This window comes from Achromobacter sp. GbtcB20, assembly GCF_019091095.1.
Taxonomy (GTDB): Bacteria; Pseudomonadota; Gammaproteobacteria; order Burkholderiales; family Burkholderiaceae_B; genus Achromobacter; species Achromobacter mucicolens.
Map to the genome: position 1 here is coordinate 56,320 of NZ_JAGXJZ010000021.1, position 43,280 is coordinate 99,599.

43 protein-coding genes and 1 riboswitch (1 of these 44 running past the window's edge) are annotated in these 43,280 nt (G+C 66.4%); of the genes, 15 read left to right on the forward strand and 28 right to left on the reverse strand.

Going from position 1 to position 43,280, the window contains the following annotated elements:
• Both KVT32_RS22610 and KVT32_RS22615 read left to right on the forward strand, forming a co-directional pair.
• A protein-coding gene (locus tag KVT32_RS22610) for an FAD-binding oxidoreductase (RefSeq protein ID WP_217618874.1) crosses the window boundary here: on the forward strand, positions 1-623 show its 3' portion. 532 nt of this gene lie to the left of the window's left edge; only the last 623 of its 1,155 coding nucleotides appear in the window; the start codon falls outside the window, past its left edge; the stop codon is at positions 621-623.
• A gap of 5 nt (positions 624-628) precedes the next feature.
• Positions 629-1,015: a RidA family protein gene (locus KVT32_RS22615; protein WP_056327677.1), complete on the forward strand. Its 387-nt coding sequence runs from the start codon at positions 629-631 to the stop codon at positions 1,013-1,015.
• On the opposite strand, the gene KVT32_RS22620 is transcribed toward KVT32_RS22615, so the two are convergent.
• From KVT32_RS22620 to KVT32_RS22640, 5 genes are read right to left on the reverse strand one after another with little or no spacing between them, the layout of a single operon-like run.
• Positions 990-2,270 carry an amidohydrolase family protein gene (locus KVT32_RS22620; RefSeq protein WP_152383062.1) on the reverse strand — a complete coding sequence of 427 codons (1,281 nt, stop codon included), beginning with the start codon at positions 2,268-2,270 and terminating at the stop codon, positions 990-992. The two genes, KVT32_RS22615 and KVT32_RS22620, sit on opposite strands and share 26 nt — an antisense overlap.
• Positions 2,271-2,313: 43 nt before the next feature.
• Positions 2,314-3,264: an ABC transporter permease gene (locus KVT32_RS22625; RefSeq protein ID WP_152383063.1), complete on the reverse strand. Its 951-nt coding sequence runs from the start codon at positions 3,262-3,264 to the stop codon at positions 2,314-2,316.
• A gap of 10 nt (positions 3,265-3,274) precedes the next feature.
• Positions 3,275-4,348, reverse strand: coding sequence for an ABC transporter permease (locus tag KVT32_RS22630; protein WP_063953565.1), 1,074 nt, complete (start codon positions 4,346-4,348; stop codon positions 3,275-3,277).
• Positions 4,349-4,393: 45 nt separating this feature from the next.
• Complete coding sequence (locus tag KVT32_RS22635; RefSeq protein WP_152383064.1) at positions 4,394-5,923, reverse strand: ABC transporter ATP-binding protein; 1,530 nt, start codon at positions 5,921-5,923, stop codon at positions 4,394-4,396.
• Entirely contained in the window at positions 5,920-6,951 is a 1,032-nt protein-coding gene (locus tag KVT32_RS22640) for a BMP family protein (protein WP_217618875.1), read from the reverse strand. Before KVT32_RS22640 ends, KVT32_RS22635 begins: the two co-directional genes overlap by 4 nt.
• A 452-nt stretch (positions 6,952-7,403) precedes the next feature.
• Between KVT32_RS22640 and KVT32_RS22645 the strand changes: the two genes are divergently transcribed.
• From KVT32_RS22645 to KVT32_RS22670, 6 genes are all read left to right on the forward strand, one after another.
• Complete coding sequence (locus KVT32_RS22645; protein WP_180099877.1) at positions 7,404-8,318, forward strand: DedA family protein/thiosulfate sulfurtransferase GlpE; 915 nt, start codon at positions 7,404-7,406, stop codon at positions 8,316-8,318.
• Positions 8,319-8,431: 113 nt separating this feature from the next.
• Positions 8,432-9,358 carry a 2-dehydropantoate 2-reductase gene (gene panE, locus KVT32_RS22650; protein ID WP_217618876.1) on the forward strand — a complete coding sequence of 309 codons (927 nt, stop codon included), beginning with the start codon at positions 8,432-8,434 and terminating at the stop codon, positions 9,356-9,358.
• Positions 9,359-9,617: 259 nt separating this feature from the next.
• Positions 9,618-10,229 (forward strand): NAD(P)-dependent oxidoreductase, encoded by a 612-nt coding sequence (locus KVT32_RS22655; RefSeq protein WP_152383067.1) that lies wholly within the window; start codon positions 9,618-9,620, stop codon positions 10,227-10,229.
• A 63-nt stretch (positions 10,230-10,292) separates the two neighbouring features.
• Positions 10,293-10,751 carry a nuclear transport factor 2 family protein gene (locus KVT32_RS22660; RefSeq protein ID WP_056327686.1) on the forward strand — a complete coding sequence of 153 codons (459 nt, stop codon included), beginning with the start codon at positions 10,293-10,295 and terminating at the stop codon, positions 10,749-10,751.
• 7 nt (positions 10,752-10,758) lie between these two features.
• Positions 10,759-11,322 carry a flavin reductase family protein gene (locus tag KVT32_RS22665; protein WP_370638947.1) on the forward strand — a complete coding sequence of 188 codons (564 nt, stop codon included), beginning with the start codon at positions 10,759-10,761 and terminating at the stop codon, positions 11,320-11,322.
• 5 nt (positions 11,323-11,327) lie between these two features.
• The gene (locus KVT32_RS22670) at positions 11,328-11,834 is read left to right on the forward strand and encodes a nucleoside 2-deoxyribosyltransferase (RefSeq protein ID WP_056327688.1); all 507 of its coding nucleotides are present in this window, start codon (positions 11,328-11,330) and stop codon (positions 11,832-11,834) included.
• A gap of 23 nt (positions 11,835-11,857) precedes the next feature.
• Here the strand turns inward: KVT32_RS22670 and KVT32_RS22675 are convergent, their stop codons facing one another.
• The 3 genes from KVT32_RS22675 to KVT32_RS22685 form a co-directional block, all read right to left on the reverse strand.
• Positions 11,858-12,523: a TetR/AcrR family transcriptional regulator gene (locus KVT32_RS22675; RefSeq protein WP_152383069.1), complete on the reverse strand. Its 666-nt coding sequence runs from the start codon at positions 12,521-12,523 to the stop codon at positions 11,858-11,860.
• A gap of 84 nt (positions 12,524-12,607) precedes the next feature.
• The gene (gene ribB / locus KVT32_RS22680) at positions 12,608-13,327 is read right to left on the reverse strand and encodes a 3,4-dihydroxy-2-butanone-4-phosphate synthase (RefSeq protein WP_056327690.1); all 720 of its coding nucleotides are present in this window, start codon (positions 13,325-13,327) and stop codon (positions 12,608-12,610) included.
• Positions 13,328-13,439: 112 nt separating this feature from the next.
• A riboswitch (FMN riboswitch) is annotated at positions 13,440-13,591 on the reverse strand.
• Between the two features lie 111 nt (positions 13,592-13,702).
• Positions 13,703-14,299, reverse strand: coding sequence for an SET domain-containing protein (locus tag KVT32_RS22685; protein WP_175157322.1), 597 nt, complete (start codon positions 14,297-14,299; stop codon positions 13,703-13,705).
• Between the two features lie 106 nt (positions 14,300-14,405).
• Between KVT32_RS22685 and KVT32_RS22690 the strand changes: the two genes are divergently transcribed.
• Positions 14,406-15,326 carry a bestrophin family protein gene (locus tag KVT32_RS22690; protein WP_056327692.1) on the forward strand — a complete coding sequence of 307 codons (921 nt, stop codon included), beginning with the start codon at positions 14,406-14,408 and terminating at the stop codon, positions 15,324-15,326.
• A 22-nt stretch (positions 15,327-15,348) separates the two neighbouring features.
• Here the strand turns inward: KVT32_RS22690 and KVT32_RS22695 are convergent, their stop codons facing one another.
• Positions 15,349-15,819 carry an Lrp/AsnC family transcriptional regulator gene (locus tag KVT32_RS22695; protein WP_056327693.1) on the reverse strand — a complete coding sequence of 157 codons (471 nt, stop codon included), beginning with the start codon at positions 15,817-15,819 and terminating at the stop codon, positions 15,349-15,351.
• A gap of 93 nt (positions 15,820-15,912) precedes the next feature.
• On the opposite strand from KVT32_RS22695, the gene ilvB reads away from it, so the two are divergent.
• Positions 15,913-17,748, forward strand: a complete 1,836-nt coding sequence (ilvB, locus tag KVT32_RS22700; protein ID WP_217618877.1) for a biosynthetic-type acetolactate synthase large subunit — start codon at positions 15,913-15,915, stop codon at positions 17,746-17,748.
• Positions 17,749-17,875: 127 nt separating this feature from the next.
• Here the strand turns inward: ilvB and KVT32_RS22705 are convergent, their stop codons facing one another.
• The 5 genes from KVT32_RS22705 to KVT32_RS22725 form a co-directional block, all read right to left on the reverse strand.
• Entirely contained in the window at positions 17,876-18,655 is a 780-nt protein-coding gene (locus KVT32_RS22705; protein WP_217618890.1) for an SDR family oxidoreductase, read from the reverse strand.
• Between the two features lie 14 nt (positions 18,656-18,669).
• Positions 18,670-19,515 (reverse strand): ABC transporter permease, encoded by an 846-nt coding sequence (locus KVT32_RS22710; RefSeq protein ID WP_108006355.1) that lies wholly within the window; start codon positions 19,513-19,515, stop codon positions 18,670-18,672.
• 19 nt (positions 19,516-19,534) lie between these two features.
• Positions 19,535-20,305: an ABC transporter ATP-binding protein gene (locus KVT32_RS22715; RefSeq protein WP_193725346.1), complete on the reverse strand. Its 771-nt coding sequence runs from the start codon at positions 20,303-20,305 to the stop codon at positions 19,535-19,537.
• Complete coding sequence (locus tag KVT32_RS22720; RefSeq protein ID WP_217618878.1) at positions 20,305-21,366, reverse strand: ABC transporter substrate-binding protein; 1,062 nt, start codon at positions 21,364-21,366, stop codon at positions 20,305-20,307. Before KVT32_RS22720 ends, KVT32_RS22715 begins: the two co-directional genes overlap by 1 nt.
• 119 nt (positions 21,367-21,485) lie before the next feature.
• Entirely contained in the window at positions 21,486-24,137 is a 2,652-nt protein-coding gene (locus tag KVT32_RS22725; RefSeq protein ID WP_152383075.1) for a DNA topoisomerase III, read from the reverse strand.
• A gap of 62 nt (positions 24,138-24,199) precedes the next feature.
• On the opposite strand from KVT32_RS22725, the gene KVT32_RS22730 reads away from it, so the two are divergent.
• The gene (locus tag KVT32_RS22730) at positions 24,200-26,824 is read left to right on the forward strand and encodes a GDYXXLXY domain-containing protein (protein ID WP_217618879.1); all 2,625 of its coding nucleotides are present in this window, start codon (positions 24,200-24,202) and stop codon (positions 26,822-26,824) included.
• Positions 26,825-26,884: 60 nt separating this feature from the next.
• Here KVT32_RS22730 and gluQRS read toward each other — a convergent pair whose 3' ends face one another.
• From gluQRS to KVT32_RS22750, 4 genes are all read right to left on the reverse strand, one after another.
• Entirely contained in the window at positions 26,885-27,763 is an 879-nt protein-coding gene (gene gluQRS, locus KVT32_RS22735) for a tRNA glutamyl-Q(34) synthetase GluQRS (RefSeq protein WP_217618880.1), read from the reverse strand.
• Positions 27,764-27,849: 86 nt separating this feature from the next.
• Positions 27,850-28,308 (reverse strand): DUF494 family protein, encoded by a 459-nt coding sequence (locus KVT32_RS22740; protein ID WP_056327700.1) that lies wholly within the window; start codon positions 28,306-28,308, stop codon positions 27,850-27,852.
• A gap of 249 nt (positions 28,309-28,557) precedes the next feature.
• The gene (locus KVT32_RS22745) at positions 28,558-30,582 is read right to left on the reverse strand and encodes a TRAP transporter permease (protein ID WP_217618881.1); all 2,025 of its coding nucleotides are present in this window, start codon (positions 30,580-30,582) and stop codon (positions 28,558-28,560) included.
• A gap of 238 nt (positions 30,583-30,820) precedes the next feature.
• A complete protein-coding gene (locus KVT32_RS22750; RefSeq protein WP_217618882.1) occupies positions 30,821-31,783 on the reverse strand; it encodes a TAXI family TRAP transporter solute-binding subunit in 963 nt (320 codons plus the stop codon).
• Positions 31,784-32,047: 264 nt separating this feature from the next.
• On the opposite strand from KVT32_RS22750, the gene KVT32_RS22755 reads away from it, so the two are divergent.
• Entirely contained in the window at positions 32,048-33,187 is a 1,140-nt protein-coding gene (locus KVT32_RS22755; protein WP_217618883.1) for a DSD1 family PLP-dependent enzyme, read from the forward strand.
• Positions 33,188-33,337: 150 nt separating this feature from the next.
• Here the strand turns inward: KVT32_RS22755 and KVT32_RS22760 are convergent, their stop codons facing one another.
• From KVT32_RS22760 to KVT32_RS22805, 10 genes are all read right to left on the reverse strand, one after another.
• On the reverse strand, positions 33,338-33,466 hold the full coding sequence (locus KVT32_RS22760) for an entericidin A/B family lipoprotein (RefSeq protein WP_056327784.1): 129 nt from the start codon (positions 33,464-33,466) through the stop codon (positions 33,338-33,340).
• A gap of 58 nt (positions 33,467-33,524) precedes the next feature.
• A complete protein-coding gene (locus KVT32_RS22765) occupies positions 33,525-33,707 on the reverse strand; it encodes a CsbD family protein (RefSeq protein WP_056327704.1) in 183 nt (60 codons plus the stop codon).
• Between the two features lie 241 nt (positions 33,708-33,948).
• Positions 33,949-34,686, reverse strand: a complete 738-nt coding sequence (locus tag KVT32_RS22770) for an amino acid ABC transporter ATP-binding protein (protein ID WP_142052026.1) — start codon at positions 34,684-34,686, stop codon at positions 33,949-33,951.
• Complete coding sequence (locus tag KVT32_RS22775; RefSeq protein ID WP_063954198.1) at positions 34,667-35,323, reverse strand: amino acid ABC transporter permease; 657 nt, start codon at positions 35,321-35,323, stop codon at positions 34,667-34,669. Before KVT32_RS22775 ends, KVT32_RS22770 begins: the two co-directional genes overlap by 20 nt.
• Positions 35,320-35,988, reverse strand: a complete 669-nt coding sequence (locus KVT32_RS22780) for an amino acid ABC transporter permease (protein WP_217618884.1) — start codon at positions 35,986-35,988, stop codon at positions 35,320-35,322. The genes KVT32_RS22775 and KVT32_RS22780 overlap by 4 nt, the downstream gene beginning before the upstream one ends.
• A gap of 16 nt (positions 35,989-36,004) precedes the next feature.
• A complete protein-coding gene (locus KVT32_RS22785) occupies positions 36,005-36,787 on the reverse strand; it encodes a transporter substrate-binding domain-containing protein (RefSeq protein WP_217618885.1) in 783 nt (260 codons plus the stop codon).
• Positions 36,788-36,987: 200 nt separating this feature from the next.
• Complete coding sequence (locus tag KVT32_RS22790; protein ID WP_056327709.1) at positions 36,988-37,893, reverse strand: LysR family transcriptional regulator; 906 nt, start codon at positions 37,891-37,893, stop codon at positions 36,988-36,990.
• 117 nt (positions 37,894-38,010) lie between these two features.
• A complete protein-coding gene (locus KVT32_RS22795) occupies positions 38,011-38,274 on the reverse strand; it encodes a hypothetical protein (RefSeq protein WP_056327710.1) in 264 nt (87 codons plus the stop codon).
• Between the two features lie 22 nt (positions 38,275-38,296).
• Complete coding sequence (locus tag KVT32_RS22800) at positions 38,297-39,070, reverse strand: SDR family oxidoreductase (RefSeq protein ID WP_056327711.1); 774 nt, start codon at positions 39,068-39,070, stop codon at positions 38,297-38,299.
• Positions 39,071-39,277: 207 nt separating this feature from the next.
• On the reverse strand, positions 39,278-40,243 hold the full coding sequence (locus KVT32_RS22805; RefSeq protein WP_217618886.1) for a tripartite tricarboxylate transporter substrate binding protein: 966 nt from the start codon (positions 40,241-40,243) through the stop codon (positions 39,278-39,280).
• Between the two features lie 228 nt (positions 40,244-40,471).
• Here KVT32_RS22805 and KVT32_RS22810 point away from each other — a divergent pair, with 228 nt between their 5' ends.
• The 3 genes from KVT32_RS22810 to KVT32_RS22820 all read left to right on the forward strand — a co-directional run bounded on the left by KVT32_RS22810 (position 40,472) and on the right by KVT32_RS22820 (position 42,808).
• On the forward strand, positions 40,472-41,665 hold the full coding sequence (locus KVT32_RS22810) for an acetylornithine transaminase (RefSeq protein ID WP_217618887.1): 1,194 nt from the start codon (positions 40,472-40,474) through the stop codon (positions 41,663-41,665).
• Between the two features lie 122 nt (positions 41,666-41,787).
• Positions 41,788-42,114, forward strand: a complete 327-nt coding sequence (locus KVT32_RS22815; protein WP_217618888.1) for a hypothetical protein — start codon at positions 41,788-41,790, stop codon at positions 42,112-42,114.
• A 55-nt stretch (positions 42,115-42,169) separates the two neighbouring features.
• Positions 42,170-42,808 (forward strand): class I SAM-dependent methyltransferase, encoded by a 639-nt coding sequence (locus tag KVT32_RS22820; RefSeq protein ID WP_217618889.1) that lies wholly within the window; start codon positions 42,170-42,172, stop codon positions 42,806-42,808.
• The last annotated feature ends 472 nt before the right edge of the window (positions 42,809-43,280 follow it).

The following is a 43,280-nucleotide window of genomic DNA, read 5'->3' on the forward strand; positions in this document are numbered from 1 at the left end:
GCGTGACGCGTCAGGACGGGCAATGGCGCGTGCAGACGGATGACGGCGTGTACACCGCGCCGCAGGTGCTGAACTGCGCGGGCGCATGGGCGGATCGCATCGCCGCGCAGTGGGGCGAGCCGGTGCCGCTGCTACCCATCAGTCCGATGATGCTCGTCACGCTGCGCATGGATCACTTTCTGGATCCCGTGGTGCTGGGCACGGGCCGTGCGCTGTCGTTCAAGCAGCGCACCAATGGCACCGTGCTGATCGGCGGGGGCCGGCGTGCCTGGGTGGATCGGGATGCCGAATGGACCGAACTGGATTTCCGCTCGCTGGCCGAGGGCGCACGCACGGTGGTGGACCTTTTCCCGCACATGCGCGACGCCATCGTGAACCGCGGCTGGGCCGGCATCGAGGCGGCCATGCCCGATGAGATCCCGGTGATCGGGCGCAGCAGCCGGCATGAGACCGCCTTTCACGCCTTCGGGTTTTCGGCGCACGGCTTCGAGCTCGGGCCCATCGTGGGCCGCATCATGGCCGACCTGATCACGACCGGCGCGACGGACCTGCCGATCGCGCCATTCCGGATTGAACGTTTTTCGGATGCCGCCAAGGCATCCGCCCCATCGACCAAGGAGTAAGACGAATGAACGATATCGTGCGCAGGGAAACCAACGAGCGCCTCTCCCGCATCGTGATTCACGGCGACACCGTCTATATCGCGGGGGTGACGTCGACCGCGGAGGGCGGCATCGAGGCCCAGACGCGCGACGTGCTGGCCAAGATCGACGGCTATCTGAAGCAGGCGAACACCGACAAGTCGCGGCTGCTGTCCGTGCAGATCTGGCTCAAGGACATCGCGCGTGACTTTGCCGGCATGAACGCCGTGTGGGCCGAGTGGGCGCTGCCGCGCGCGATGCCCACCCGCGCCACCTGCGAGGCCAAGCTGGCCTCGCCCGACATGCTGGTGGAGATCATCGTGACGGCCGCGGCGCAGCCGGCTTACGTCAGCGGGCCGACGTCTGAAAGCTGACTTCGCCGGGGCGGCCCGGCAGGTGCAGCGTGGCGGTGGCCGGCGGCGTGGTCGCCACCACCTTGCCCGCGCGCAGCACCATCAGGCGCGTGGCGCGCAGGCGCAATGCCTCGACCGCGTCGCGCGCCTGCAGCAGCACCAGGTCGGCGCGCTTGCCGACCGCCAGGCCCGTCTCGTCCAGGCCCAGGATCTTGGCGGGCGTGGTCGTCACCGCTTCAAAACAGGCGCGCATCGCGTCCTGTCCCGTCATCTGGCCCACGTGCAGGCCCATGTGCGCGACTTCCAGCATGTCGCCTGAACCCAGGCTGTACCACGGGTCCATCACGCAGTCGTGGCCGAAGGCGACCGGCACGCCTGCCGCCATCAGCTCGGGCACGCGCGTCATGCCGCGTCGCTTCGGATACGTGTCGTGGCGGCCTTGCAGCGTGATGTTGATGAGCGGATTGGCAATCGCCGACACGCCCGCTTCGCGGATCAACGGAATCAGCTTGGACACGTAGTAGTTGTCCATGGAATGCATGGACGTCAGGTGCGAGCCCGTCACCCGGCCGTAGAGGCCGAGCCGCTGCGTGTGATACGCCAACGTTTCAATGTGGCGCGACAGCGGATCGTCGCTTTCGTCGCAGTGCATGTCCACGCGCAGGCCGCGTTCTGCCGCCAGCTCGCACAGGATGCGCACGGATTCGGCGCCGTCCTGCATGGTGCGTTCAAAGTGCGGAATGCCGCCCACCACGTCCACGCCCATGTCCAGCGCGCGCTTCAGGTTGTCCAGCGCCCCGGGCGCGCGCAGCACGCCGTCCTGCGGGAAGGCGACCAGTTGCAGGTCCAGGTAAGGTTTGACCTTTTCGCGCACGTGCAGCAGCGCTTCCGTTGCCAAGAGGCGCGGGTCGCAGACATCCACGTGCGAGCGAATGGCCAGCAGCCCGCGCGCCACGGCCCAGTCGCAATAGGCCAGCGCGCGTTCGACCAGCGCTTCCTGCGTGAGCAGAGGCTTGAGCTCGCCCCACAGCGCAATGCCTTCGAGCAGCGTGCCCGACTGGTTCACGCGCGGCAGGCCAAAGGACAGCGTCGAGTCCATGTGGAAATGCGCGTCGACGAAGGGGGAGGTGACCAGTTGCCCGGCGGCGTCCACCGTCTGCGCGGCCTCGGCCTTCAGGGCCGGTTCCAGCGCGGCGATGCGGCCATCGGCCACGCCGATGTCGATGTTGGTGCGGCCGTCGGGCAGCGTGCAGTGCTTAAGAATCAGGTCAAGCATGCGTGTTCCTTGCGAAGAATGTCAGTGTCGTCATGGCGTCCCGTCACCGTTCGCCTTTGCGGTAAGGCTTCATCAAGGCCTGCGGGTAGGCGGCGCGGCGCGCCATGAACACCAGGGCCAGGATGGACAGGATGTAGGGCAGCATCAGATACACCTGATACGGCAGTTCGGGCATGCCCGGCAGCGCCGCGCCGCCTTGTTGCAGGCGCAGTTGCAGCGCGTCGAAGAACGCGAAGATCAGCGCGCCCAGGAGCGCCTTGCCGGGCCGCCACGACGCAAACACCACCAGCGCCACGCAGACCCAGCCCCGGCCGTTGACCATGTTGAAGAAGAACGCGTTGAATGCGGCCAGCGTCAGGAAGCTGCCCGCCACGCCCATCAGCGCCGATCCCGCCACGATAGCGCCGATGCGCAGGCGCGTCACGGACAGGCCCTGGCCTTCGGCGGCGGCGGGGTTCTCGCCCACCATGCGCACGGCCAGCCCCACCGGCGTGCGGTTCAGCACCCAGGCCAGGATCGGCACGGAGGCCAGCGCGATCAGCGTCATGGGCGTCTGCCCGGCCAGGACGGGGCCGATCAGCGGAATTCCCGCCAGGAACTTCATCTCGGCAAATGGGGTGATCGTCGGCGGCGCGGACACGCTGGGGAACGTGACGCGGTAGGCAAAGTAACTGAGGCTGGTGGCCAGCAGCGTCACGCCCAGGCCCGAGACGTGCTGCGACAGGCCCAGCGGCACCGTCAGCACGGCGTGCAGCAGGCCGAACACGGCGCCGGCCAGCGCGGCGGCCAGCACGCCCACGTACAGCGGCGCGCCCAGGTAGACGACCAGCCAGCCGGTAAAGGCGCCGGCCACCATGATGCCCTCGATGCCCAGGTTCAAGACGCCGGCGCGCTCGCACAGCAGCACGCCCAGCGTGCCCAGAATCAGCGGCGTGGCCAGGCGCAGCACGGCCACCCAGAACGCCGAGGAACTCATCAGATCCATCCATTCCATGGCGTGCTCCTCAAGCCTTGTTGCGGCGCAGGCGGTACTGCGCGAATAACGTCGCGACCAGCATGGCGAGCAGCGAAGTGGCGACGATGACGTCGGCGATGTAGTTGGGCACGGCGATGGCGCGGCTCATGCTGTCGGCGCCGACCAGCATGCCGGCCACGAAGATGCTGGCCAGGATCACGCCCAGCGGATGCAGGCCGGCCAGCATGGCGACGACCACGCCCGTGTAGCCGTACCCCGGCGACATATCCAGCGTGACGTAGCTTGTGCGCCCCGCGACCTCGATGGCGCCGGCCAGGCCGGCCAGCGCGCCGGACAGCATGGCGGTGCCCAGCATCACGCGGTTCACCGGCAGGCCCAGAAAGCGTGACGCATGAGCGTTGGCGCCCACCGCGCGCATCTGAAAGCCGAAGACGGTGTAGCGGTTCAGCAGCCACAGGCCCAGCGCCAGGCCGGCGGCCCACAACAGGCCCGTGTGGGCGCGCGTGCGTTCGATGAGCTTGCCCAGTTCCAGGTCGCCGTTCAGCGCCACCGATTGCGGCCAGCCCATCGCCATCGGATCCTTCATCGGGCCGTCCAGCATCATCGACACGAACAGCAGCACGATGAAGTTGCCCAGCAGCGTGGTCACCACCTCGTCGACGCCCAGGCGGGTTTTCATGATGGCCGGAATCAGCAGCAGCAACGCGCCGGCCAGCGCCGCGGCCAGCATCATGCCTCCAAACAGCACCGGCACCGGCAGGTCAAAGCCCGTGCCGTCATGCAGGCCGCCCACGGCCACCGCCGCCAGCGCGCCCAGGTAGAGCTGCCCTTCCGCGCCGATGTTGTAGAAGCGGGCGCGAAAGGCCACGGCACAGGCAAGGCCCGTCAGCATCAGCGGCGTGGCGCGCGTCAGGGTTTCGGACAGCGCGAAGCGCGTGCCGAACGCGCCTTCGAACAGCAGCGCGTAGGTGCGGCCGACGGGGGCGCCCGCCCAGGCCACCAGCAGCGTGCAGACCGCCAGCGTGAAGAGGATGGCCGCGATGGGCGCCAATGCCAGCGCAAGGCGGCTGGGCTCGGGGCGGCGTTCCAGGATCAGTTTCATGGGATGCTCAAAAGTGAAGAAAGCCGGGCGGTACGGTTCGCACCGTCACGCCCGGGTTCCCGTCATGGCCAGGCCGACGGTGGCCGGCGTCCATTCGGCCACCGGCTTGACCGCGACCAGCTTGCCGCCGCACAGCACGGCGATGCGGTCGGCCAGGGCAAAGATCTCTTCCAGGTCTTCGGACACCAGCAGCACGCCGGCGCCGCGGGCGCGGGCGGCCAGAAGCTGCTCGCGCACGTAGGCGACCGCGCCGATGTCCAAGCCCCAGGTGGGCTGATCGGCCACGATGAAGCGCGGCTCGCGCGCCAGCGTGCGGCCCAGGATCAGTTTTTGCATATTGCCGCCCGACAGGCTGCGCGTGCGCACGTCCAGCGACGCGGCGCGCACGTCGAACTGCTTGGCCAGCGACGCCGCGTAGGCCTTGCCCGCGCGGGCGCGGATCAGGCCATGACGCGCGAAGCGCTTGTCCTTCAGGTCTTCGACGATGGCGTTTTCCCACAAGGGGCTGTCGCCAATCATCCCTTCGCCGTGGCGGTCTTCCGGAATGCGGCCCACGCGCGCGGCGGTCCAGCCGGCGGGCGTCGTCGGCGCCGCAGCGTGTTCCGGACCCAGCCGGATCGTGCCGTCCGAGGGCTGTCGCAGGCCGGTCAGCACCGACACCAGCGCCTGCTGGCCGTTGCCGGCCACGCCGGCGATGGCCACGATTTCATGTGTGTGGACAACGAGGTCCAGGCTGTCCAGGCGCGGCGCGCCATCGCGGCTGTCGCGCACGGTGACCTGGGACAGCGTCACCACGGGCGCGGCCTGCTCGGCGGCCGAAGCGGCTTCGGCGCGCGGCATGACCACCTTGCGGCCCACCATCAGTTCGGCCAGTTCCGCCGGATTGGTGCCCGCGGTGTCGCGCTCGGCGACGAGCTTGCCTTGCCGCAGCACGGCCACGCGGCGCGATACGGCCATCACTTCGTCCAGCTTGTGCGAAATGAAGATGACCGCCAGTCCTTCGTCGACGAAGCCGCGCAACGTGGCGAACAGATCCTGCACTTCCTGCGGCGTGAGGACGGCGGTGGGCTCGTCCAGGATCAGCACGCGGGCGCCGCGGTACAGCGCCTTCAGGATCTCGACGCGCTGTTTTTCACCGACCGACAGCGTGCCCACGCGCGCGTCCGGGTCCACGCCCAGGCCGAAGCGCTGGCCCAGTTCGACGAGGCGCTTGCGGGCCTGGCCGCGGCCCGAGGCCAGCTTCCAGAGCGATTCGGTGCCCACCATGATGTTGTCCAGCACGGTGAGGTTGTCGGCCAGCGTGAAATGCTGGTGCACCATGCCGACGCCCGCCGCCAGCGCGGCGTCGGGCCGGCCGGCGGGCAGGGGCTTGCCGAAGACTTCGATTCTGCCGGCGTCGGCCACGTAATGGCCGAACAGGATCGACACCAGGGTCGATTTGCCGGCGCCGTTCTCGCCCAGCAAGGCCAACACTTCGCCCTGGCGCAGCGTGAGCGAAACGTCGTCGTTGGCCGTCAGGCTGCCGAAGCGTTTGGTGATCCCCGTCAGTTGCAGGGCGAGAGGCGCTTGATTCATCGTGCCGAGGACTTGGGTTCTTTGTCGTTGACCTTGACGGTGAAGCTGCCGTCCAGGATCGCCTTTTCCTTGGCCTGGACCTTGGCGATCAGGTCGGCCGGGATCTTCTGTTCAAAGGTGCCCAGCGGCGCGAGCGACGAGCCCTTGTGCTTCATCAGCGAGTACTGGCCGAAGTCTTCGGCCTTGAACGTGCCGGCCTTGACCTGCTTGAGCGCTTCGTCGATGGTCGGCTCCATGCTCCACAGCGCCGAGGCGACGACCGTCTCGGGGTACTGCGGCTGGGTGTCGATCACGTTGCCGATGGCCAGCTTGCCGCGTTCCTTGGCGGCGTCCGACACGCCGAAGCGTTCGGCGTACAGCACGTCCGCGCCCTTGTCGATCATCGCGAAGGCGGCTTCCTTGGCCTTGGGGGGATCGAACCACGAGCCGATGAAGGTCACGGTGAACTCGGCCTTCGGATTGATTTCCTTGGCGCCCTCGATGAAGGCCTGCATCAGCCGGTTCACTTCGGGGATGGGATAGCCGCCCACCAGGCCGATCTTGCCGGTCTTGCTCATGCCGCCGGCGATCATGCCGGTCAGGTAGGCCGGTTCCTGGATGTAGTTGTCGAACACCGAGAAGTTGGGCTGCTGGGGCTTGCCCGACGAACCCATCAGGAAGGCGGTCTGCGGATAGTCCTTGGCGACCTTGCGGGCGGCGGCTTCCACGGCGAAGGCCTCGCCCACGATCAGCTTGTTGCCTTGTTCAGCGTACTGGCGCAGCACGCGCTCGTAGTCGGCGTTGGTGACGTTTTCCGAGAACGTGTACTCGATGTCGCCACGGTCCCGGGCAGCCGACAGCGCCTTGTGGATGCGCGATACCCATTGTTGTTCGACCGGTACCGTGTACACGGCGGCGACCTTGGTCTTGGCGGGCGCCTGGGCCAGGGCCGCGCCCGAGAACAGCGTTGCGCCGGCCGCAGCCAAGGCCAGCTTGAGCAGGCCGCGGCGGGCGATGCCGCTGGCGGCCGAAAGGGAAAGGGATTTCATGCAGGTGACTCCTACGCGGGGAAGGACAGGGAATGGAGATGAGGGGGGATGACGCCCGCAGCACGGAGGGCGCTGCGGCCGGCAGGCATGCCGGGCAGATCGTGCGTGAACGGGGGCGTGGGCTCGGTCATCGGATGGGAGCGCCAGGCGGCGCTCCCGCCCGAATGGTCGAGTTCTCAGCCTGTCCTGGCGAAGCAATTTGTATGCCACGGGGCAGTCCCGCGACAAGGCGGGCAAACCTGATGGCCGGGCAGAATTATAGGCACCCTGGCGGGGAAGCGTGGCACCACATTGGTGCGCCGCGTCTCTGAAGGCGGGGCATGGGCGGGGATGCCGGGCGTGAATGGAACAGACCGTTGCCGCGCGGCTGGCAGGGTCTATGGTCCCGGCGCGCAGCCGCGCGCCTAAAATCCGCGGATGAGCCGCGCCGCGCGCGGCAAGCTGGAATTCCCATGCAAGATATTCAATTGCTGCTCGAGCAGTACGGCGGGTGGCTGGTGTTCGGCAACGTCCTCATCGAGCAGGCCGGGCTGCCCGTGCCCGCCTATCCCATGATCATCGCGGCCGGCGCGCTGGCCGGCGCCGGCGGCTGGCTTGTGCCCCTGCTGGCTGCGACCGCCGCCTGCCTCATCGCCGACAGCCTGTGGTACTGGGCCGGGCGGCGCTACGGGTCGCGCCTCTTGGGCGTGGTCTGCAAGGTGTCGCTGTCGCAGGATTCGTGCATCCGCCAGACGCAGCGCCTGTACCTGCGCATCGGCGTGCGCGCGCTGCTCGTCTGCAAGTTCCTGCCCGGTGCGGGCGCGCTGTCCACCGTCATGGCCGGGCTGACCAACACGCCGTACCGCCGCTTCTTTCTCTACGACCTGGCCGGCGCGCTGATCTGGGTGGGCTCGGCCCTGCTGCTGGGCGGCCTTTTCCACAGCGTGGTCAACGACGTGCTCGACATCCTGGGCACTTACGGCCCGATGGGGCTGGCGGTGCTGGCGGGCGTGCTGGCGCTGTACATCGTGGCGCGCTTTCTGCGGCGCAAGATCCTGCTGCGCAGCCTGCGCGTCATTCCGCGGCTGTCGGTGGACGAACTGATGCAGTGGCGCCAGAGCGGACGCGATGCGCTGGTCTTCGACGTGCGGCCAGAGGCCCAGCGCGACGCGGCGCGCATTCCGGGCGCCGTGGCCGTGGACCTGAAGCAGCCGCTGCCCGCGCTCGATCCCGGCGCGATCGATTCCGACATTGTGGTCTATTGCGCATGCCCCAATGAAGTGTCGGCCGCCCTGCTGGCCTCGCGGCTGCGTGCGGCCGGCTACCGCAAGATCTGGGCGCTGCGCGGCGGCTACGACGCCTGGGCCGAACGCGAACAGCAGGCCTGAAGCGTCCGGCGCATGGCCCCTCGGGAGGGCGGGCGCTGGGCGGCGCGCCAGACCCGGGCGCATAATGCGCGCATCGGCCCGCGCCCGACGCGGGCAGCCAACAGGAGACAGGCATGCGGTTGTTGTTCTTGGGCGCCGGCGGCACCGGCGGATACTTTGGCGGACGCGCGGCGCAAGCCGGCGCGGACGTGACGTTCCTGGTGCGCGAGCCGCGCGCCGCGCGCATCTGCGAACACGGACTGCGCATCCAGAGTCCGCTGGGCGATGCCACGCTGCACCCCAAGCTGGTCACGCAGCAGACGCTGAAGGACAGCTACGACATCGTCGTCTTGTCGTGCAAGGCCTACGACCTGGACAGCGCCATCGAGGCCATCCGTCCGGCCGTGGGTCCCGACACCGCCGTTCTGCCCATCATGAACGGCGTGCTCCAGTACGATGTGCTGGACCGCGAGTTCGAGCCGCATCGCGTGCTGGGCGGTCTGTGCCAGATCAACGCCACCCTCGGTCCCGAAGGCGAAGTGGTCCACCTGGGCAAACACGCCAACCTGGTGTTCGGTGAACGCGCCGGTCCTGCCCGCAGCGAGCGCTGCGTGGCGCTGGAGCAGGCGTTGGCGGGCGGCGAATACGTCAGCCGCCTGAGCGAAAACATCTACCAGGACATCTGGGAAAAGTACGTCATGCTGACGACGCTGGCCGCCGCCACCTGCCTGATGCGCGGCTCGGTCGGCGAGATCGCATCCACCGACGACGGCGTGGACTTCCTGCTCGGCCTGCTGCAGGAATCGCAGGCGGTCGCCGCGGCCTCCGGCCATACCGTGCGGCCCGAGGCGGACGCCACCGTGCGCAAGCTGCTGTCCGACCGCACCCAGCCCATGACTGCCTCCATGTTCCGCGACCTGCGCCAGGGCCTGCCCGTGGAAGCCGACCACATCGTCGGCGACATGGTTCGCCGCGCCCGCACGCTGGGCGTGGACGCCACCTACCTGCGCGTGGCTTATTCGCACCTGCAGGTCTATCAGGCGCAACGCGCCGCCCGCTGATCGCGGGGGCGGCCCCCTGTTCAAGCGGGGCCGCCGGGCGCACACTGATTGCGCGTGCCGCGGCGTGCGGCGCGCGTCCGGTCATCTCGCGCTGCCGCCGGTTCGCACCCATTGGTGCACGGTTTGCAAAAAACTCTTCCTGGTTAGCGGGTTTTTCGTTCGGATTTGACCGAATAGTATGGCTTGGCCTGAGCCGAAGCCCGCGCTGCCGCAATCGTGCGGCGGCCGCTCCCGGCCCATCCCTCCCAGGAGCAAGACCATGAAAATCGCATTGATCGGCATTACCGGCCGCGTGGGGTCCCGCGTGGCGGACGAATTGTTGAAGCGTGGCCACCAGGTGACGGGCATCGCCCGCAACCCGGCCGAGGTCAACGAGCAGCCGGGCTTGACGGTCCGCCAGGGCGATGCCACCGATCCCGAAGGCCTGACCCCGATCCTGGCCGGCCATGACGCCGTCATCAGCGCCACGCGTTTCGTGTCCACCGATGCCAAGCCCCTTCTGGCCGCCGTGAAGAACGCCGGCGTGCCGCGTCTGTTGGTGGTGGGCGGCGCGGGCAGCCTGCTGGTCGCGCCCGGCAAGATGCTGATCGACACCGCCGAGTTCCCGGACGCGTACAAGCCCGAGGCGCGCGCAGGCGTCGTGTTCCTGGACACGCTGCGCCAGGAAAAGGTGCTGAACTGGACCTTCCTGTCGCCCTCGGCCATGTTCGAGCCCGGCGAGCGTACCGGTTCCTTCCGCGTGGGCGACGACAACCTGCTGGCCGACGACGAGGGCAAGAGCTGGATTTCCATGGAAGACTACGCAATCGCCCTGGCCGACGAAGTCGAAACGCCGCGGCATTCGCGCCGCCGCTATACCGTCGGATACTGATCTTGCGCCGCGTTTGTTTGTAAACTGGCAGGCCGCCAGCCGGCGTCATTTGAGTAGTCCTGTATGCGTATGAAGTGGAAATCCTTGGCTGCCTGCCTGCTGGTCGCCGCCAGTTGCGTGGCGGCTGCGCCGGCGCTTGCGGCCGCGCCGCAGTCGAACAAGGAAATTGCCGTCGCGTTCTTCCGCATGATGTTCCAGGACCGCGATATCGACGAGGCGGTGCGCCTGTACGTCGGCCCGAACTACACCCAGCACAATCCGTACATGCAGGACGGGGTCGGGCCGATGGTCGACTTTTTCCCGCGCTACTTCGAGCAGCATCCGCAGGCCATCGTCGAGATCAAGCGCGTGATCGCCGAAGGCGACCTCGTCATGATCCACAACCTGTGGCGCGACTCGCCCGAAGACCGCGGCCAGGCCGTGGTCGACATCTTTCGTCTCGAAGGCGGCAAGATCGTCGAACACTGGGACGTGAGCCAGGAAATCCCCGAGAACCCCGCCAACAAGAACGGCATGTTCTAGGCTGCCCATGATCGAACCCGTCGACCTGCCCCGCGCCTATCTGCTTTTGAACCACGGCCCGACCGTGCTGGTGACCAGCGCGCACGGCGGCGCCCGCAACGTGATGGCCGCGGCCTGGGCCATGCCGCTGGACTTCAGTCCGCCCAAGATGCTGGTGGTGGTGGACAAGAACACCTGGACGCGCGAGCTCATCGAAGCCTCGGGCGAATTCGCGCTGTGCATCCCGTCGCGCGCGCAGGCGCACGCCACGCTGCAGGTGGGCTCGCACTCGGGGCGCGACGAAGACAAGTTCCAGGCCAGCGGCCTGACCACGTTTGCCGCCAGCAAGATCGGCGCGCCGCTTATCGAGGGCTGCCTCGGGTGGCTGGAATGCAAGGTGATTCCTGAACCCCACAATCAGCAGGCCTACGACCTTTTCATCGGCGAGGTCGTGGCCGCGTGGGCGGCGCCGGACGTGTTCTCGGGTAACCGCTGGCACTTTCCGGCCGATGAGCGCCGTTCGGTGCATTACGTGGCCGGCGGCTCCTTCTTCGCCACCGGCGAAGCCTTCAACGTCGCCGATCCGGAGTAAGGGCCATGCGCAGCGTGTATCTGGCGGGTTTCGACGTCTTTCTTCCGGATGCCGTGGCCCACGGCGAACGGCTCAAGACGCTGTGCGCCACCTACGGTTTCGAGGGCGTGTTTCCGCTGGACAACGCGGCGCCGCCGGAGCTGTCCGGACAGGCGCTGGCGCAGTGGATCTATCGCGCCAACGTCGCGCTGATCCGCCGCGCCGACATGGTGATGGCGAACCTGAATCCGTTTCGTGGCGCGGAGCCCGATTCGGGCACGGCCTTCGAGGTGGGTTACGCCATCGCCTGCGGCAAACCCGTGTGGGGCTATACCGGCCAGTCCGGCAGCCTGATCGATCAGGTGGCGGTGGGGGCGGCGGCCGACGACGGCGTATCGCGCATGGTCGACGCGCAGGGCCATACCGTCGAGGACTTCGGGCTGAGTCTAAACCTGATGCTGGCGTGCAGCGCGCGCATCGTGAATGGCGGTCCGGCGGACTGCCTGGCCAGCATGGCGCGCGAACGCGCCTAAGGCCGTGCGCTAGGGGCGGTGCGCTAGGCGCGCGCCGGCTTGGCTTTCTTGGCCGCCCTGCGCGGCGCGGCGCCGGCTGGCGCGCCCAGATACCCCATCACTGCATCCACCACCGCAGCCTCCAGCTGCTTGGGCGTGAAGCCCGCCGGCGGCGCCAGCGCGGCTGCATGCACCAGCGATTCCATGATCCGCAGCACCACGTAGGTCGCCAGATCCCGGTCCGCCTGCGCGATCTCGGCGCGATGCAGTTCCAAGAGATGCCGCATGCGGCGGTGAATATCCTGATCCGCCCGGCTATGTTCGTGCGGCTGGTCAAACAGCGGAAATTCCCGCTCCAGCACGCGATGCAACGCCGGCTCCAGCAGATGCGCGTGCAGCATGGCTTGCACGATTGCGCCCACACGCTCGCGCAGCGTGGCCGCCGGATTGCCGTTCAACACGTCGTCGATCACATCCAGCATCTGGTTGTCGTGACGGTCATGCAGCGCGGCGATCAGCGCGTTCTTGTTGGGAAAGTACTGATACAGCGAGCCCACGCTCACGCCGGCCGTTTCCGCAATCAGATTCGTGTTGGTGCCGGCATAGCCATGCGTGGCCAAAACGTGAGCGGTGGCCTGCAGGATGGTGTCGACGGTGTGCTGGGATCTGAGTTGGCGCGGCGATTTCCGGGGCTGGGGGATGACGGTCATGGGTGGGGCAAAAGGCGAGTATTCGCGCGGATTATGCCATCCGCATCGGGGCTGCGATGGCGCGGCCCCACCCATTGCGGCCGGTCAGACGGTGGCCGCCATCTCCAGGACCTCGTCATCGATCGCTTCGGCCTGGCCGTCCTGCAGCTTTTGCAGGTGGTCGGCCAGTTCGGCGATGGTCAGCGCCACCAGGCCCTGTTCGGCGGCGTAGCGCTCCAGCGCCGCACCGCGCATCATCGTGCCGTCGGCGTTCATCAGTTCGCACAGCACGCCCGCCGGACGCAGCCCGGCCAGCACGGCCAGGTCCACCGAGCCTTCGGTGTGGCCGCGGCGCGTCAGCACGCCGCCCGGTTGCGCGCGCAGCGGAAACACGTGGCCGGGGCTGACGATATCGTCGGCCTGTGCCGACGGCGCAATGGCGGCGCGGATCGTGGTCACGCGGTCGACGGCGGACACGCCGGTGCTCACGCCTTCGCGCGCTTCGATCGACACGGTGAAGGCCGTGGCAAAACGGCTCTGGTTGCGCTGGACCATGGGCGGCAGTTCCAGGCGGTCAAGGGTTTCGCCGGGCAGGCACAGGCAGACGATGCCGCTGCCGTCGCGGATGAGTTGCGCCATGACGGGCACGGTCAGCCGGTCGGCGGCCACGATCAGGTCGGCTTCGTTCTCGCGGTCAAAGTCGTCCATCAGGATGACGGGACGGCCCAGACGCAGATGATGCAGCGCGCGCTGCAAGCGGGCGGCAAAGGGCTGGGATGCCAGGCTGGGGAGGGGGGACTGCTGGGTAAAGGCAACGTTGGACATTGAAACGCTCTCGCAAAAGGATTGGGCGAAAAACGTTTCAGGGCTAATCGACAGCCGAACGCAATACGGCCAGGCGGGCGCAAACGCGCCCGGCGCAGCCGAGTATGTGCCGGCACATCTTCTCTCATCCGGACTATGACCGTCGGCCCTGGCTTCTCACCAGGTCTGCTGACCCCGGCCAAATAGCTGGCCGGGCGCTCGCGGGCTCGCCACATTGCATGGCATACCGCCGGTGGGGAATTGCACCCCGCCCTGAAGACGTACTGCATGTCGTGTTAACGACCGAATGATTGTACGCCTGTCCGCCGGACGGGATTGAATATGCTTATTGCAGTTGTGGTCTTCGGAAAGCGCGGGACTGGCCCCGTGTTGCCGTCAGGCTTCGGCGGCGCCGGCCTTTCTGGCCGCGGGGCCCTTATTGGTCTTGGTGGTCTTTTCGGTCTTTTCGGCCTTGGCGGGCTTCTCCACCTTCTCCGCCTTGTCGGCTTTCTTCGCCTTCTTGGCGGGCAGCGCCAGCATCGTGCCGCGGCACGGCGGCGTGCCACAGAGGCACTTGTAGCCTTCCTTCAGCGCCTTGGTGATGCGCCCATCCAGCACCAGCCCGTAGTCGTACGACAGCTCGGTGCCGCGCGCGATGTCCTCTAGCGCCACGATGTAGACGCGCTTGCCGTGCTTGCCTTCCTGCGCCTCGCAGTTGGGCTGGCAGGAATGGTTGATCCAGCGCGCGTCGTTGCCCTCGTCGCCGCCGTCGATCACGCGGCCGGAGCTGAGCGCGAAGAAGAAGGTGTGGAAGGGATCGTCCGGATTGGTCGGGTGACGGCGGTCGGCTTCCTTGGCGCTGATGCGCTTGCCGCCGTACTCGATGATGCGCGTGCCCGCGGGAATCTTGCGGGCGGCGAAGACGCCATTGCCGTGCAGCTTGGAGCGGCGGACTGCGTACCAGGGCTTGATCGGGGTGTCTTCGGTGGTCATTGAAGGTCGCGTGTGGCGTGAGACGAAACAGAATTATATCGGCGGCCTCTTTGCGCGATCACAGGCGTATAGTGAGCGCCGGCTTGTCCCTTGTTTGATATTCATCATGATCGTCCGTCCGCGGCCTTCCGCGCTGGCTTTGTTCTTTGTACTGCGCGGTTCCATCATCCCGCGCATCCTCAGCAGGATCATCGTCATCACGGTGCTCTCCTGCGTGGTGGTGTGGATGTACCACCGCCAGTTCTTCTCGCCCGCGCATCTGACCGCGGTGCCGTTCTCGCTCTTCGGGCTGGCCCTGTCCGTTTTCATGGGCTTTCGCAACAACGTCTGCTATGACCGCTGGTGGGAAGCCCGCAAGCAATGGGGCGACCTCGTCGTGCAGGCGCGCAGCCTGGCGCGCGAGAGCGCCGTGCTGCTGGCGGCCAGCACCGCCAACCCCTTGCAGGAGCGCCTGGTGCGGCGCTGCATCGGATTCGGCTACGGACTGGCGGCGCGGCTTCGCGGGCAGGACATGGTCGAGGCGGTGCGGCCGTGGGTGCAGCAGGACGAGCTGGATTCGCTGGCCGGCTGCCGCAACGTGCCCGATGCCCTGCTCCTGGCCATCAACCGGGATCTCGCGGCCTGCCTGCGGCGCGGTGAGCTGACCGACATCCTGTACCAGGGCCTGACCCAGCGCGTGGCGCAGTGCGCGGCCATCCAGGCGGCCTGCGAGCGCATCAAGTTCACGCCCTGTCCGTTCGCCTATTCGCTGCTCCTGCATCGCACGGCGTGGCTGTTCTGCCTGCTGCTGCCCTTCGGGCTGGTGGGCACGCTGGAATTCCTGACGCCGCTTGCGGTGACCATCGTCGCCTACACCTTCTTCGGCCTGGACGCGCTGGGCGACGAGCTGGAAGACCCCTTCGGCGCGGACGAGAACGACCTGCCGCTGTCGGCGCTGGCCCGCGTCATCGAGATCGACCTGCTCGAAGGCCTGGGTGTGCGCCCCTTGCCCGAGCCGGCGGTGCCGGTGGACTACGTCCTGCGCTGAAACAGCTGGACGGGGCGGCGGCTTACGACGCCGGCCCGGTCAGCGGCAGCTTGGTTTCCTTCAGCCGGCGCAGCACGAAGCAGGACTTGCTGTGCCGGATGCCCGGGATGCGGTAGAGCTGTTCGCGCAAGAGGCGCTCGTAGTCGCGGGTGTCGCGCACGGCGATGCGGATGTAATAGTCGTAGTCGCCCGACACCAGGAAGGCCTCCAGCACCTCGGGGATCTGCGCCAGCGCGCGGCCGAATTCATACAGCGTCTCTTCGCTGTGGCTCTCCAGGGTCACGTGGACGATGACCGTGTCCATGAAACCCAGGCTGGCCGGATCGATGTCCACGGTGTAGCCGCGGATGACCCCGGCGCTCTCCATGCGTTTGATGCGGTTCCAGCACGGGGTGGACGACAGGCCGACCGCCGCGCCGATGTCGTTCAGGCTGGCGCGCGCGTTGTCCTGCAGCACCTTCAAAATGGCCAAGTCGAACTTGTCGAGGTTCATTTTCTTTGATTCCTCCAAATCAAAGATGAATTTACTCCGTCCGCCCGTTATCTGTGGAAAAGAAGATAAAAATTCTTCGGTTCTCCCAATAAGATGGATAGCATGAACGATCGCCTGCACCCCACCGCCGCCGCCGCACTTGCCGCCACGGAAACCGCCACCGAAACCGCCCCTGAAAACGGGGCGAAGATTCTGCTCGACACGCTGATTGCGCACGGCGTCGACACGGTTTTCGGCTATCCGGGCGGGGCCGTCCTGCCCTTGTACGACGCCCTGTACGCCGAGCCGCGCCTGCGGCACGTGCTGGTGCGCCACGAGCAGGCCGCCGTGCACGCGGCCGAGGGCTACGCCCGCACCACCGGCCGAACGGGCGTGGTGTTCGTGACCTCCGGCCCCGGCATGGCGAACACGACCTCGGGCCTGTTGGATGCCATGTGCGATTCGATCCCGGTGCTGTGCATCAGCGGCCAGGTGGCCACGGCGGCCATCGGCACCGACGCTTTCCAGGAATGCGACGCCATCGGCATTTCGCGTTCCGTCACCAAGTGGAACACCCAGATCCGCGCGGTGGACGACGTGGCCGGCGTGACGGCCCGTGCGTTTGAACTGACGCGCCAGGGCCGTCCCGGTCCGGTGCTGGTGGATTTTCCCAAGGACGTACAGCTTGCGGTGCCGCGCGACAGCGGCGATGGCCTGGATGTGCCCTCGCAGCACAAGCTGGCCGCGCTGCGCGCGCGCCGCCAGTCGGGCAAGCTGGCGGCCAAGCTGCCGCAGTCGGCCGTGCGCCGCGCCGCCGCGCTGATCGCGCAGGCCAAGCGTCCCATCTTCTACGGCGGCGGCGGACTGGTGAACGCCGGTCCTGAGGCCTGCGAAGCGTTTACCGATTTGGTGCACCACACCGGCGCGCCTTGCACGCTGACGTTGATGGGCCTGGGCGCGTTTCCCGCGTCCGACCCGCAATTCGTGGGCATGCTGGGCATGCACGGCACGGTCGAAGCCAACCTCGCCATGCACAACTCGGACCTCGTCGTCTGCATTGGCGCGCGCTTTGACGACCGCATCACCGGCAAGCTGTCCGAGTTCTGCCCGCACGCCCGCAAGATCCATATCGATATCGATCCCGCGTCGATCAACAAGGTGGTGCGCGTGGACGTGGCGCTGGTGGGCGACTGCCTGCCGCTGGTGCGGGCGCTGCGCGCCGAACTGGGCGACACCAGGCTTGAGCCCGCGCGCCTGGCGCCCTGGTTCAAGCGCATCGACGCCTGGCGCGCGCAGGACTGCCTGGGCTTCACGCCCGCGCCCGACGCCATCCTGCCGCAGCACCTGATGTCGCGCCTGAACGCCGCGCTGGTGGACCGCGATGCCATCGTCTCCACCGATGTGGGCCAGCATCAGATGTGGGCGGCGCAGTATCTGCGCTTTGACCGCCCGAACCGCTGGTTGACGTCTGGCGGCGCGGGCACGATGGGCTACGGCGTGCCGGCCGCCATCGGCGCGCAGGTCGCGCACCCGGACAAGACCGTGGTCTGCGTCAGCGGCGACGCGTCGGTGCTGATGAACATCCAGGAACTGTCCACCGCCATGCAGCACGAGACGCCCGTCAAGGTCGTGCTGTGCAACAACGGCTACATGGGCATGGTGCGCCAGTGGCAGGAGCTGATCCACGGCGGACGCTACAGCCACAGCTACAACGCGTCGCTGCCGGATTTCGTGGCGCTGGCGCGCGCCTTCGGCTGGGGCGCGGCGCGCGTGGATGACCCGGCCAAGCTGGACGCCGCGCTGGCCGAATGCCTGGCGCACGATGGCCCGTACTTCCTGGACGTGGCGGTCACCGCGCAGGAGAACTGCTTCCCGATGATGCCCGCCGGGCATGGCCATCAGAAGATGATGCTGGCCGAAGGCGTCTGGTATCAGGACGAGACGACTTGAGCGTTTCAAGGTGAACGTAGGTGTCTGACACCCGTTGAGACGCAGCGGCAGGCTGGAGATCCTCTCCCTAGGGTGTCAGACACCGGCGCCAGCGCGGCACACGACAATTTCAGACATCCCGCCATCTTCAGAACTGAATAGACAGCCCGCCGTCCACCACCAGTACGTGACCGTTCACATACGACGCCGCAGGCGAAGCCAGGAACACCGCTGCGCCCGCGATTTCTTCCGGTTCGCCCCAGCGACCCGTCGGATTGCGTGAAGCTACGCGCGGCCCGAATTGCGGGTCCGCCACCATCTCCGCATTGGTCTCCGTGGCAAACGTCCCCGGCGCGATGGCGTTGCTGGTGATGTAATGCCCGCCGAATTCCGCCGCCAGCGCCCGCACCATCCCCGTCAGTCCCTGCTTGGCCGCCGGATACACGGCGTCGCCCGCCCGCGCCAGCTCCCCCACCACCGACGTAATCGCGATCAGCCGCCCGCCGCCCTGGCGCATCATGCGCTCGGCCGCGAACTTGGCCAGCAGCATGCCGGCCACCAGATCGGTGTCGATCAGTTCGCGGATTTCAGCCGGGCTGGTGTCCTGCAGCGTCTTGCGGTTGCGCGCACCCACGTTGTTGACCAGGATGTCCAGCCGCTCGTGCTCGCGGTCGATGCGTTCGAAGGCCGCCGCCATCGCTTCGTCGTCGGCCACGTCGAACGGCAGCGGATGCGCGTCCAGGCCCGCGCCCGTCAGTTCGGCCACCGCGGCATTGACCGCTTCAGCATTGCGGCCGTTGATCAGCACGCGCGCGCCGCAACCGGCCAGCGCCCGCGCGATGCAAAAGCCCAGCCCGCGGGCCGAGCCGGTCACCAGCGCCACCTGTCCCGTCAGGTCGAAATTGCGCAGATACGGAAGGGTCTTCATCTTTCGGGCCTCGCTCATTCCCGGAACTCCGGCGCCCAGTGCAAGAGCCGCCGTTCGATCCATGTCACACAATAGACCAGCGCGATGCCGACGATGGACAGCAGCGTCACGGCCGCAAACATGTCGGTGGCGTTCAGCGTCGCCAGCGCGGTGATCATCAGATATCCCATGCCCGTGGTCGAGCCCACGAACTCGGCCAGCACCACGCCGATCAGCGCAAAACTGATGGCGTTGGGCAGCGCGGCAAAGGTCCAGGCCGCGGCCGTGGGGATGCGCACCCGCCACAGGATCTGGCGCGGCGAGCCGCCCAGCGTGCGGCAAAAATCGACAAGCTCGCGCTCCACGCTGCGCCCGCCCTTGTAGGTGTTGAAGAACACCAAAAAGAACACGACGAACCACGACGTGACCACCTTGGACGCCAGCCCCAGCCCGAAGAACATGGTGATGAGCGGCACGAACGCGATCCGCGGCATGGAATTGAACGCCACGATGAACGGATTGAACACGTCGGCCAGAAAGCGGCTGCGGCTGAGCGTCATGCCCACCACGAAGCCGCTGCCCACGCCCACCACCAGGCCGACAAGTGTGGCCTGCAGCGTCAGCCACAGGTGCGGCCAGACCGAGCGCGGCCCGGGTTGCAGCCATTCCCACAACCGCACGGCGACGCGCGAGGGCTGGCTGATGAAAAAGGGATCGAAAAGCGTGTTCTGGGTGAACCACGGAATGCGCGTGAGGATTTCCCACGAGCCCAGGATGACGGCAAGGATCAGCACCTGCCACAAGGTGATGCGCACGCGGCGCGCGGCGTTGGCGCGGCGGTCCAGCCGCAACTGGTCCTGCAGGGTGTCGGCGGTATCCATCGAATTCATGACTGTCGGTTCAGGCGGCGGCGCGGAACTGCTGGCCCAGCACGCTCCAGAGGCTTTGCACGTGGGAGACGAACTGCGGCGTTTCGCGCAGCGTGAAGACGTCGCGCGGATGCGGGATCTGGATGCGCTCGTCCAGCAGCACGCGGCTGGGCGGACCGGACAGCACCACCACGCGGTCGGACAGCAGGATGGCTTCGTCCAGGTCGTGCGTGACCATCACGATGGTCTGGCCCAGCTTGCGCCAGATCTCCATCAGCTCTCGGTGCAGGTGGGTCTTGGTGTGCGTGTCCAGCGCCCCGAAGGGCTCGTCCAGCAGTAGGATGCGCGGCTCGACCGCCAGGCTCATCAACAGCGCCACGCGCCGGCGCATGCCGCCGGAGAGCTGATGCGGAAAGGCGTCGGCGAAGGCGCTCAGGTGGCCGAGTTCAAGCAGTTCGGCGACACGCTTTGCGATCCGGTCGGCCGGCACGCCCTGGAATTTCAACCCCAGCGCCACGTTCTTCCTGACGCTGAACCACGGCAGCAGCGTGTCCTTCTGGAAGATGTAGCCCAGCGCGGGCGGCACCTGCCCGTCCACCACGCGGCCGTCCACCAGGATGGTCCCGGTGGTGGGCTGCAGAAAGCCCGCGATCATGTTCAAGAGCGTGCTCTTGCCGCAGCCCGACGGCCCGACGATCGACACGAATTCGCCTTCGTTGATCGTCAGGCTGACCTCGCCAACGGCGTGCGTCGTGCCTTGGCGCGACTGGTACGCCTTGCCTACCTTGTCCAGCGTGATCATCAAAGGCCCCGGGCTTTGCGCACGAAGCTCATGTTCACGCATTTGGCGTAAGGCACGGTCTTGATCTCTTCATTGGAGAACTGGCGCCCGTCGCCCATGATGGCCGTCATGCGGTTGTACGCGTCCTCGGTGATGATGTTGTCCTTCAGGAACACCGTCTCCTTGTAGACGCCCAGCGTCTTCTCGATGGCGGCGCGCGGGAAGGCGCTCAGGTAATCATCGTAGATGACGTCGGTGATGGCGGCCGCGCTGTTGGCGGTGATGAAGTCCTGCGCCTTGACCATGGCGGTCACGAAGGCCTGCACGACCTCCGGACGCTTCTGGATGGTGTCTTCAAGCGTCAGCGCCGCGATGCCCGGCACGTCGCCGCCCATGAATTCGTTCCACGACGCTTCGGTGGTGGCGTCAAAGATGGGGACGCCCCAGCCTTCCTGGCGGGCCTGTTCCACCATCGACATGGTGGCCATGCTGGCCGCAACCGAGCCCGTCTTGAGCGCGCCCAGCATCGTCGCCAGATCGCCCAGCGGGCGGATGTCGACCTTGTCGGCCACGCCAGCCTTCTGCATCAGGTACAGCGCCATCAGCCACGTGCTGGACTGCGGCTGGGTCGCGCCCACGCGCTTGCCCGCCAGGTCCTTCAGCGACTTGATCTTGCCGCTGTCGAAGTCCTCGCGGCGCACGATGACGTTGGCGTACGTCAGCTTGCGGTCAAAGCCGAACACCAGCGCGGCGGGCTTGCCCGCGATGGTCAGCGCGGGCGCGGCGGTGGCCGCGGTGGCGCCAAAGGCGATCTGGCCGGCCGCCAGCAGCTGGTTGGTGCGCGGGCCGCTTTGCGAATTCAGATACTCGACCTCCAGGCCGCCTTCTCCGAAGAAGCCCTTCTTCAGCGCCACGTAGCCGGCCGCGAAAAAAGGGTCGATGCTGCCCTGGCCGTAAACGACCTTGCCCAGCTTGGGCTGCGCGAAGACGACGCGCCCATTGAGCAGGCCGATGCTGGCCAAAGCGCAAGCGCTCGCCGCCAGCACGCGGCGGCGGGTGGTGAAGTCGGAGCTACGGGTCATGTCGTCCTCGGAAGTTTCTGGGTTGCAGCTGTTTGGCGTCAACAATACCCCAGCGATTGCTGCCCAACAATGGAAAACGCCCGGTCTCCCGGGCGTTTGGTCGTGCGGCGCAGGCTGGATTACGCCGTGGTCTTCTTGGGCGCCGCCTTTTTCACGGCTTTCTTGGCCGCGGTTTTGGTGGCGGTTTTTGTGGCCGTTTTGGTTGCGGTCTTGGCGGCAGCCTTCTTGGCCGGCGCCTTCTTCGCAGCCGTCTTGGCCGCCGTCTTGGTGGCGGTCTTCGTTGCCGTCTTGGCCGGCGCGCGGGCGCGGCCAGGCTTCTCGGGACGGGGCTCGAACTCGAACCCGATCTTGCCGTCAGGCTGGCGCACCAGGAACGCCTTGAACTTGCGGTTCGTGCGGCTGGAGACAAAGCCGTCGAGCAGGTCGGTGCGGCCGTTGGTCAACAGCTTTTCCATCTGCTCGCGCGAGATCTCCTGCTGCAGGATGACCTTGCCCGACCGGAAATCGCACGACTTCTCGGGGCCCACCGATTTTTCGCAGACGTAGCTCATGCCGTGCTCGAAGACGCGCGACTGGCACTTCGGGCAGGAGCCCACCGGCGTGTGGCCGGAGAAGTCCACGGCTTCGTTGTCGTCCTCGTCGTTCTGGCCGAAGTCGAATTCCAGCTTGTATTCGTCGCTGATCCGCAGGATGGCCGCAAACGGCCGTCCCATCTTGCTGATGAAGCCTTGCAGCGGACCGATCTCGCGCTTGGCCAGCAGCTCTTCGACTTCCGGCAGCTCGAACGTGCGGCCGCCCGGGTGCTTGCCGATCGAAAAATCGCACGCCGTGCAGGCGTAGCGGCGGTAGTTTTCCTTGACCACCGCGCCGCACTTGGGACACGGCGTTGTCAGCGTGGCGTAGTCGCCCGGCACCGTGTCGCGCTCGTATTCCTTGGCGCGCTTGACGATCACCTGCGTCATCTGCGCGATCTCGCGCATGAAGGCCTCGCGGCCCAGTCCGCCCTGCTCGATCTGCTTGAGCTTGTGCTCCCATTCGCCGGTGAGTTCGGGCGAGGTCAGTTCGGCCACGTCCAGGCCCGACAGCAGCGTCATGAGCTGGCGCGCCTTGGCCGTGGGCACCAGGTCGCGGCCTTCGCGGCGCAGGTAGCTTTCGTTGAGCAGGCCTTCGATGATGGCCGCGCGCGTGGCCGGCGTGCCCAGGCCGCGCTCGGACATGGCTTCGCGCAGTTCCTCGTCGTCCACCAGCTTGCCGGCGCCTTCCATGGCCGACAGCAGCGTGCCTTCGTTAAAGCGCGCGGGCGGCTTGGTCGACAGGCCGACGGCCTCGATTTCCTCGGTACGCACGGTCTCGCCGTCGCCCACGGGCACCAGGTTGGCGTCTTCGCCCTGCGCTTCCTTGCCGTACACGGCAAGCCAGCCGGGGTTGACCAGCACCTTGCCGTCCGTGCGGAAGCGATGCCCCTGCACTTCGGTCAGGCGCGTGGTGACGCGGTATTCCGCCGCCGGGAAGAACACGGCCAAAAAGCGCTTGAGCACCAGGTCGTAGAGCTTGGCCTCGGCTTCGCTCAGGTCGTGTGGGATCTGCAGCGTGGGGATGATCGCAAAGTGATCCGACACCTTCTTGTTGTCGAAGATGCGGCGGTTGGGCTTGACCCACTGCTGGCTGACGACGGTCTCGGCGTGGCGCGACAGGCCGCCCACGGCGTTCGAGCCGCCCTTGGCCAGCGCGCGCATGGTTTCCTGCACCGTGCTGATGTAGTCCTCGGGCAGGTAGCGCGAGTCGGTACGCGGATACGTCAGGGCCTTGTGGCGTTCGTACAGCGTCTGCGCCAGCGCCAGCGTGGTCTTGGCCGAAAAGCCGAACCGGCCGTTGGCCTCGCGCTGCAGCGACGTCAGGTCGTACAGGGCCGGCGACATCTGGCTGGACGGCTTGGATTCCTCGGTCACGCTTCCCGGCTGCTCGCGGCAGGCGGCGACCACGCTTTGCGCGGCGGCGGCCGACCACAGGCGCGATTCGCGCTTTTCCGGGTCGCGGTCGTCTTTCTTGAATTGCGGGTCGATCCAGCGGCCTTCGTACAGGCCGGCGGCCGCCACGAAGGTGGCGCGCACTTCCCAGTAGTCGCGCGGCACGAAGCGGCGGATGCGCTCTTCGCGTTCGGCCACGATGGCCAGCGTGGGCGTCTGCACCCGGCCGACCGGCGTCTTGAAAAAGCCCCCGTCCTTGCTGTTGAAGGCGGTCATGGCGCGCGTGCCGTTGATGCCGACCAGCCAGTCGGCTTCGGCGCGCGAACGCGCCGCGGCTTCCAGCGGCTTCATCTGCGTATCGTCGCGCAGGCTGGCAAAGGCTTCGCGGATGGCGGCCTGCGTCATCGACTGCAGCCACAGGCGCTGGATGGGCTTGTTCACGCCGGCGTACTGAATGATGTAGCGGAAGATCAGTTCGCCTTCACGTCCCGCGTCACAGGCGTTGATGATGGCGTCCACATCCTTGCGCTTGGCAAGCCGGACCAGCAGCTTGAGGCGTTCGGCGGACTTCTTGTCGGTCGGGCCCAATTCGAAGGCCGGCGGAATCACGGGCAGGTGCGTGAAGCTCCACTTCCCCTTGACCGGATCGTTGGGCGCGACCAAGCTGAGCAAATGGCCGATGCTTGAAGCGAGAACGTAACGTTCGCTTTCAAAATAGTCGCCCTCGCGCGCGAAGCCTCCCAAGGCGCGTGATATATCAAGGGCCACCGAGGGCTTCTCGGCAATAATCAGCGTTTTATTCATGTGTTTCCAGTGGCGGTAGTCCCGCCGTATCAGCGCGGATAATAAGATCGGAGATTCGCCAGATGCAAGTCGGCACTGAAAGGCAAGCGGGATCCGAACTGCACGCTTGGCGTCAATTTTTGGCGCGAAGCACCTTGTGGCTAGGCGTTTTGCTGCTGGGCAGCGCTGCCGTCTGCTGGGTTGCCGCCAACTGGCAGGACATGACAAAAATGCAGCGCTTTGCCGGGTTGCAGGGCCTGTTGGCCGTCTGCGCGCTGGCCGCCGCGTGGTCCGGATTGCGCTTGCGCGCCCGGCCCGGCGTGCGGCGCAGCATCCCTGGCGCGCTGCTGGCATTGGCCGGCATTTTGCTGGGCGCCCTGCTCGCCCTATTAGGACAAACTTACCAGACGGGCGCCGATACCTGGGAACTGTTCGCGTGGTGGGCAGTGCTTCTGTTGCCCTGGGCGCTTGCCGCGGGTAGCCAGGCCGTGTGGCTGTTGTGGGCGCTGGTGCTCAATCTGGCGGTCGCGCTGTGGCTGGGCGAACGCGTCTTCACGTGGATGATGATCTTCGGCGGTCCGGGCCTGCCCAGCCTGGTCATGGCCGCATTGAACCTCGTCTTGCTGTTCGGCTGGGAAATGGCCGCGCGACGCTGGCGCGCCAGCACGGTCTTCGGGCCGCGCATCCTGGCCGCCATCGCGATCAGCGTGCTGGTGCTGGCCCTCATGTTCGGCGATTTCATCGTCGACGGCCTGGGCACCTACAACGGCGTCGCCTGGGTCGCCGCCACGCTGGGGCTCGGTCTTTACTATCAGCGGGGCCGGCGCGATCTCGTCATCCTGGCCATGCTGGCCGCCGGCGTCATCTGCGTGTCGCTGCGCGTGGTGGGCGAATGGCTGTGGCGGCTGGAGCCCGGCGCGTGGGCGGCGCTGCCGCTGGCCGCCTTGCTGATGGCCGAGGCCGTCGTGGCGGCCCGCTGGCTGCGCGGCATGAGCAACGAAGCGCCGGTCCCCGTGCCGGCCGCGGACGCGGAGCCGGCCGGCGCCTCCGCAGGCAATGCCGTCGATCCCGCCGAATCCAGCGCGCCCGTGGCGCAGTTGGCGCCCGCTGCCGTGCCGCGCGCCGAACCGCCCTGGTACGTGCAATGCCTGCTGGGACTGTCCGCGTGGCTGGCCACCCTGCTCCTCCTGCTGTTCGTCGCATTCTCCAACCTGATCACCACCGAAAGCGGCGCGCTGGTCGCCGGCCTCGTGCTCTGCGCCGTGGGCGTGGCGGTGCTGCGCAGCGATGCCGGTCCGTTCTGGCGGCAGTGCGGCACGGCCATGGCCTTCACGGGGCAGATCCTCATCATCTTCGGACTGTCCAGTTCGACCTCGTTCGCCAGCGCAAGCTTCTTCGTGCTGCTGATGGCGGCCGCGGTCTATGCGCTGGGACCCGACGTGATCCTGCGCTTTCTGAGCGGCCTGTTGATCGCGCTGGCCAGCGCCGGCCTAATATGGCGCGGCCTGTCGCCCGACCTCATGCGGGAAGACCTGATGGACGCCTGGATCCGTTTCGACGCGACCCGGGCCACCTTCCTGTGGCTACCCATCGGCGTCATCGGCGCATGGGCCACCGCCGTCATCTTCACCGTCAGCCACCGCGTGGGCGCGCGGCGCGGCCATGCGCTGCAGCCGCTGGCGTGGGCGTTCCTGCTGTCCGTGCAGGGCATGGTCTGGCTTGCAAGCGGCATTGCCGTCACCGAACTGCCCGCGATCTGGCAGCTTGCGCCGCGCACCGCTGCCCTGGTCGTCGCGGGCGCGCTCTTGCCGGTGGCCGCCGCGCTGGCCGTGCTGTGGCCGCGACGCCGCCTCCTGACCGGCGGCGTCACCTGGGGCGTGCCGATCGGCCTGTTGCTGCTGGCGCTGTTCTGGCTGCCCAGTCCGGGCGTCGGCTTCGCGCTGGCGTGGCTGCTGCTGGGATTTGGCCTGATCCAGCCGCGCGTCATGATCTTCGGCGCCGCCAGCCTGTTGGCGTACCTGGGTGTCTATTACTACCAACTGGAGCTGCCGCTGCTGCAAAAGGCGCTGTGGCTAAGCGGCGCGGCGGTGGTGCTGTTCGTGCTGCGTGCGGCGGTATGGCTGGTGCCGCGCCTGATGCGCACGCAGGCCCCGGTTCAAGCGCGTCCCCTGCCGCCGGTATCCCCGGCGCTGCGCTGGCGCACGGCGGGCATCCTGGGCGGCCTGGCGCTGGTGCTGGTCGCGGCCAACGCCGGCATCTGGGAGCGCGAAAAACTCCTGTCGTCAGGCAAGGTCGTCATCCTGGAGCTGGTGCCGGTCGATCCGCGCTCGCTCATGCAGGGCGACTACATGGCCTTGAATTTTGCGGCCGGACGCGAGGTGACACGCCTGCGGCTGGGCGGCAACCAGAACGACGCCGAAAGCGTCATGGGCTACGAGCCAGACGGCTACGTGATGCTGACGCCAGATTCGCGCGGCGTGGCGCAGGCGGTGCGGATCCAGTCCGACGTGCACCCGCATGCCGAAACCGAAGTGCCGCTGCGCTATCGGGTCCGTGGCAATGGTGTGCGCATCGTGACCAATGCGTTCTTCTTCCCGGAAGGCGAAGCCGCGCGTTACGAGGTCGCGCGTTTCGGCGAACTGCGCGTGGCCGACGATGGCGAAGCGTTGCTGGTACGGATGCTGGGGGCGGACCTGCAGCCGCTGTGAGCGGTTGCAGGGCCTACAGGGATCAGCCGGCCGGCAACGCGCGCGGCGGTGCGGTCGGCGTCAGCCCGGAAACCGCGCTGCCCAGCGCGCCGTGGCGTCCTGCAGGAATGACGTCACGTCCGTGGCGGCCAACGGCGCAAAGCCCAACGCCGCCCACGCCGCCTGCAAGGCCGCCAGCGGCGCGCGCGTATCCACCGCGGGGGCGCCATTCTGCTTGGACAGCTTCAGCCCGCTGGCCGGGTCCAGGATCAACGGCACGTGCAGGTAGCGCAGCGGCGGCAGGCCCAACAGACGGCCCAGCACGCGCTGGCGCGCCGTGGAACTGAGCAGGTCTGCCCCGCGCACCACGTCCGTCACGCCCTGCGCGGCGTCATCCACCACCACCGCCAATTGGTACGCCCATAGCCCGTCCGCCCGCCGCAGCGCGAAATCCCCCACCGCCTGCGCTACGTCCTGCTCCTGCGGGCCAAGCCAGCGGTCCTCGAAGCGCTCCACGCCGTCGGGCACGCGCAGCCGCCAGGCGCGGGCTTCGCGCCCCGCCGGCAAGCCGTGACGGCATGTGCCGGGATACGGTCTTTCCCCGTCGGCGCCCGGCGCGGTCTGACCGCGTAACGCCGAATCCGCGATTTCACGCCGCGTGCAGCCGCAGCCGTAGATCAGACCTTGTGCCGCAAGCGCGTCAAACGCCGCCTGGTAGGCCGCGTTGCGGTGCGACTGCCAGACGATGTCGCCGTCCCAGACCAATCCCAGCGCCTGCAACTGACCCATGATGACGTCCGCCGCGCCCGCCACCGTGCGGGGCGTGTCCACGTCCTCGATGCGTAGCAGCCAGCGCCCGCCCTGCGCGCGCGCGTCCAGCCAGCTGGCCAGCGCGGTCGCCAGCGAGCCCGCATGCAGCGGGCCGCTGGGGCTGGGGGCAAAGCGGCCGACGTAGGTCACGGGGACGGAATAAATGGCTCAAGCCCGCGCGGCCAGGCGCGCGGGCTGAAGGGTTGAATCAGGGTGTGCGGGACGGGGACGCGCGCTCAATGCAGCAAGCGGCCGCCTTCTTCGTCGAGCAGCTCTTCGAGGACCAGATTGTCGATCTCGGCTTCCTGGCTCCAGAGAACCATGAGGGCGATGATCTTGATCTTGGAGAGCGGCACGGGCGTTTCCGGGGAGGCCAGGCCCCGGTCGATCACGATTTCGCGCAGGGGCGCGGGCAACACGCCGGCCGATTCCAGGAAGGCGATGAAGCCAATGGACTCGGTGCCGAGCTGTTGGTATTCGTTCTCGGTGTAGATCCGGGTGCCGGACGAGGGCGCCTGTGCCAGATCGACGCACCGTTCGGTGGTCTCGGCCAGGCCGTACAGCCACCCGAGCGCGTCGTCGATGTCCTCGTGCTCGAAACCGGCAGCGGCAAGCCGCTTGGCGAGCACATCGGCAGCAGGACAGGCCTGAGGCGTGTAGTAATTCTCGAACAGATAGACCAGGATATCGAACATATGGCGCAGTTTGTGCCTGTTTGCACAGTCGGCCCGCATATCGGCAGACCAGCAAACATGAATTTTACTTTACGCCGATTTAATTTGCCGGGCAACCGGGGAAAAGGCGGATGTTGTAGGACGTCACCATGCGCCCAAGACCGCCCATGTTGCGCCCAAATGCTGACAAAATGGCTGATTCAGCAAAAAGGGGCGGGCCCGATTAGGTCCGCCCCTTTTTTTCATGGCGCCGCCTGCGCGGCGCGTACGTCATGCCGATTTCGGCGCATTTTCCAATTTCAGTTCGGCCAGCTGCCGGATGAATACCGGAATGCAGATGGCCAGTCCAATCAGGCCGGTGACGATGCCCGGCAGAATGGTCAGCAACGCGCCGATCGTGCACAGCCAGCGTTCCCAGCTCTTCATGGCGACCAGCATGTAACGCGAGAAGGCGGCCGACAGCAGCACCAGCCCGACCATGCAGCCGAACAGGGTCACGAAGAAGTCGTACCAGGTGAACCCCTGCACCGAGATCAGCAGCGACGGCGAAAACACAAACACGAAGGGCACGATGAGCTTGGTGATGCCCAGCCTGAACGCCGTGTTGCCGGTCTTGAAGGGATCGCTGCCCGCCATGCCCGCCGCCGCATACGCGGCCAGCGCCACCGGAGGCGTGATGTCCGCCAGGATGCCGAAATAGAACACGAAGAAGTGCGCCGCGATGGGTTGCACGCCCAACTGCACCAGCGTGGGCGCGGCAACCGCGACCATGATGAGGTAGTTGGCGGTGGTGGGGATGCCGCAGCCCATCAGGATGCAGACGATGCCCGTCATGATCAGCGCCGCGACCAGCGTCAGCGTCTGCATATTGGCGATGGCTTCGGGAATCACCGTGGCCGCACCGCCCGCGATGGCTTGGGCTGCCGAGATCACGATGTAAGAGATCTTGAAGCCCACGCCCGTCAGGGTCACCACGCCGATCACGATGCCGACCGTCCCGGCCGCGGCACCCACGGCCAGCGCGTACTTGGCGCCCGTCTCGAAGGCTTCGTACAGGTCGCGCAAGCGCAGGCGCTGGAACGGATTCAACAGACCCACCACGATGCAGCCCGTGATGCCCGCGAAAGCGGCCAGGTAAGGCGTGCGTCCGCTGGCCAGCACGCCGATCAGCAGCACCAGCGGAATCAGCGTCGGCCAGCGCATCTTGAACGACTTCTTGAGCTTGGGCATTTCCTCGGCGGTCAGGCCGCGCAGCCCTTCACGCTTGGCCTCGAAGTGCACCTGCATGAACATGCCGAAGAAATACAGGAAGGCCGGGAAGATGCCCGCGATCGCGATCTGCTGGTACGGGATGCCCAGGAACTCGATCATCAGAAAGGCTGCCGCGCCCATGATCGGGGGCGTGATCTGCCCGCCCGTGCTGCTGGCCGCTTCGACGCCTGCCGCGAAGTGGCGCGGATAGCCGATGCGGATCATCGCGGGAATGGTCAGCGAACCCACCGTGACCGCGTTTGCGACCGAGGAGCCGGACAGCATGCCGAACATGGCCGAGCCAAACACCGACACCTTCGCGGGGCCGCCCGCATAGCGTCCCGCAACCGTGGACGCCACATCCAGGAACAGTTGGCCCAGGCCGATGCGGGTGGCCAGCACGCCGAACAGCACGAAATGGAACACATAGGTCGCCACCACGCCCACCGCCACCCCGTACACGCCCTGACTCGTCAGGTACATGTGGTTCACGATCTGGGACCAGGTATTGCCCGCGTGCTGCAGCAGACCGGGGAAGTACGGACCAAACATGGCATAGGCCATGAACACGATCGCGATGATCGGCAGCGGCCAGCCCATTGCCCGGCGCGTGGCCTCCAGCAGGCCGATCAGCAGGATCGAGCCCATGAAGACGTCGATCGGCAGGGGGTTGCCGACGCGGAACGCCAGATCTTCAAAGATGTACGGGATATACAGCACCGACAGCGCCAGCGCGACGGCGATGATCCAGTCGTACAAGGGGATGCCGCCCGGCGCGTACCACGTCGACTTGGGCTCGCGCTGGTAATGCGACTTGGAAAAGCCGAACACCAGGAAGATCAGGCTGAGCACGAAGGCCAGATGCACGCCGCGGTGCGTGGCTTCGCGCAGCAGCCCGAAGCCGGCGGTGTAGTAGTGAAAGATCGACAGCGTGACCAGAAGGCCCGAGACGATCCAGGTGGCGGTCTTGTCCAGCGGCCGGAAGCGGATTTCCGAGTCGTACTTCTCCGCCAGCTGCTGGGTTTTCTCGTGGTCGATTTGCATCGCGGTGATTCTCAAGATGATTCAACAAGCAGGGCCGCGCATAGGCGGCCCTGCTCAAAGGCGGCAAAGAGCCAATGCCGCCACATAAAAACCTGCAACGATCCGCCACCTCATCAAAGGCAAGCAATCGGAATAAAGAACCCCGGCCTCCCTAAAGCGGGGCCGCGCGGATCCGGCTCCGCCGGTCCGCCACCGGCGCCCCCTGGGGGGAAAGCGCCTACGGCGCTTCGGGGGGGGCTTACTTCAGCAGGCCGATTTCCTTGTAGAACTTCTCGGCGCCCGGGTGGAACGGGATGCCGGCGCCCTTGATGGCGTTGTCGCGGGTGATCAACTTGCCCTTGGCGTGGCCGTTGTCCAGCGTCTTGCGCGTGGCATCGCTATACAGGGCCTTGGTGACGTCGTAGACCACCTGTTCGGGCAGCTTGGCCGACGTGACCATCTGCGCGTTGACCGAGATGGTCTTCACTTCGCCGACGTTCTGGTAGGTGTTGGCCGCAATGGTGTCGGGCGTGAAGAACTCTTGCTTGGCGCGCAGCGCGTCGATCTCGGGGCCGACCAGCGGCACGATCTCGATCCCGGCGCCGCTGGAGGCCAGTTCCGCGATGGCGCCGGCAGGCGCGCCGCCCACGAAGAAGAACGCGTCCAGGCCGCCGTCCTTGAGCTTGTCGCCGGCCTGGTTGGGCTTGAGGTATTCGGCCTTCACGTCCTTGTCGGTCATGCCGTACGCGCCCAGGATCAGCCGCACATCGACCAGCGTGCCGGAGCCCGGCTCATCCATCGACACGCGCTTGCCTTTCAGATCGGCCACGCCCTTGATGCCGGAGCCCTTGCGCGTGACAAGGTGGATGCTTTCCGGATACAGCGTGGAAATCAGACGCAGATCCTGCGCCTTGGGCTTGCCTTCGAACGTGCCGGTGCCGCTGTAGGCCCAGAACGCCACGTCCGACTGCGTGAAACCGGCCTCGAACGAACCGCCCATGATGCCGTTGATGTTGGCGACCGACCCGTTGGAGGCAACCGCCGTGGCGATCAGCTTGCCAGGCTGCGACACGGCGTTGGCGATGATGCCGCCGATCGGGTAGTACGTGCCCGCCGTGCCGCCCGTGCCGATGCGGAAGAATTGCTGGGCCTGCGCGGTGCCGGTGGCGCCCACGGCGGCGACCGCGACGGTCAGGGCGGTGATCCAATGCTTGAGTTTCATGCGAGCTTCTCCAATACGAAATGACAGGTCTGTCGAGTGACGAGGTGCGTCTTGTCATCGCCGGCGCGGCGTGGCCGCCTGCCGGAAATGGGCCTCCCCTTGGGGGCCGTTTTCATGATGAAATTCTGTCATGCCGCCCTCTGGTAGCCAATGGTTACGGGGCTATCGTTTACCTGGGGGTGCATTGCCCCTTTGGTTATGGGTGGTCCCGCTTTGGTTATGCGTGCGCTACCCCTCAAGCAGTCAGACTACGGAGTCATCACGATGTCCCAGGAAGTCATACGCGGCATTGCGCTGCCCCCGCCCGCACAGCCAGGCGATCCGCTGGCCCGCGTCGACACGCCCAGCCTGGTGCTGGACCTGGCGCCTTTTGAAGCCAACCTGCGCGCGATGCAGGCCTGGGCCGACCGCCACGACGTCGCGCTGCGCCCGCACGCCAAAGCGCATAAATGCCCCGAAATCGCATTGCGGCAGCTGGCGCTGGGCGCGCGCGGTATTTGCTGCCAGAAGGTCAGCGAGGCCCTGCCCTTCGTGGCCGCCGGCATCCAGGACATCCACATCAGCAACGAGGTCGTCGGTCCGGCCAAGCTGGCGCTGCTGGGTCAGCTGGCGCGCGTGGCCAAGATCAGCGTGTGCGTGGACAACGCGCACAACCTGTTGCAGGTCTCTGAGGCCATGGCGCAGGCGGGTGCGCAGATTGACGTGCTGGTGGAAGTGGATGTCGGCCAGGGCCGCTGCGGGGTGTCGGACGACGCCCTCGTGCTGGCACTGGCGCAGCAGGCGCGCGACCTGCCCGGCGTGAATTTTGCCGGCCTGCAGGCCTATCACGGGTCGGTGCAGCATTACCGCACCCGCGAGGAGCGCGCCGAGGTCTGCCGCCAGGCGGCGCGCATCGCGGCGTCCTACGCGCAACTGCTGCGCGAGAGCGGCATCGCCTGCGACACCATCACCGGCGGCGGCACGGGCAGCGCCGAGTTCGATGCGGCCAGCGGCGTCTATACCGAATTGCAGGCCGGCTCCTACGCTTTCATGGACGGGGACTATGGCGCCAACGAGTGGGACGGCCCCCTGGCGTTCGAGAACAGCCTGTTCGTGCTGGCCACGGTCATGAGCAAGCCGGCGCCCGACCGGGTGATCCTGGACGCGGGGCTAAAGTCCACTACGGCGGAATGCGGCCCGCCCGCCATCTTCGGCGAACCCGGGCTGACGTACACCGCCATCAACGACGAGCACGGCGTCGTGCGCGTGGAACCGGGGGCGCAGGCGCCCGACCTGGGCGCGGTGCTGCGCCTGGTGCCCTCGCACGTGGACCCCACGTTCAACCTGCATGATGGGCTGGTGGTGGTGCGCGACGGCGTGGTCGAGGATATCTGGGAAATCTCGGCGCGCGGCTTTTCGCGCTAATAAGTCCTTCTGAGGGCAGGCCAGCTGGCGCGGTGCACGGTCACGATCGACCGTGCACCCCTCATGCCCCGCCCATCCCGCGTTTCGCAAGAACGAAAAAAGGCCGGCGCGCCGTCAACGCGCCGACCTTTGGATGCAGCCCGCAAGCGCTTACTTGGCCTGCTGCTGGATCTTTTCCCCGCCCCTTTCAATGTCTTTGCCGGCACCTTCCATCGTGTTGCAACCGGCGGTCACGGCGGTAATCGCGAGCATCAGTGCAAGCCAAATACGGTGGGTCATTTTCTTCTCCTTCGGGCATTCATTGGACAGTGCGGGTCATGCCGATCGGCAGCCGCAATTACTTGTCCAGCAAGTCCCGTGCCTGATCCTTCGCTTCGCCTACGTTGCGCTGCACTTTACCCTCGGTCTTTTCCACTTTTCCTTCGGCTTCGGTGCGGGTGTTGCCCGTCACCTTGCCAGCTGTTTCCTTGATTGCGCCCTTCACTTCCTTGGCGGCGCCCTTGATGCGGTCCTTGTCCATGTCATCGATCCTCAGGTTTCAGGTGGGGTGAAACCGCGCCGGGGAAACCCGGAGTCCGGCGGCGGACAGGTCCAATATAGGAACCGCGCCGCACCCGCGATAGAGGCATGCGCACCAGGACAAGTGGTGCATTTTTACTTTCGGGTGGGCGCAAAAGGGAGTGCGTGAACGGCGCGACACCGCCTTCAAACGGGGGCGGAACATTCCGGTCAGCCCGCCGTCCTGATTGAGACGGCCAAGCTCACGCCGCCAGATTCGTCATCCCCAGGAACTGCCGCAATTCCGGCGTGGCCGGCGCCGTGAAAAGTTGCTCCGGCGGACCGATCTCGTGCACGCGCCCCTGGTGCATGAACACCACGCGATCACAGACCTCGCGCGCAAAGCGCATTTCGTGCGTCACCATCAACAGCGTCATGCCGTCGGCAGCCAGCTCGCGCACGACCGCCAGCACCTCATTGACCAGCTCCGGGTCCAGCGCCGACGTGATCTCGTCGCACAACAGCGCCAGCGGCTGCATCGCCAGCGCGCGGGCAATCGCCACGCGCTGCTGCTGGCCGCCGGACAGTTCGTCCGGCCAGGCGTCGAACTTGTGGGCCAGGCCCACGCGGGTCAGCATGGCCCGGGCCATGTCCTCGGCCTCGCGCTCGGGCACGCGCTTGGCCACCATGGGCGACAGCATCACGTTGCGCCCCACCGTCAGGTGCGGAAACAGGTTGAACTGTTGAAAAATCATCCCGACCTTCAGCCGCAGCGCGCGCAGGCGCAGCTCGTCGTCGCCCAACTGCGCGTCGGCGACCATGATCGCGCCGCCGTCGATCTGCTCCAGCCCGTTGATGCAGCGCAGCAGCGTGCTCTTGCCCGAGCCGCTCTTGCCGATGATGGCAATGACCTCGCCGGGGTCGACGCGCAGGGTCACGCCTTTCAGGACTTCGTTGTCGCCGAACCGTTTGCGGACGTCTTCAAGGGCGATGAGGGGCATGCAACTTCCTTTCCAGCCGGAGGCTTAGGCGCGACAGGGGCCAGCACAGCGCAAAGTAGATCAGCGCGGCGCAGGCATAGACAGTGAAGGGACTGAAGGTGGCGTTGGTGATCACGGTGGCCGCCTTCGACAGTTCCGTGAAGCCGATGATGGAGGTCAGCGCCGTGCTCTTGACGATCTGCACCGCAAAGCCCACGGTCGGCGCGACCGCAATGCGCAGCGCCTGCGGCAGCACCACGTAGCGCATCTGCTGCACGTAGCCCAGCGCCAGGCTGGCCGACGCTTCCCACTGTCCTTTCGGCACGGCTTCCACGCAGCCGCGCCAGATTTCGGCCAGGAACGCGCCCGACCACAGCGTCAGCGCCGCCCCGGCGGCCAGCCACGGCGGCACCTCCACGCCGATCAGCGACAGCCCGAAAAACGCCAGGAACAGCTGCATCAGCAGCGGCGTGCCCTGAAAGAGTTCGATGTACGCCCAGCTGATGCGGCGCATCGCCGCCACGCGCGACGTGCGCATCATCAGCGCCAGCAACCCCATCAGCGCCCCGCCCGCAAAGGCCGCCAGCGACAGCACGATGGTCCAGCGCGCCGCCAGCAGCAGGTTGCGCACGATGTCCCAGGTCGAGAACTCGATCATCTTGCCGCCTTGCGAAAAAGCCGCCGTCCGGTCAGGCGCAGCACCTGGCGCAGCAGCACCGCCAGCGCCAGATAGATCCCGGTCGTCACGAAATACACCTCGAACGCGCGGAAGTTGCGCGACTGGATGAAGTTCGCGGCAAAGGTCAGGTCCTCGGCCGCGATCTGCGAACACACCGCCGACCCCAGCATCACAATCACGATCTGCGAAGACAGCGCCGGCCAGATGCGCATCAGCGCCGGCTTGAGCACCACGTGCCGGAACACCTGCAGGCGCGACAGCGCCAGGCTGGCGCCGGCCTCGTACTGCCCGCGCGGCGTGGCGTCGATCCCGGCGCGGATGATCTCGGCGCTATAGGCGCCCAGGTTCAGCGCCATCGCCAGGCACGCCGCCTGCATCTCGCCCAGCTGGATGCCCAGCGACGGCAGGCCAAAAAACACGAAAAAGAGCTGGATCAGGAACGGCGTGTTCCGGATCAGCTCGATATAGGCGGTGACCGGCGCGCGCAGCCACGCCGGGCCCTGCGTGCGCACCCAGGCGCAGATGATGCCCAGGGCCACGCCCGCCACCGCGCCGAACGCGATCAGTTCGATCGTGACGCCGATGCCCTTGATCAGCACCGGCGTGTACTCGAACACCGAGGAAAAGTCGTACTGGTAAGCCATGGCGGCCTCGCGCAGCCTACAGATCCTTGGGCAGTTCGGCGCCCAGCCACTTCTGCGAAATCGCCGACAACGACCCGTCACGCTTGGCCGCGGCCAGGATGTCGTTCACGCGGGCGCGCAGCTTCGGTTCGTCCTTGTTCAGGCCGATGTAGCACGGCGAATTCTTGATCAGGAACTTCGTTTCCGGCTTCTTGGGCGGATTGCGCGCCAGGATCGCGGCGGCCACCACGTTGCCCGTCGCGATCATCGGCACCTGCCCCGACAGAAAGGCCGTGATCGTGCCGTTGTTGTCCTCATACCGCTTGAGCGTGGCGGACGCCGGCGCGATCTTGGTCAGCTCGATGTCTTCCACCGCGCCGCGCGTCACGCCAATGGTCTTGCCCGCCAGGTCGGCGGCGGACGACACCTTCATGTCCGCCGGGCCAAACACCCCATTGAAGAACGGCGCATAGGCGTCCGAGAAGTCGATGGCCTTCTCGCGCTCGGCGTTCTTGCCCAGGCTGGAGATCACCAGGTCCACTTTCTTGGTCTGCAAGTAGGGCACGCGGTTGGCGCTGGTCACCGGCACCAGTTCCAGCTTCACACCCAGTTGCTTGGCGATCAGCTGCGCCGTCTCGATGTCATAGCCCAGCGGCTTCATGTCGGCGCCCACCGACCCAAACGGCGGAAAGTCCTGCGGCACCGCAATCTTGATGACGCCCGCCTTGACGATATCGTCCAGCGCGTCGGCGTGCGACAGGGGCGCGGCCAGGATGCTGGCGGCGGCGCAAAGGGACAGCAACAGGGTTCTGCGTTTCATAAGGAACTCTCCAGGGCCCGCACTGCCCGGTTGGGTCAATGCGTTGCACACCAAGTCGGTATACAAAGCGAGGAGATGCAAGTTCTGTGCCATGTGGGCGTCCCGGGAAGAGGGCGCGCAAGGTTCGTGCAAACGCCCCGCAATAGTGCGGCGGATGCGCCGCAGACGGGCGTATCCGCACCGCTTTGGATCGCGCGGCCTCAGGCGTCCACGTAACCTGCCATCAAACCTTCAAACCACTCCTGAAACACGGTAAGCCGCCGCGTGCGCTGGCGGCGGTGCGGATACAGCAGCGATACCGGCATCGGCGCCGCGCGCGCGGCCGGCATCACTTCCACCAGTTCGCCCGCTTCAAGCAGATGCTGCACGTCAAAACGGGGTATCTGGATCAGGCCCAGCCCCGCCAGGCAGCAGGCGATGTAGCTTTCTGCGTTGTTCACCACCACCCGGCTGCGAACCGTATCCTGGCGCACGCCGCCATCGGCGGACACGGATTCCCAGGGCAGCTCGCGGCCGGTCTTCGGTGACGCATACCCCACGGCCCAGTGGCCGCCCAGTTCCTCGGGGTGCATTGGCGCGCCGTGCTCGCGCAGGTAAGCCGGACTGGCACAGTTGATCAGCGCAATGCTGCCCAGCGGCCGCACGACCAGACTGCTGTCGTGCAGCGTACCGATGCGCACCGCACAGTCCACGCCCTCCTGCACCAGGTCAATGGCGCGGTCAGTGGAACTCAACACCACCTGCAATCGCGGATGGCGGCGCAACAGGCCGGGCAATTGCGGCGCGATCAGCCGGCGCGCCACGCGGCTGGGCACATCAATGCTTAGGCGGCCCGACACCTGCCGCTCGCTCGCCTGGAACAGTTGGTCGATGTCTTCGACTTCCGTCAGCAGCGGCAACACGCGTTCCAGCAGTTGCTCGCCGTCGGCCGTCAGCCGCACCTGCCGGGTCGTGCGATGCAGCAGCCGCACGCCAAGCTGCGCTTCCAATTGCTGAATGGCGGCCGAGACGGAGGCCCGGGGCGCGTCCAGGGCATGAGCCGCCTTGATGAAACTGCCCATCTCGGCAACGTGCGCGAACACGCGATACTGGTCGAATCGGTCCATGAGCGGCCTGTGGCGATGCGGTGGGACGGGACAACGGAATTGCGCGCGCCCTCCCGTTGCCCGGGGGCGCGCGCAAGGCACCAAAGCATAGCCGCAATCGGGGGGCGCCCAGCCGCGTCAGGCGCTGCGCCAGATCGCCAGGGCAGCCAGCGCCGCCGGCACCAGGAATACGATCGCCAGAATCGGCAGTTCCTCGCGCACGCTGTACCCGGCATGGGTGACGCCCACCCACATGTTCACCAGCGACACCACCAGCCAGACGGGAATGAAAGCCTTGGCCGCCACCGCCAGCGCTGCCGCATCGCCGCCCCACAGCTTGCCAAAGAGCAGAAACACCCCCAGCAGTACCGCGCCGCCTCCGATCACCATTGCCATATGCATGCCGCGCTCCCTGTCCTGACACCTACTTGGTCGTGTAGCCGCCGTTGATAAGGATGGTCTGCCCCGTGATCCACCAGCCGTCGCTGACCAGATGGCGGATGAAGGGCACCACGTCCTCGATATCCGTCAGCCCCGTCTTGCTGAACGGCGACAGCGCCGCCGCGGTCTTGTGATATGCCACGGCGTCGTCGCCCTCGGCCGGGTAGAAGAACGGCGTATCCATAGGCCCCGGTCCCACCGCCGTCACCGAAATCCCCCGCGCGCCAAACTCCTTGGCCGCCGCACGCGTGAAATGCTCCACCGGCGCCTTCGTGCCCGCATAGGCCGCATAGAACGGCGTGAAGGCGCCCAGCAGCGACGTCACCAGCGTGCACACCTTGCCGTTGTCGTTGACGTGTCGGCCCGCCTCGCGCAGAAAGAAAAACGCCGTCTTGGAATTTACCGCCGTCATCTCGTCGTATTCAGCTTCGCTGATCTCGGTGAAGGGCTTCTTGAGCACCTTGCCCACCGTATTGATCGCGATATCCGGCCGGCCCACCGCCGCCACCGCATCGGCAAACAGCTTCTCCACCGCCGCCGCCGTCGTCAGGTCGCCCTGCAACGCCACGGCCTTCGCGCCCGCCGCCTGCACTGCCGCCACGGTCGCCTCGGCCTCTGCCTGGGATGCCGCGCTGTTGTAGTGGATCGCTACTGCGCGGGCGCCCTGCTCGGCCAGGTCGCGCGCAATCAGCCCGCCCAGATTCTTCGCCCCGCCCGCAATGATCGCGACCTTGCCCTTGATCGAATGGTCCGCCATGGAAAATCTCCTTCAGGTGTTTCGGATGTCGATGAAGCTTCGAGCTTAGGCAAGCGCCCGCGCCCGATAAACCACCTGAAGCTGGATGGATCATCCAGAAAAACCACCCAATCGCGGCGCGCGGTGTGTGCGGTGTCCAGCAACCGGCAACAAAAAAGCCGCCCCTATTGAAGGACGGCTTGTATCGACGGCTGTCGCCAATCGCGCTCAATCCACTTGCGCGCCCGACTGCTTGACCGCCTTGCCCCACTTATCCACTTCCGAGGCAATAAACGTCCCGGTCGCCTCAGGCGTCAGTGGCATCGGTTCGGCCCCACGGTCGCGGAAAAACTTCTGCATCTCCGGCGTATTCAACACCTGCCCGATCTGCTTGCTAAGCGCATTCGTAATCTCCGCAGGCGTGTCCTTGGGCGCCAACACCGCCGCCCAGCCAATCGCCTCAAACCCTGGGTAACCCGATTCCGCCACCGTCGGCACATTCGGCAACTGCGGCAACCGCTTGGCCGTCGTCACCGCCAGCGCCACGGCCTTCTTGCTCTGCACGTGCGGCAGGCCCGCCGTCACCGAGTCCACCATCAGCGGCACCTGGTGCCCCAGAAAATCCGCCTGCGCCGGGCCACTGCCCTTGTACGGAATGTGGCGAATGTCGATATTCGCCGCTGCCTTGAACATCTCGGCCGACAAATGCTGCGTGCCGCCAATACCCGCGCTGGCATACGCCAGTTCGCCCGGATTGGCGCGCGCCTGCTTCACCAGCTGCTGCAGCGAGGTAATGCCCGACGCCGGCGTCGCCAGGAACATCAGCGGCACCGAGAACACGCCCGACACCGGCGCGAAATCCTTTGTCAGGCTGTAGTTGATGTTCTTATAGAGCGTCTGGTTCACCGCCGCGGCGCTGCCCGCGATCACCAGCGTGTAGCCGTCCGGCGCCGCGCGCGTGGCCTGCTCCATGCCGATATTGCTGCCCGCGCCCGCGCGGTTCTCCACCACGATCGGCTGCTTGACCGCCGCGCCCAGCTTCTCGGCCAGCGCGCGGGCAAAGATGTCGGTCGCCTGCCCCGGCGGGAACGGCACGATCAGACGGATGGGACGGTCGGGAAATTCCGCGTGAGCGGGCGTCATGGCGGCGGCCAACGCCAGGCCGGCGGCAAGACTGGAAAGAATACGTTTCATGATTGGTCAGTAAAAAGCGACGGCGGACGGCGCGCGACGGGCGCATCGCCTGCATAAAATAGAGTGCCCGCGCTGGCAGCCCTTGTGAGGCCGGCCCGGGGCAGATCGGAGGGGTAGCGTCACGATAGCATCCCCCCGTCGGTGCTACATTTGCCTTTTCGCGCTTCCCCCGGGGAAGTTCCCCGAAATTCCCTTCATCCCCTGTCCTTACATCCCGCAGGAACCGCCATGGAATTCAGCCAGTTCAACGTCAACACCCTCATGGAGATCACCTCCCGCCCGGACCTCGTGTTCGTCAGCGGCAAGGGATCCTGGCTGGAGGATCACGCGGGCAAGCGATACCTGGACTTCGTGCAGGGCTGGGCCGTGAACACCCTGGGGCACTCCGCGCCCGAAATGCAGCGCGCGCTGGTCGAACAGTCGCAAAAGCTGATGAACCCGTCGCCGGCGTTCTACAACATCCCCTCGATCGAGCTGGCCCAGCGCCTGACCGGCGCGTCCGACTTCGACCGCGTCTTCTTCGCCAACAGCGGCGGCGAAGCCAACGAAGGCGCCATCAAGCTCGCGCGCAAGTGGGGCCAGGTCAAGAAGAACGGCGCCTACAAGATCATCACCATGAACCACGGCTTCCACGGCCGCACGCTGGCCACGATGTCCGCATCGGGCAAGCCGGGCTGGGACAAGATGTTCGCCCCGCAGGTCGAAGGCTTCCCCAAGGCCGAACTGAACGACCTGGAATCCGTGCGCAAGCTGATCGACGACAAGACCGTCGCCATCATGCTGGAACCCGTCCAAGGCGAAGGCGGCGTGCTGCCTGCCGCCAAGGAATTCATGCAAGGCCTGCGCAAGCTGGCCGATGAAAACCAACTGCTGCTGATCGTCGACGAAGTGCAAACCGGCATGGGCCGCACTGGCAAGATGTTCGCCTACCAGCACTTTGACGTCGTCCCCGACATCATGACGCTGGCCAAGGGCATCGGCGGCGGCGTGCCGCTGGCCGCCCTGCTGGCCCGTCAGGAAGTCAGCGTCTTCCAGCACGGCGACCAAGGCGGCACCTACAACGGCAACCCCCTGACCACCGCCGTCGGCGTCGCGGTCTTCGACGCGCTGGTCGCGCCGGGCTTCATGGACGCGGTCAACGCCCGCGCCAAGCAACTGTCCGAAGGCCTGCTGGCCATCTCGGCCAAGTACGGCATGAAGGGCGAACGCGGCATGGGCCTGCTGCGCGCGCTGGTGATGGATCGTGATGATGGTCCGGCCATTGTCGAAGCTGCGCGCAATCAGGCGCCGGAAGGTCTGCTGCTGAACGCGCCGCGTCCGAACCTGCTGCGCTTCATGCCCGCGCTGAATGTGACGGCCGAGGAAGTGGATTCGATGCTGAAGCAACTGGATGCGCTGATTGCGCAGGTGCGTAAGGCTTGATGAGGTTTAGAAGGGTGTGAATGCAGGGGCCGCGATTATGCGGCCCCTGTTTTTTTGGGTTGATTGGATCGCCGTTGAGGTTGGGTATGCGGCTGCGGGTTGGGACACGTTAAGGGAATCGAATGGACGCGAAGGAATTTGTCGGCAACTGGAATGCGCTGCGGGGCGAGCTGTTAGAGACGTTCATGGCGGCGGACGGCGGGAGCGCGGTCGCGGCAAAGGTGCGGGGGCTGGGGTTGTCGCCGTCGCAGCTTGAGGGCGTGCGTGGCGTTCTGGATCTGGCGCTGCGGGACACGATGTATTCGCTGCTGCTGGGGTTGGATGGGGCGGCGAGTATTGGCGATAGCCAGGAGCAGTTCACCATCGCGGGTGAGGATGGGGTGGTGATTGAGGATATTGAAGCGGAGGCTTGGGAGTGCTTCCATGGGGATGCGGGCGTTTGCGGTTGATTCGCTCGATTCAAAAGGCTCGTCCTTCTGTGGTCGCCGTTACGGGAGTTTGAAGATGTCCAAGTCGCCTGCTGATGATGTGGTGTCGATCTATCGGGAGCATGCCGACGCGTTTGTGCGGCAGCGAGGCACGGGGCTGATCGAGCGCGCGTGGCTGGATGCGTTTCTGGCGCTGCTGCCGGGGGCGAGTCCGCGGGTGCTGGATATTGGGTGCGGGTTTGGGGTGCCGATTGCTCAGTATCTGATTGAGCGTGGGTGCCGGATCACGGGTGTGGATACGTCGGTGCCGTTATTGAATCGGGCGAAGGCGGCGTTTCCTGAGCATCAGTGGGTTGCTGGGGATATGCGCAAGATGCCGGTTGCGGGGCCGTTTGATGGGTTGATCGCTTGGCATAGTTTTTTTCATTTGTCGCCAGAGGATCAGCGGGGGATGTTTGGGGAGTTTGGGCGGTTGGCTGCGCCGGGGGCGTTGTTGATGTTTACGAGCGGGCCCGGGTTGGGTGAGGCGATTGGGGAGTTTGAAGGGAGGCCGTTGTATCACGGGAGTTTGGAGGGGGCGGAGTATCGGGAGTTGTTGGCGGGGAGTGGGTTTGAGGTGGTGCGGCATGTGGTGGAGGATGCCGGGTGTGGGGGGACGACGGTGTGGTTGGCGAAACGGATTGAGGATAAGGAAATGGTTCGCCCGGAGCGCTGAGCGAGGTCCGAATTACATCGGTGCGTGCATCGGAAGCGAACGAATTGAGCTGGAGAGCCAGCCGTTCCGTCGTCTGATATTGGCGGCTAAGGAGTTAACCGACGGAGAGTGGCTGGCCATAATTAGGGGTACGGCTGGCGGGTGCGACGAACCGTTTCCCGGATAGAGGGAAGAAGGCGCTCAGACGGCTATCGGCTCATGAAAAGGAAGAGCGGAAGATGAAGAAGCGGAACTTGTATGCCGAGATCGCGGAGGGCTTTGATGCGCTCTCTCATCTGCGAAACAGTAAAACCACCTCGGTTAATGTTCCAGCCCCGGGCGCCAGTCTAGCGAAACCACAGTCTTGCGCCTGGGATTCCGAAGATACCGTGGGCGACTCTGATGCGTTTGCAGACGAAGATATCATTGGCCGTCCTGTTCTGGAATGTTAATTCTCGTTAGCGCTGATCGACTCGGGTCTGCTTTCTGCCAG

Coding starts and splice junctions, on each gene's coding strand:
- KVT32_RS22615 (WP_056327677.1), top strand. CDS start 629: ATGAACGATATCGTGCGCAGGGAAACCAACGAGCGCCTCTCCCGCATC.
- KVT32_RS22620 (WP_152383062.1), bottom strand. CDS start 2,270: ATGCTTGACCTGATTCTTAAGCACTGCACGCTGCCCGACGGCCGCACC.
- KVT32_RS22625 (WP_152383063.1), bottom strand. CDS start 3,264: ATGGAATGGATGGATCTGATGAGTTCCTCGGCGTTCTGGGTGGCCGTG.
- KVT32_RS22630 (WP_063953565.1), bottom strand. CDS start 4,348: ATGAAACTGATCCTGGAACGCCGCCCCGAGCCCAGCCGCCTTGCGCTG.
- KVT32_RS22635 (WP_152383064.1), bottom strand. CDS start 5,923: ATGAATCAAGCGCCTCTCGCCCTGCAACTGACGGGGATCACCAAACGC.
- KVT32_RS22640 (WP_217618875.1), bottom strand. CDS start 6,951: ATGAAATCCCTTTCCCTTTCGGCCGCCAGCGGCATCGCCCGCCGCGGC.
- KVT32_RS22645 (WP_180099877.1), top strand. CDS start 7,404: ATGCAAGATATTCAATTGCTGCTCGAGCAGTACGGCGGGTGGCTGGTG.
- panE (WP_217618876.1), top strand. CDS start 8,432: ATGCGGTTGTTGTTCTTGGGCGCCGGCGGCACCGGCGGATACTTTGGC.
- KVT32_RS22655 (WP_152383067.1), top strand. CDS start 9,618: ATGAAAATCGCATTGATCGGCATTACCGGCCGCGTGGGGTCCCGCGTG.
- KVT32_RS22660 (WP_056327686.1), top strand. CDS start 10,293: ATGCGTATGAAGTGGAAATCCTTGGCTGCCTGCCTGCTGGTCGCCGCC.
- KVT32_RS22665 (WP_370638947.1), top strand. CDS start 10,759: ATGATCGAACCCGTCGACCTGCCCCGCGCCTATCTGCTTTTGAACCAC.
- KVT32_RS22670 (WP_056327688.1), top strand. CDS start 11,328: ATGCGCAGCGTGTATCTGGCGGGTTTCGACGTCTTTCTTCCGGATGCC.
- KVT32_RS22675 (WP_152383069.1), bottom strand. CDS start 12,523: ATGACCGTCATCCCCCAGCCCCGGAAATCGCCGCGCCAACTCAGATCC.
- ribB (WP_056327690.1), bottom strand. CDS start 13,327: ATGTCCAACGTTGCCTTTACCCAGCAGTCCCCCCTCCCCAGCCTGGCA.
- KVT32_RS22685 (WP_175157322.1), bottom strand. CDS start 14,299: ATGACCACCGAAGACACCCCGATCAAGCCCTGGTACGCAGTCCGCCGC.
- KVT32_RS22690 (WP_056327692.1), top strand. CDS start 14,406: ATGATCGTCCGTCCGCGGCCTTCCGCGCTGGCTTTGTTCTTTGTACTG.
- KVT32_RS22695 (WP_056327693.1), bottom strand. CDS start 15,819: ATGAACCTCGACAAGTTCGACTTGGCCATTTTGAAGGTGCTGCAGGAC.
- ilvB (WP_217618877.1), top strand. CDS start 15,913: ATGGATAGCATGAACGATCGCCTGCACCCCACCGCCGCCGCCGCACTT.
- KVT32_RS22705 (WP_217618890.1), bottom strand. CDS start 18,655: ATGAAGACCCTTCCGTATCTGCGCAATTTCGACCTGACGGGACAGGTG.
- KVT32_RS22710 (WP_108006355.1), bottom strand. CDS start 19,515: ATGGATACCGCCGACACCCTGCAGGACCAGTTGCGGCTGGACCGCCGC.
- KVT32_RS22715 (WP_193725346.1), bottom strand. CDS start 20,305: ATGATCACGCTGGACAAGGTAGGCAAGGCGTACCAGTCGCGCCAAGGC.
- KVT32_RS22720 (WP_217618878.1), bottom strand. CDS start 21,366: ATGACCCGTAGCTCCGACTTCACCACCCGCCGCCGCGTGCTGGCGGCG.
- KVT32_RS22725 (WP_152383075.1), bottom strand. CDS start 24,137: ATGAATAAAACGCTGATTATTGCCGAGAAGCCCTCGGTGGCCCTTGAT.
- KVT32_RS22730 (WP_217618879.1), top strand. CDS start 24,200: ATGCAAGTCGGCACTGAAAGGCAAGCGGGATCCGAACTGCACGCTTGG.
- KVT32_RS22740 (WP_056327700.1), bottom strand. CDS start 28,308: ATGTTCGATATCCTGGTCTATCTGTTCGAGAATTACTACACGCCTCAG.
- KVT32_RS22745 (WP_217618881.1), bottom strand. CDS start 30,582: ATGCAAATCGACCACGAGAAAACCCAGCAGCTGGCGGAGAAGTACGAC.
- KVT32_RS22750 (WP_217618882.1), bottom strand. CDS start 31,783: ATGAAACTCAAGCATTGGATCACCGCCCTGACCGTCGCGGTCGCCGCC.
- KVT32_RS22755 (WP_217618883.1), top strand. CDS start 32,048: ATGTCCCAGGAAGTCATACGCGGCATTGCGCTGCCCCCGCCCGCACAG.
- KVT32_RS22760 (WP_056327784.1), bottom strand. CDS start 33,466: ATGACCCACCGTATTTGGCTTGCACTGATGCTCGCGATTACCGCCGTG.
- KVT32_RS22765 (WP_056327704.1), bottom strand. CDS start 33,707: ATGGACAAGGACCGCATCAAGGGCGCCGCCAAGGAAGTGAAGGGCGCA.
- KVT32_RS22770 (WP_142052026.1), bottom strand. CDS start 34,686: ATGCCCCTCATCGCCCTTGAAGACGTCCGCAAACGGTTCGGCGACAAC.
- KVT32_RS22775 (WP_063954198.1), bottom strand. CDS start 35,323: ATGATCGAGTTCTCGACCTGGGACATCGTGCGCAACCTGCTGCTGGCG.
- KVT32_RS22780 (WP_217618884.1), bottom strand. CDS start 35,988: ATGGCTTACCAGTACGACTTTTCCTCGGTGTTCGAGTACACGCCGGTG.
- KVT32_RS22785 (WP_217618885.1), bottom strand. CDS start 36,787: ATGAAACGCAGAACCCTGTTGCTGTCCCTTTGCGCCGCCGCCAGCATC.
- KVT32_RS22790 (WP_056327709.1), bottom strand. CDS start 37,893: ATGGACCGATTCGACCAGTATCGCGTGTTCGCGCACGTTGCCGAGATG.
- KVT32_RS22795 (WP_056327710.1), bottom strand. CDS start 38,274: ATGCATATGGCAATGGTGATCGGAGGCGGCGCGGTACTGCTGGGGGTG.
- KVT32_RS22800 (WP_056327711.1), bottom strand. CDS start 39,070: ATGGCGGACCATTCGATCAAGGGCAAGGTCGCGATCATTGCGGGCGGG.
- KVT32_RS22805 (WP_217618886.1), bottom strand. CDS start 40,243: ATGAAACGTATTCTTTCCAGTCTTGCCGCCGGCCTGGCGTTGGCCGCC.
- KVT32_RS22810 (WP_217618887.1), top strand. CDS start 40,472: ATGGAATTCAGCCAGTTCAACGTCAACACCCTCATGGAGATCACCTCC.
- KVT32_RS22815 (WP_217618888.1), top strand. CDS start 41,788: ATGGACGCGAAGGAATTTGTCGGCAACTGGAATGCGCTGCGGGGCGAG.
- KVT32_RS22820 (WP_217618889.1), top strand. CDS start 42,170: ATGTCCAAGTCGCCTGCTGATGATGTGGTGTCGATCTATCGGGAGCAT.